Raw genomic sequence first — 56,637 nt, 5'->3', positions numbered from 1 at the left:
GGACCGCTCCAGGTCGATCTGCGCGTGGACCTCGCTGAAGGCGCAGTACACCCCCGAGGACTTCCCGTCGCCGCCCCGCACGGACGCCGACTGCATCCGCACGAGCACCCGCCCGCCGTCCTTGGTGACCAGGGCGAACTCGTGCACCTGCCGCCCCGGCGCGTCCATCGCGGACAGCAGCCGCTCCTCGACGTCCCCGGCGTCGGCGGGCCGCACGGCCCACCCGGTTAACCCGTGCCGCCCGACGGCCTCCGCCGCCGTCCACCCGAGGATCCGCTCGGCCTCGCGGTTCCAGTGCGTCACCACACCGTCGGCGTCGAAGGCGCAGAGCGCGGCGTCCATCCCGTCCAGGAGCGCCGCGAGCAGCTCGGCGCTCCCGGGCTCGGGTTCTTCAGGACCGAGTTCGTCAGTGGTTCCGCTCTGTCGCGAAGCACTCACGTGGCACCCCCTACAGGCCTGCGCGATCTGCCCGTACCGCATGTCAGATCATTCAACTGGAACGTGACGCAGCCCACAGGGAGTTCCCGGAAGTTGGAGAGAAATCGTTGTGCGTCCGCTTACCCGAAAAATCGGTTGAGCCGCCCAACACCGCTTCCTAAGGTGTGTATCACTCGAAGAAAGGAGGTGATCCTGCAGTGATTTCATTGCGGACGCGAGAGGTGGCTGCGGGCTAGCGGCCTGCCACCACACCCAGTGCGGTGCCGGACCAGCACGAGTGACGAGCGTGCAGCCGGCCCAAACCAGAGCAGTCACCCGACCCGCGAGCCGCCGGTACGTCCGGCCGGCTCCCTCCGCCCCCCGGGCGGCAGGGACCCAGGCTCGCGGGTCGCCTGCGTTGCGGGGCGGGGAGCGGTAGGGAGTTGAGAGTCGCCCTGCTGTACGCGGCATGCGTGCGTCAGCCCCTGCTGACCGCCGTGAGGATCTCCGGCAACCGCCTCGCGAGACGCGGCGCCGCGAGCCGCAGCCCCAGCTCCGTGACCGTCGCCCCGTAGACCGCGCCCAGCGGCAGCAGCAGCCACGTCCAGGACGTCGCGCCCGAGGCGTGCAGCCAGATCGTGAGGGCCAGGACGGGCGCGCACAGCAGCGCCGCCGCGACCATCCCGCCGAGGATGGAGATCCAGGCGAGGCCCGCCTGACCGGGGGCGACGTTCTTGTAGCCCTCCTGCGGGATGGAGTACGGGAAGCGGGCCGAGGACCACGCGCCCGTGGCCAGCATCGCGCCGAGCAGCGCGAAGGAGAGGCCGAGCACTTCCGGCAGGGCGGGCCAGTCGCCGAGCAGCGCGGTCGTCAGGACGGTGACGAACGCGGCGTACGGGAGGGTGATCAGGAGGAGCGCGAGGGCCCGGCCGCGCAGCTCCACGTACGCGTCACGGGGCGACGAGATCGTCATCGCCACCATCCAGAACGCCGACGTGTCCTGCCCGAACTGGTTGTACATGAGGACGCCGAGCATGCCCGCCGCGAAGCACGCGAAGTAGACGGACCCGGTGCCCTGCAGGGCGTTGAAGAGCGGCACGATCAGACCGATGGCGAGGGACGTGACCCAGGCGGCCTTGGTCTTCGGGTCGCGCCAGACGTAGCGGAGGCTGCGTTCCATGACCGTGCCGGTACGGCCCGCGGGCAGCAGCCCGCCGAGGACGCCCGCCGTGCGGGACGTGCCCTTGTCCGGTTCCGCGGCCGCGATCGTGGAGCCGTCGGGTGCCGTCATCAGGCGGGTCAGGCTGCGCTGCCAGAGGGTGAGGAGGGCGAGGAGGGCCGCCGCGGTCAGGGCCAGCTGGGCCGCCGCCGTGGCGTACGCGCCCTCGCTGACCGAGTCGACCGCGCCGAGCGCCGCGGACGGCGGGATCCAGCGCACCACGTCCGCAGCCGGGTCGAGCGTGGACATGCCGGACGAACCGAGTTTCTGCGCGCCGAAGTTCACGACCTGCGCGCCGACCGCGATGACCAGGCCGCTGAGGACCGCGAGGTCGCGTCCCTTGCGGCTGGTGAGGAGGCGGATGTTGGCGGCGGCGACCGCGCGGGCCAGCGCCACGCAGACGAGCAGGGTGAGGGCGACCGCGACGACACCGGTGACCGCCGCCGCGGCGCCGTGCGCCAGGGCCACCGCCGCGCCCGCCGCGAGGCAGAGCGTGAACAGCGGGCCGATGCCCACGAGGGAGGCGGCGAGCAGTGCCCGTACGAGCGGGCGCGGCCGCAGCGGCAGCATCACCAGACGCGTCGGGTCGAGGGTCTCGTCACCGCTCGGGAAGAACAGCGGCATGACCGCCCAGCCGAGTGCGAGCACCGCGACGAGCAGGACGCAGACCGTCGCCGCGTGCGTGTTGCCGCGCAGCGCGACGAGCCCGAGGAGCTGGAGGGCGGCGAAGAGGAGCGCGACGGTGACGGACGCGATGTAGGCGGCGCGGCGGCCCGTGGACTGGCGCAGGCCGTTGCGCAGGAGGGACAGCTTCAGGCGGATGAGGACGGGCGCGAGCGCCGGGGACGCGGTGGGGCGCGCCGTCGTGGAGCGGGCGGTGGTCATCGGGGGCCGCCGCCCAGCCAGTCGAGGTCGGTTCCCGCGGTGCGGCCGTGCGCGCCGACGAGTTCCAGGAACGCCTGCTGGAGCGAGGGCGCCGCGCCCCGCACCTCGGCGAGGGTGCCGTGCGCGCGGATGCGGCCCGCGGCCATGACGGCGACCCAGTCGCAGAGGGATTCGACGAGCTCCATGACGTGCGAGGAGAAGACGACGGTGGCGCCGGACGCGGTGTACCGCTCCAGGACGCCGCGAATGGTCTGCGCGGAGACGGGGTCGACGCCTTCGAACGGTTCGTCGAGGAAGAGGACTTCGGGGTTGTGCAGCAGCGCGGCGGCGAGGCCGATCTTCTTGCGCATGCCGGTCGAGTAGTCGACGACGAGTTTGTGCTGGGCGCCCGCGAGGTCGAGTACGTCGAGGAGCTGCGTGGCCCGTTTGTCGACCTCGGCGCCGGGCAGTCCGCGCAGCCTGCCGGTGTACGCGAGGAGTTCGCGCCCCGAGAGCCGCTCGAAGAGACGGAGGCCCTCGGGGAGTACGCCGATGCGGGCCTTCACCTCGACGGGGTCGCGCCACACGTCGTGGCCGGCGACCTCGACGGTGCCCTGGTCGGGCCGGAGGAGACCGGTGACCATGGAGAGGGTGGTGGTCTTGCCCGCGCCGTTGGGGCCGACCAGGCCGATGAACTTGCCCGCGGGCAGGGTCAGGTCGATCCCGGCGACGGCGACCTGCTCGCCGAACCGCTTCCAGAGCCCCCGGATCCGTACCGCCGCCGCTCCCGGCTCCGCTTCCGTCTCCGCTGCCGTCACCGTGCCGCCCTCCGCCGTGTCCGCTGTGTCCGTCGTGTCCGTGGTGTCCGCACGATACGTCGGCTGCGGCCCCCGGGGTGGCCGGCATGTCGGGTTCTGCCGTCAGCGGCGCGCTTCCCTGCCGCACGCGTAGGCCAGCGGCGAGATGATCTCCTCGGCGTCCGGCAGCCAGCGGTTGGCGGCGGTGGGGCGGCAGGCCCACTGGACGGCGCCGATGGCGCCGAAGCGGGTCGGGGGCCCGGCGACGTACGTCCCCTCGCCGAGCGCGACCAGGTCGATGGCGGCCGGGGGCCAGCCCAGCTTGCGCACCAGGTCGGGGACCTTCGCCGTGGCGCCGGGCAGCACGAAGAACTGCATGCGACGGTCGGGCGTGCAGGTCACGGGGCCGAGGGTGAGCTCCATCCGCTCCATGCGGGCGAGCGCGAGGAAGCCGGCGGTCTCGGGCACGTCGATCGCGTCGAACGTGCGCCCGGTGGGCAGCAGGATCGACGCCTTGGGCTGCTTCTGCCAGAGCCGCCGGGCCACCGTCGCGCTGCCGGTGGCCTGGGTCGCCCAGTCCTCGCGGGCGGGGTGTGCGCCCGGCGCGTCGCACGCGGCCTCCCCGCACGAGCACCGCTCGACGCCCTCGACGGACTCGAGCCAGGTCCCGGGGAACACGTCCCAGTGGCGCTCCTCCGCGTACCGCACGGCCGTGTCGAGCAAGGCTTCTCCGCGCTGCTTCGGGATCTGCGCGGCTGACGTGACTCCGATGGTCTCTTCCACGCAGTTCTCAACTCCCGGTGCCACCTCGGGTTACGGGCGCACGCGAGGGCGGGGGAGGAGCATCGATCCTGCGAGCGGGGCGCATGGGTGCATGGGTGGGGGCGCGCGTGGGGATTGGCTCCCGGGTGCGGGTAGCCACGTCTCGGGCAATCGGAGGACGCCTCGGAGGAAGCCCGGGGACCGGCGGTGCCGTACGGAGTTCGAGCAGAGCACGGACCCGCAGGACCGTACATTTTGGCACTTGTAGTTCTTTATGCGTTCTTTTGCTTCTTTTGTGGCGCATCTTCGCCTTGTCCCAAGGGCATTGATCACCCTGAGGCGGTCCACGGCGGCCGCCCGTTCCGATGGTCCACGGTGCACACAGGGGGTACGCCATGGCCGCCAGGCCACTCGTCGCGCGACAGCCCAATGAACGGCTGCAGGCGCTCATTCAGGAAGCCGGCTGTTCCAACGCCGGTCTGGCCCGCAGGGTCAACATGTGTGGTGCGGAGCACGGCCTCGACCTGCGCTACGACAAGACGTCCGTGGCCCGCTGGCTGCGCGGGCAGCAGCCGCGCGGGCGGGCGCCCGGCATCATCGCGGAGGCGCTCGGCCGCAAGCTGGGCCGTACCGTCACCATCGACGAGATCGGCATGGCGAACGGCAAGAACCTCGCCTCCGGTGTCGGCCTGCAGTTCTCTCCGACCGTCCTCGGCGCCATCGAGCAGGTCTGCGAGCTGTGGCGCAGCGACGTCGGCCGCCGCGACTTCCTCTCCGGGTCGTCCGTGGCCGCCTCCGCGCTCGTCGAGCCCAGCCGCGACTGGCTGATCTCGTCGCCGGACTCGCAGGTCGGCAGGTCCGCGGGGCCGCGCGTCGGCATGGCGGACGTGGCGGCGGTCAAGGCGATGACGGAGGCGCTGACCCAGCTGGACCACCAGTTCGGCAGCGGTCATGTGCGGCCGGTCGTCGTGCACTACCTCAACTCCGTGGTCTCCGGGCTGCTCGCGGGCTCCTACCGGGAGGCGGTCGGGCGCGAACTCTTCGCCGCGGTCGCCCGGTTGACGGAACTCGCCGGCTACATGGCCGTCGACACGGGGCAGCCGGGCCTCGCTCAGCGCTACTACATCCAGGCGCTCCGGCTGGCCCAGGCGGCGGGCGACAGGGGGTACGGAGGGTACGTACTGGCGGCGTCGATGAGTCACCTCGCCGCGCAGCTCGGGAACCCGCGCGAGATCGCGCAGTTGGCGCGGGCCGCGCAGGAGGGTACACGCGGGCGGGTCACGCCCCGCGCGGAGGCGATGTTCTACGCCGCCGAGGCGCGCGGGCACGCGCTGCTCGGGGACGTGCGGGCCACGCAGGTCGTGGCGGGGCGGGCAGTCGAGGCGATGGACCGGGCGTCCGGCACGGCCGACTCGGGCGACGACCCGGTCTGGATCCGGCACTTCGACCACGCATATCTGGCCGATGAAATGGCGCATTGTCACCGGGACTTGGGCCAGGCCGACGCGGCGGCGCGCAGCGCCCAGGAGTCCCTGGACGGGCACCCGGAGACGCGGGCGCGCCGCCGGGCGATCGGGCTTGTCCTGCTGGCCACGGCACAGGTGCAGCGGCGCGAGGTGGAACAGGCCTGCCACACGGGCCTGCGGGCGGTCGAACTCCTCGGCACGCTGCGGTCGAACCGCGGCGCGGAGTACCTGGAGGACTTCCAGGACCGGCTCCACCCCTACCGGGAGGAGCCGGTGGTACGGGAGTTCGGGGCGCGCCTGGACATCCAGGCGGCGTGAGTTCCGCCCGGCATGCCCCAAAACAGCGTCTGACAGGGAGGTTTTGTTACTGGCGCCACCGCGCGGAGGGCGGCGTTCTGAGCTGCGTGGCAGAGGGATGTGGCGACCCGGTAGCGTGACCCGACGGTTCCGTAGGTCCCCCCAGGTGTAGGAGTCCCGGTGACGCAGCAGAGCGGTCAGGGCGCTGCTTCTTCCGATCCGCAGCAGCGGCCCGCCCACGAGGGCGTCGTGCTGCCCGCGGACGGCAGCGAGCCGCTGTTCCCCGGCACCGCGGGCCGGCACACCACCCCGGCGGGCGGCACGCCGTGGGGCGAGCCGTGGGGCCCCGCCCCGTCGGACCCGCCCACCCCGGGCCAGGGCCAGGAGTGGTCGACACCCCCCGCCCAGCCCCTCCCCCCGGAATCCGACTACGCCCAGCCGAACGCGCCGTACGGCACCCAGCAGGCCGCTCCGTACGGCACCGGGCAAGATGCCTCGCACGGCGCCCAGCAGCCGGGATACGGCGCCCCTCAGCCCGGCTACGGCTACCCGCAGTCCGGCCCCGGCGCCCAGCAGCCGGGGTACGGCACCCAGCCCACGGGCCAGGGCATACCGCAGCCGGGCCAGGGCATACCGCAGCCGGGGCACGGCTTCCCGCAGTCGGGGCCGGGCGGTCCGCAGTCCGGTCATGGCGTCCCGCAGCCTGGTTACGGCTATCCGCAGTCGGGGCCGGGCGGTCCGCAGCCTGGTCATGGCGCCCCGCAGCCCGGCTACGGCTACCCGCAGTCCGGCCCCGGTGGCCAGCAGTCGGGTCACGGTGCCTCGCCTTCCGGCCCCAGCGGCCGGGCCGGGGCCGCGCAGCCCGGACACGGCGTTCCGCAGCCGGGCACTGACGCCCAGCATCCCGGTGCCGGTGCTCCGCAGCCTGGTTACGGCTACCCGCAGTCGGGGCCCGGCGCCCCGCAGTCCGGCCCCGGTGGCCAGCAGTCGGGTCACGGTGCCTCGCCTTCCGGCCCCAGCGGCCGGCCCGGAGCCGCGCAGCCCGGACACGGCGTCCCGCAGCCGGGCGCTCACGCCCAGCATCCCGGTGCCGACGGCCAGCAGCCCGGCCATGGCGCCCCGCAGCCCGGTTACGGCTATCCGCAGTCGGGCCCCGGTGCCCCCCAGCCCGGACCCAACACCCCCGAGCCTGGTTACGGCTACCCGCAGTCGGGCCCCGGCGCCCCGCAGGCCGGTCCCGGTGGGGAGCAGGCCGGGTACGGGGGCTCGCAGCCCGGTGCCGGTCAGGCCGGGTACGGGGGCTCGCAGCCCGGTGCCGGTCAGGCCGGGTACGGGGGCTCGCAGGCCGGCGCCGGTCAGGGCGGGTACGGGTACCCCCAGGCGGGACCCGGGGCCCCGCAGGGTCCCTACGGGCAGGGTGGGCAGCCGAGCGGGGCCGGAGTTGCGTCCCACGCCGATCCGCGAGGGCAGGGCGCGCACGGGGCGCAGCAGGCGCACGGCGCCCATGCCGCCCCGCGTCCGGAGCAGCCGCAGCCTCCTTCCTCGCAGCCCAGACACGGCGCACATGCCGCACCGCAGTCGGGTGAGGACGGTCGGCAGGCCCCTCCCGCGGCCGGGAGGCAGGCACACGGCGCCCACGCCGCCCCCCTGCCGCCCGCCGGGCAACCGCAGCCGTTGCCGCCCGCCGCGTCGGCCGGTCAGAGCGTGCCGTTGCCGCCCGTTGCCGCGCCCGGCGCCGGTTCCGACAGTGATGCCACGCAGTACATACCTCCGGTGGGCGGGGCAACGGGCGCCGCCGACGAAGGCGTGACGCAGTACATACCCCCCGTAGGACCCGGCGCCCTGCCGCCCGAGGCCCCCGCCGCCGATGCCACGCAGTTCCTGGGGCGGGCCAACGGGCCGGTTGCCGGGTCCGACAGTGACCCCACCCAGCTCATCGCACCCATCCCCGCAGGACCCGCAGGACCCGCAGGACCCGCAGGACCTGCGGGACCCGCGGGGCCCACGCCGCCCGAGCCGGCCGCCGCGCCCTACGGCATCCGCCCCGGCGCCCCCGGCGACCGCCAGCCGCCCGCCGAGTTCGACAGTCTCTTCCGTACCGAGCCGGAGGCGGAAGGCCCCGCCTCGACCCAGCAGATGCCCCGCGTCCAGGCCCAGGGCCCGGCACCCGTACCCGCCCCCGAGCCCGCGGGCGGCGGCCATGGAGGCGGGGGCCGGCGCAACCGCACCGGGTCGAAGGTGCCACTGATCGCCGCGGTCGGCGTCGGCATCGCCGTGCTCGGCATCGGCGCGGGCGCGCTCCTCAGCGCGGGCGGCGGCGAGGACGACGCGAAGGACGACGGCAAGCCCGTCTCCGCCTCCGGCGAGCCCGACGAGCGGCCCTCGCCGAGCGCCGACCCCGCCGAGGACCAGGCCGTCGCCCTGGACAAGCTGCTCGCCGACAGCAACAACAGCCGTGACTCGGTCATCGCCGCCGTACGCAACGTCGGCAAGTGCCAGAACCTGGACCAGTCGGCGCAGGACCTCCGCGCCGCCGCGAAGCAGCGCAACGGCCTCGTCACCCGGCTCGCGGGCCTGAAGGTCGACAAGCTGCCCGCCAACGACCAGCTGACGGCCTCCCTCAACAAGGCCTGGAAGGCCTCCGCGGCGGCCGACAACCACTACGCCGCCTGGGCGGACCAGGTCGCGGGCAAGAAGGGATGCAAGAAGGGCCACGCCCGCAACACCCCGCAGACCGCGGCCGGCAACCGCGAGAGCGGCGCGGCGACCACCGCCAAGGAGCAGGCCGCGAACCACTGGAACGCGATCGCCCGGAAGTACAGCCTCACCGAGCGCAACAAGACTCAGCTCTAGAGGCTGGAGGTCAGGGGCTAGGGATTAGGGCTAGGGGCTAGGGCTAAGGGCTAAGGGCTTGGAGCCCGGGCGCGCGGGTCAGGCCGTCTGCTCCAGTGTCTTCTCCACATTCACGAAGCCCTCGCGCGCCGGGACGAGCCTCCCGTCGCGCACCGTCTGGAACGTGACGCCCGAGTTGATCAGGCGCGGGAACTCGCTGGCCGCGAGGAGGTCCTCGAAGCGCCAGCTCAGCGGCGGCGTCAGGCCGCCCGTCTCGACCCGCAGGCCGCCGTCGAGGGCGCGGCGCAGCGTGCGGGCCGACACCTCGCCGCCGTCGAGCGACTCGACGGCCTGCTTCAGGACGGTGTACGCGATCCACGTGGTCTGGACGCCCGCGTCCGAGGGGTCCACCCGGTTGTCGCCGAACGCCTGCTCGCGGATGACGTCCCGCATCCGGTCCCACCGCGCGTCGCCCGCCGCCGGGTACCAGCCGGTGACGTACGCCCCTTCGTAGGGCCCGCTCGCGCCGCCGGTGCGGTCGACCAGGGACTGGTCGACGCTGCCGAGCACGGACGAGATGCGGACCGGCGGATAGTCGTCCTTGGTGCGCCGGAACGAGTCGTAGAACGTGTCCGTGCGCGCCCCGAGCGCCGCCGTCACACAGCCGTTGTCCGCTCCCGCGTCCTTCAGCGCCCGCTCGGCCTGCGGCGTGAGGTCGGTGCCGTCCTCGGGGGCGCGGATGTCGGAGACGGGCTTGTGGTGGCCGTCGGCGAGGCCCTGGTTGAGCAGCTTGGGCAGCTCGTCCCCGGCGAGGGTGTCGGGCCGGACGAGGGAGACCCGGTCGCAGCGCGCGGCGAGCTGTCGGCCGTTGCCGGCGAGGAGGGCCGGTTCGCCGCCGTTGACGGGGTACGAGAGCGGGCTGCTGAACTCGTCGTCGGTGACGCCGTAGCCGCCGATGTAGGGGATGCCCGCGACTTCGAGCGGGCCGAGGAAGGAGCGGCCGTGCTGGCTGTACGCGCCGACGACCGCGACCACGTCGTTGTCGACCGCCTGCCGCGCGCACTCGGCGGCGCCGACGGAATCGTTGTGGTCGTTGCAGGTGAGGACCTTGAGCTCGCGGCCGCCGAGGCCGCCGTGGGCGTTGACCCAGCGGGCGTAGGCCTGTGCCATGGCGGGGACGCCGGGCTTGTTGGTGGCCTTGGTCTTCTCGGGGGCCCAGGTCATGACGGTGATGGGGTCGTCCCCGGAACCCCCCGTGGTTCCAGGGATGACCCCGCAACCGGATATCAGCGACGCACACGCCGCCACGGCGGCCGCCGAGAGCGCTGCGGTTCGGGAGGGGCGGGGGAGGAAGGTGCGTCGCCAGCCGGTCATGTCCCTGCACGATTCCGTTGCGTGGCCAACCGGGGAGTGACTCGCCCTCAACGGACAGTGACATGAAAGTGAACGGGCGGGGTCCGGTTCGCGTGCGGGGAGTGGGAACGTACGATCCATGACCGTGCAAGATTCGGAGAAGTCTTCCCGTCGCGGCCGTCGCTCCAGCACCATGGGCGGCATGCCGACCAACGACATGCCGTGGTGGCGCTGGCGCAGCAACGTGCGCTCGGCGCTGCACATGCTCTCCGACCCCGACTTCCAGCGGGAGTGCTGGCTCGCGGGGCGCGAGGAGTACGGGGACGTGACCGATGCCGTGTACCGGCTGGTCGAGGACACGTGGCTGGACAACTGGTCCGCGGAGAAATACGTCGGGACGATCTTCCGTGACCCGCAGGAGGCGGCGCTCGTCGACACGGCCGTGCTGAGGGTGCTGCGGATCATGCACGAGGTGGGGCCCGACGCGCTGGTCTCCGTCTATCTGGACCACCCGGGGTGGCCCGAGGCGGTCCGCGCGGCCCGCGACGCGCACGTGCGTCTCGCCGCCGGTGACGGCGAGGACCCGGACGTACCGCCGCAGACGCTCGAGGTGCTGCGGATCATGACACGGTCCGCCTGACGGCACGTCCGCCTGACGGGACGATTGCCGTCGGCGGTGCCCGCTGTGGGAACCTTGGCCGCATGAACGAGCAGTCCACCGCGCCCGCCGCCCCCGCTGAGCAGTACGTCCTCACCCTCTCGTGCCCCGACAAGCAGGGCATCGTGCACGCCGTGTCGAGCTACCTCTTCATGACCGGCTGCAACATCGAGGACAGCCAGCAGTTCGGCGACCACGACACCGGACTGTTCTTCATGCGCGTCCACTTCTCGGCCGAGGCCCCGGTGTCCGTCGAGAAGCTGCGGGCGAGCTTCGCCGCGGTCGGCGACTCCTTCCACATGGACTGGCAGATCAACCGCGCCGAGGACAAGATGCGCGTGGTGCTGCTGGTGTCGAAGTTCGGGCACTGTCTCAACGACCTGCTGTTCCGCTCCCGGATCGGCGCGCTGCCCGTGGAGATCGCCGCCGTCGTCTCCAACCACCGGGACTTCGCCGAGCTCGTCGCCTCGTACGACATCCCCTTCCACCACATCCCGGTGACGAAGGAGAACAAGCCCGAGGCCGAGGCGCAGCTGCTCGAACTCGTGCGCTCGCTGGACGTGGAGCTCGTCGTCCTCGCCCGCTACATGCAGGTCCTCTCGGACGACCTGTGCAAGGAGCTCAGCGGGCGGATCATCAACATCCACCACTCGTTCCTGCCGAGCTTCAAGGGCGCGAAGCCGTACCACCAGGCGCACGCCCGGGGAGTGAAGCTGATCGGTGCGACCGCGCACTATGTGACCGCCGACCTCGACGAGGGCCCGATCATCGAGCAGGAGGTCGAGCGGGTCGGCCACGGCGTCACCCCGGACCAGCTGGTCGCGATCGGCCGTGACGTGGAGTGCCAGGCGCTGGCGCGGGCCGTGAAGTGGCACGCGGAGCGCAGGATCCTCCTGAACGGCCGCCGCACGGTCGTCTTCGCCTGAGCCCGAGCCCTCTGCGGCTGAGAGTCTGCCTGAGTGCCTGAGTGCCTGAGTGCCTGAGTGCCTGAGCCCTCCGGCGGCCGGGTGGGCGACGGGCGGTCTACATCCGGCTCAGGGACGCCGCCGCGAACAGCACGTCTCGGATCGCCTCGCGGTCGCCGTCCTGGCCCGCGGCCGCCTCCTCCGGCGACACGTGGCCCGCGGCGAGACGGCAGAACTCGACGCCGTCCAGCGCCACGTGCGCCACCTCGTGCTCCCGCGAGCCGGTCGCCGCGGGGGAGTCGAGCGGGATGAGCCACTCGCCGCCGCCGAGCCCCTCGATCTCCAGGCGCAGGCTGCGGCCCGGCGCGCCCGCCGCGACCAGGTGGCGGGGCGGGGTGGCGAGCCCGGAGCGGCGGCGCTCGGCGAGCGTGCCGGGGAGCAGCCGGGCGGCGAGGTCGATCATGCGGTGGAGGTGCCGGGGCGCGGGCGGCGCGTACGGATAGTCGACCGCGTCGGCGATGTCGCCCGCGTGGATCCAGCACTCGAAGGCGCGGTCCACCATCGAGTCCCGCAGCGGCAGCTCGATGGCCTGCTGCTGCTCGGGTCCTGTGCCGCCGGGGACGGGCACCGTTCCGTACGGCACCGGGAGGCGGCCGGAGCCCCCGCCCGCGAAGGACACGGTGCGGATCAGTTCGTGCGTCTGCTCGCGCCACGGGGTGCGCACCGCGCGGGTGGGCGGGAAGTGCGAGGCCCGCCAGTACGCCTCCGTGCGGTGGGAGGGGGCCCGCGGGACTCTGACCTCCGGGCCGAGCGGGTCGTCGAGGCCGAGGGCGAGTCCGACCATGCCGTCGACCGCCAGGAGGTGTGAGATGACCCCGGCGACGGTCGTCCTCCTGCTGACCGGGCCGTCGTCGTCGAACCAGCGCAGCCGCACCGGCGCGTGCCACTCCGCGTCGCCGATGTCCTGGAGAAGGGCGTCGAGGCGTGCGGTCTCCGCGTCGTACGGAACGGCCCACTCCGGCACCGGGATGCGCGGCGGGCGGCGGCCGAGGCAGCTCTCCAGGACGCGGGTGCGCAGGCCGGGGTCGAGGTCGAGGCTCTCCTCGGGGTGGAGCAGGCCCACGGCGTCGCGCAGCCGGAGCGCCTCCTCCGCGCACGGGCCGCAGTCGCCCAGGTGTTCCTCGACGGCGGTGGCCTCCTCCGCGGAGCAGGCGGCGAGCGCCCAGGCGCCGAGCAGGGATTTCAGGACGCGGTGCTCCAGGACGAGCGGCTCGGGTGCCGGCGGCGGGTCGGGCAGGGCTTTTCCGGTGTCCTCGACGGAGGAGCGCGGCATCGGTATGCGCGGCGCGGTGCCGTCCGCGTTGTCCACGTGGTCGGCGTGGTCGGCGTGGTCTGAGGTGTTCGCGTGATCCGCGCGGTTCCGGCGGTCGGGATCTTCGTGCGGCTCGGGGCGGTCGGTGCCGGTCACAGCGTGGCTCCGGGGCCGGACGACGTGTCGTGGGTGCGGGCGGCGGGCGGGGCGACGTCGTTGGCCGTGGAGAGGAGCTGCAGGCCGAGGCGGAGCCTGCGGCGGGCCTCGTCCTCGGTGACGCCGAGGTCCGCGGCCGTCTGGCGGTAGTCGCGGCGTTGGAAGTAGGCCAGCTCCAGGGCGGCGCGCAGCGGGGTGGGCATCGCCGTGACGATGTAGTCCGCGCGGGCGGCCGCCGAGGCGCGGCGGACCTTGCGCTCCAGGTCCTCCGTGGTGCCCTCGCCACCGCGGGCGAGCGCGGCGGACTCGGTCTGGCGGAGCCGGTGCACGGCGCGCTGGTGGGTGAGCGTGGCGATCCAGGAGCGGAGCGGGCCCTGCCGTGGGTCGTACGCGTCGGGGTTCTCCCAGACGTGGCCGAAGACCTCGCGGGTGATGCGGTCGGCGGCGCTCTCGTCGCCGAGGACGCGGTGGGCCAGGCCGTGCACGAGCGAGGCGAACCTGTCGTACAGCTCCCCGAGCGCGGCGGCCTCCCCGTGCGCCAGCCGCTGCTGCATGCGGCGGTCCCAGCGCCGCGGCGCGTCCTTCGGCATGCGGCCCCCTCGTGCGCTTGCCTCGTCCTGCTTCTGCTGCCTACTCGAACGGTACTTCGGGTTCTGCCCTCTCTCGAATGTAGTCGGCGCCGCTGACAGCGCACTCCCGTTTGCGGCAAAGCGCGCACTCTGCCGGAGGCCGGATGATATTGACGGGGGCAGGCTGGTGTTTCATGGGGGACAGGTGGGGCAGCTGAAGCAGAACGAAACGTAGGGACTGCTTCCGGATCACTCCGCAGGCGCGGAGCAGGCAACGGCGAGCGAGAGGCGTGGCGCGTGACGCTCAAGGTGACCGTGGGCGAGCAGGAGGGATGGGCCGTGCTGTGCGTCTCGGGCGAGATGGACCTGCTGACCTCGCCCGTACTGCGTCAGCGCGTGCACGACGCTGTCGCCGACGGCCGCCGCCGCATCGTCCTCGACCTCTCCGAAGTGCTGTTCTGCGACTCCAGCGGCGTCGGCGTGCTGATCGCCACGCGCCGCCTCATCCGCTCGTTCCAGGGCAGGCTGCGGCTGATACTGCCCGCCAAGGGCGCCGAGGACGGCTCGCACGTGAACCGCGTCCTCGCGGCGCTCGGCGTACGCCGCCTCTTCGAGGTCTTCCCGGACGTACCGGCAGCCCTGGACGACACCGCCACGCCGCTCTCCGCGTAGGACACGAGCTCTAGCCCACGTGCCGCTTGGCCGTGGCCACGAAGGAGTTGATGGCCTCGCGCGAGACCCGGCGCCGCTCGGCCAGCGCGTCCCGGTCGTCCGCCCGGCGCACGTCGGCCACGTGGTCGAGGGTTTCCCAGGCGAGCCGCACCAGTTCCTCGTCGTTGGTGAGCAACTGCACGCGGAACAGCGCCTCCTGCGCGTCGGATCTCATCTCGTACGAACGGAAGCGCAACTCCTCGATCTCCTCCTGCCGGTTCTCCGCCCTGCTGAACCAGCGGTCGACCAGGATCCGCCGGTAGTTGACCAATGCCCCGGCATACGCGCAGTACGCATCTATGCGTTCCTGTCGTAGTTTCTCCCCGCGCGTGAACCGCTCCGTCCGCTCGATCGCCCTCCTCTGAAAGGAGTGGGTCAGCCCCGCACCCAGGAGGGTTCCGAGCACCGCTATGACACTTGCCGCCACCGCTTCCACGCAGCACAGTGCAGCACATCAGACCCGTGGAACACCCTTGTCCCGGAATTCCGGCGGTCTTGACACAAGCGCCGCTTTCCCGCCTCACGGGCGCCGTCAGCACGTACGCTCGCAGCTGGGGAAACACCCCCTGAACACGTACCCAACCGCGGAAGTGAGGCGGCCCGAAGATCATGGACAGTGCCGAGTACGAGCGTAGGATCGCGGCCCGGTTCGCCACCTTCGACCAGGACGGCAACGGCTACATCTCCCGTGAGGACTTCAGCACGGCGGCAGCCGCCCTGTGCGCGGAGTTCGACGCCACGGCGCGGTCCGAGAGGGGGCAGGCCCTCTACATCGGGGCCGAGGCGTTCTGGCAGGGCATGGCGGGGATCGCGGACCGTGACGGCGACCAGCGGATCACCCGCGACGAGTTCGTGGGCGGCGCGGTGAAGCGGCTGCGCGACAACCCCGAGCGGTTCGCGGAGATCGCGCGGCCGTTCCTGCACGCCGCGATCGGCGTCGCGGGCGCCGGCGCGGACGGCACGGTGGCCCCGGCCGAGGCCGGGCGCGCGCTGAAGGCGCTCGGCGTGCCCGAGGACGTCGCGACCGCGGTGGCCACCGCCCTGGACGCGGACGGCGACGGCCGCGTCTCGGAGCAGGAGGTCGTGACGGCCTTCGCGCAGTACTTCACCGTTCCCGAGTAGCGGAGAAGCGCTCCCGCAGCTTGTACTTGAGGACCTTGCGCAGTGTGTCGTTGCGGGGAAGCGCCTCGACCAGCTCCAGCTGTTCCGGCAGCTTGTAGGTGGAGAGGCCTTCCCCGCGCAGGTACGAGGTGACGGCCTCCAGTGTCAACGTGCCGGTGCCCGCGCGCTGTTCGACGACCGCGCAGACGCGTTCCCCGCGCTCGGGGTCGGGCAGGCCGACCACGGCGGCCTCCCCGACGGCCGGATGCTGGTGGAGCAGGTCCTCGATCTCCTTGGCGGAGATGTTCTCCCCCTTGCGGATGATGATGTCCTTCGCCCGCCCGGTGAGGACGAGATGGCCGGTCTTCCTGAGGTGGCCGAGGTCCCCGGTGATCAGGAACCCGTCGGCGTCGAAGGCGTCCGCGCTCTGCGCCGGGTCCAGATAGCCCCGGCAGACGGCCTCCCCGCGCAGCCGCACCTCGCCGTCCGTGTCGGGCGGCAGCTCGTCGCCCTGCGCGTCCGTGATGCGGATCTCCATGCCCTCAGGGGGCAGTCCTTCTGTCGTCGCGAGGTTCTCCGCGGTGTCGTCGGGGGCGCCCATCGTGATCATCGGCACCTCCGTCATGCCGTACCCGTGCGTGAGCTGACAGCCCATCTCGCGCACCACCGCGTGGTAGACCTCCGGCGGCTTGGGCGCCCCGCCGCCCGCGAGGAGGCGCAGCGTCGGAATGACGCGCTGCCCTTCGGGCAGTTGGCGCTGCTCGGTGAGGAACATCGAGTAGAACGCCGTCGAGCCGCCCGCCACGGTCACGCCGTGCCGCCGGTAGCCGTCGAGCGACGCGGGCAGCGCGAAGTGTTCGAACATGACGGCGGGGAAGCCGTAGAGCAGCAGCATCACGGTGTAGTCGGGGCCCGCGATGTGGGCGTAGGGGAACGCCATCGACCCGACGTCCGACTCCTTCAAACGCAGGGCGTGGGCCAGGCAGGAGCCGCCCGCGATCAGTGAACGGTCGGTGTGCAGGACACCCTTGGGGTCGGACGTGGTGCCCGAGGTCCAGTAGATCCAGCGCACCACCGTGCCGTCGGAGGGCGGCGGGGGCAGCACGGCGGGGTCGGCCTCGGGCAGCGACGCGTACGCCTCGAAGACCTCGGTCCCGTTCTCGTCCTCCGTGGCGAGCCTGCGGGCCATCTCCGTGTGGTCGAAACCGCGCCAGACGCCCGGTACGGCGAAGAACTCCGCCTTTGACTCCCGCAGGGCGTAGCCGACTTCGCGGTCCCGCAGGAAGGGGATCAGGGGCGACTGGACGGCGCCTATGCGGGCGAGCGCGAAGGAGAGCAGGGCGGTCTCGATGCGGGTGGGCAGCTGCCAGGCGACGACCGTGCCGGGCCGCACGCCCCTCTCGTACAGCCCGGCGGCGACGCGCTCGGCACGGTCCCGCAGCTGACCGAAGGTGAGCGTGCGGTCGCCGGACGGTTCGGCGGCGGCCTGCACGAGGACGACCCGGTCGGGGGTGAGGTCGGCGCGGCGCGCGAGGAGTTCCCAGAGGGTGCGGGACTCGCCCAGCGCGTACGCGGTCTCGTTCACCGAGGTCCTCATGCGATCCCCTCCCGGGCCCACACACCCCTACCTGACGCTTCGTCAGATCGTGCCCGAGAGCGTAAGCCCCGGCGCCTTGTCGGTCCAGGGGTGCGGGGCTAGCCTGCCGCCTGACGGGCCATCAGATGTGACGACCTAGGCCGGAGGGACGCACCGCATGGACCTCACGTACACCGACGAGGAGGAAACCTTCCGGGCCGGGCTGCGCGACTGGCTCGCGCTCGTACTGCCCAAGCTCCCCGCCAGACCCTCGCCCCAGGACTGGCCGGGACGGCGCGCCTACGACACCGCGTGGCAGCGCCTCCTGTACGACGCGGGCTACGGAGAGGTGCACTGGGACGCCTCCCCGACGCAGCGCCTCATCTTCCTGGAGGAGACGGAAAAGGCGGGCGCCCCCTACGTAGGGGCCAATTTCGTGGGCCTGCTCCACGCGGGCCCGACCATCGCATCCGAAGGCACGCCGGAACAGCGCGACCGGTGGCTGCCGCCCGTCCTGCGCGGCGACGAGGTGTGGTGCCAGGGTTTCAGCGAGCCCGACGCCGGATCCGACCTCGCGTCGCTGCGCACGCGCGCGTGGCGGGACGGCGACCACTACGTGGTGAGCGGCTCCAAGATCTGGACCTCCCACGCGGAGGTCGCCGACTGGTGCGAGCTCCTGGTGCGTACGACACCGGTCAGCGAGGCCGTGCCGAAGCACCGGGGCATCACCTGGCTCGCGATGCCGATGGACGCCCCCGGCATCACCGTGCGGCCGTTGCGCACGCTCGCGGGGTCCACGGAGTTCGCCGAGGTGTTCCTCGACGAGGTGCGCGTCCCGGTGGCGAACCGGGTCGGCGAGGAGAACGACGGCTGGCGCGTGACGATGGTGACCCTGTCGTACGAGCGGGGCACCGCCTTCGTGGGTGAGGTGGTGGCCTGCCGTCGCGTCCTCGGCGAGCTGGCCCGCGAGGCCCGCGGGAACGGCCGCTGGGGCGACCCGGCGCTGCGGCGCAGGCTCGGACGGCTGAGCGCCGAGTTCTCGGCGCTGTGGCGGCTCACGCAGTGGAACGTGAGCGAGGCGCAGCGCACCGGCGGTGTCCCCGGAGTCGGCGGCTCGGTCTTCAAGCTGCGCTACTCCCACGCGCGGCAGGAGCTGTACGACGCCGCCGCCGAGGTGCTGGGCGCGGGCGCGCTCGACCTCGCCCACGAGTGGACCCTCGACCGCCTCTCCTCGCTCTCGTACACGATCGCCGCGGGGACCTCGCAAATTCAGCAGAACATCGTGGCCGAGCGCATCCTCGGCCTCCCGAAGGGGCGGTGAGGGTCCGTATGGATTTCCAACTCGACGACGACCAGCGCGCGTTGAAGGACGGCGTGCGGCAGCTCCTGGAGGGCCGGTTCGCGCTGCGGGAGGCCACGGACCGGATCGACCGGGCGCTCTGGCGCGAACTGGGGGACGCGGGCTTCTTCTCCCTCGCGCTGCCCGAGGCGGACGGCGGGGTCGGACTGGGGCTGCCGGAGGCCGTGTTGGTCTTCGAGGAGGCGGGACGGGTCCTGCTGCCGGGACCCGCCGTGGCGACGTTCCTGGCGGCGGGGGTCGTGCCGGGCGCCGCGACGGGGGAGGCCGTGGTGACCGCGGTCGACGGCACGCTGGTGCCGTGGCTCGACGAGGCGGACGTGGTCCAGGGCGACACGACCGGCGCCCTCCCCCTGCGGTCCGTCGACCCGCTGACGCCGCTGCACCGCGTCCCCGACGCCGGCAGCCTCGACCGAGGCGCGCTCCTCTACGCGGCGGAACAGCTCGGCAGCGCCGCACGCACTTGCGAGACGGCCGTCCAATACGCACGGCGACGGGAGCAGTTCGGACAGCCGATCGGCGCGTTCCAGGCGGTGAAGCACCTCTGCGCGCAGATGCTCGTACGCGCCGAGCTCGCCCGCGTCGCGGTGTACGCGGCGGCCGTCACCGGGGACCGCCTGGACGCGTCCGCCGCCAAGCTGCTGGCCGACGACGCGGCCGTGCGCAATGCGCGGGACTGCCTTCAGGTGCACGGCGGCATGGGATTCACCTGGGAGTCCGACGTGCACCTGCACCTCAAGCGGGCCTGGGTGCGGGCCGAGCTCGGACGGTCGGCGCGGGCCGCCGAGGAGGAGCTCGCCGAGGCGCTCTGAAAAATTGGTCTGCCCGATATCACCCACTTTGTCCGTTGTTTCGTGCCTCCGGCCCTGCCCGGGCGGGGACTACTCAGCGTCGATATCGGGTTGTGTCCTACGCGTGACTCGTCACGGCACGGAGTCGGTGTCCGGCTCGGGTACCTTGTGTGAGATGCGAGTGGTCCTGAGGCCGAACCATGCCGGAGTTGCCCATGCGGTGGCGCCGGATCCGGCGATGCGCACCGCTCGCAGCGCAGGGCGGGGCCCGGCCGCCGCCTGTTCGACCCCCCGCGGCGCGCGTCGCACAGTATGCCGTACGCGTACTCCTTCGCGCTGGAATATGCCCGAAGCGCTTGTTGGGGTGACTGAACGTCAATCATGCTGTCTCCCAAGGGGATCACGTTCGGTGACCCTGTGGAGTCGCGAGGCGATGTGTCCGCCGGTTCGGATGGTGTGAGCGGTGCAGGTGCTTCAAGTTCAGCTGGAGGTCGGGGCCGACCCCGCGGAGGTGGGGCGGGCCAGACGATGGGCGCGGTCCAGGCTCGCGGGCTCGGGGATAGAGGCCGACGAGCCGGTCGCCGAGACGCTGATCCTGCTGATCTCGGAACTCGTCACCAACGCGGTTGTGCACACCGGCTGTCCGGCCGTGCTGCGCATGCTGCTCCCGCGCGTCCTCGCCGACGCCCCCGGGACGGTCAGGGTCGAGGTGGTCGACAGGAGTGCCCGTCCGCCCGCCCAGCGGCACGCGGACGGTGACGACACCAACGGCCGCGGCCTGGAGCTGGTCGACGGCCTCGCCGACCGCTGGGGCTGGCAGCCCGAGGGTGCCGGCAAGAGCATCTGGTGCGAGGTCGACCGGTGCGAGCCCGGCGTCGCGGCGGTGGAGTTCGAGGGCACGACCCACGACGGCCAGACGTGCGACGAGGCCTGCGCCCCGACGGCGCGCGGCCCGGTGGACAGCCTGGTGCCGACCCCCGTGCGCGGCCCGGCCCACGACCACCTGGCGTACGGGCCGATGGCCTGCGACGTGACGGCGCCGCACGGCGTGACCGCCTGTGACGGGGCCGCGTACGAGAGGGCGCTCCGCAACCGGGTGGCCTTCGGGGACGTGGACATCGCTTACGAAGCGGTGTGACGCCGGCGGCGTTCCCGGTGCGAGTCCTGAGAGCCCGTGTGCGCCGTCCCGTGCTGCTGTGCGCGCTCCCGTGCGCTGGTGGGGCAAAAGGAGCTTAGTTCACTAATCTCCGACCCGGTGTTGACGTACCGTGTCCGATTGATCACGCTTGTGTCCAGCGATTCGCCGTGAGGGGACGTCGAGGGCCCGCAGTCGCCGTGCCGCAGGTCCTTGGCGCAATGTGAGTCGCCCTTTCAAAGCCGGTCGGCGGCGTGCGCGGTGGCGTACTGGGGGCGACATTCGACGCGCCGCCTTCCGCGGTTCGCGGTGGTGGTTGGCCGTTGCGGTTCGGGGTCGGTGACCGGCGGTTGGTGGTCGGTGATCGGCGGTTGGCGGTCCGCGGTCCGCGGTTGAGGTAGCGGTGGCGCGAGGGTCAGAGGACGGCGACCGGTGCCACCGGGGTGCCCGTCCCGCCGACGAACGGCTCCGGCATCGCGCACAGCAGGAACGTGTAGCGGGAAACTTCTGCACAGGCTGTGGACAAGTTTTCCAGATTCCAGTTCTGGCCCTGGATCATCCCCATCTCGACGAGATGGAGCGCGTGCACGGGCAGCCACAGGTTCTCGATCTCCGGCGGGAAGATTTCGAAGGTCAGGGTGTCGTTCGCGACCGCCGCGACGTCCCGCGCGTGGAACCACTCGGGCGTACGCACCGAGAGGCCGGGGGACGGATAGCCGTACGCGGGCTTGTCGCCCGCGAGGTAGACCTGTATCTGCCCCGTGCGCACGAGCACGATGTCTCCCGCGCGGACCGTGACACGCCCGAACTCCGCGGCCTCGTCGAGGTCTTCAGGGGCGACCGCGTGGCCCCCCGGCAGCCGGTCGACCCCCTTGGCGCGCGCCACGTCCAGCAGGACACCGCGCGAGACGACGTGCCGGGCCTTGTCGATGCCGCTGAAGCGCGCGCCCGCGTGAGCCGTGATGCTGTCCGCGGGGCGGCCGTTGTAGATCTTGCCCGAGTGCGAGGCGTGGGTGAGGGCGTCCCAGTGGGTCGCCGTCTGCAGCCCCATCGTCACGGCGTCGTCGCTGGTGGCGACCGTGCCGGGTCCGAAGAGCTCCTGGTTGATCTGCACCATGGTGTGCAGCGGGTTCACGCGCCCGGGGATCAGTCCGGTCTGCACGCCGTCCTCCCTGAGCGGCAGCGCGAGCGGGATGCGGCGGCCGGTGCGGACCTCGGCGGACGCGGCGCGTACGACGTCGTCGGTGATGAGGTTGAGGGTCCCGGTCTCGTCGTTGGAGCCCCAACGGCCCCAGTTGTTCACGCGCTTGGCGATGTCGTGGAACTCGGGGGGCAGGCTCGGCTGTGTCTGCTGTGTCTGCTGTGTAGGGGGTGCCTGCTGTCTCGGGGGCGTCGGGGGCGTCGGGGGTTCCGGGGGTGTCGCGTTGGGGGCTGGCATGGTCTGGGTCCTCCGCGGGGCTTGTCTTCGGGTATCTGACGGGTCATAGAATCTAACGGTCCGTCAGAAACCGCGGGAAGGGGCCGGACGTGGGGAACTTCTTGGCAGGCAAGGTGGTCGCCGTGACCGGCGCCGGGCGCGGCATCGGCAGGGCCGTCGCCCTCGCCGCGGCGGCCGAGGGGGCGAAGGTCGTCGTCAACGACTACGGCGTCTCCATGGAGGGCGGCGAGCCGGCCAGCGAGATAGCGGACGCCGTGGTCAAGGAGATCCGGGCCGCGGGCGGCGAGGCCGTCGCCGTCGCGGACGACATCTCGACCATGGCGGGGGGCCGGCGCATCGTCGACGTCGCACTCGCGGAGTACGGGCGGGTGGACGGAGTGGTGTGCGTCGCCGGGATCCTGCGCGAGCGGATGCTGTTCAACATGTCCGAGGACGAGTGGGACCCGGTGGTCGCCACGCACCTCAAGGGCACGTTCACGGTGTTCCGCGCGGCGTCCGCGGTGATGCGGAAGCAGGGCTCCGGCACGCTGATCGGCTTCACCAGCGGCAATCACCAGGGCTCGGTCGCGCAGGCCAACTACAGCGCGGCGAAGGGCGGGATCATCTCGCTGGTGCGGAGCGCGGCGCTGGGGCTGCACAAGTACGGGGTGACCGCGAACGCGGTGGCGCCCGTCGCCCGTACGCGCATGTCGGCGAACGTACCGATGGAGCTCAAGGAGATCGGCGAGCCCGAGGACGTGGCCGCGCTCGTCACGTACCTGCTGAGCGACCGTGCGCACAAGGAGGGGATCACCGGCCAGGTCTACACGATCGCGGGGCCCAAGATCGCGGTCTGGGCGCAGCCGCGCGAGCTGCGTGCGGGGTACGCCGACGGGGCCTGGACCCCCGAGAAGATCGCGGACTTCCTGCCGGGGACGGTCGGCACCGATCCGATGCCGTTGCTGGCGCAGTTGGAGGCGATGGCCAAGGCGGCGGCGGGGAAGGATCGGCCGAACGCGTAGGGCGGGTGCTGGGTGGACGGCTTGGGCAGCTGGGTGGGCGGCTGGGTGGGGACGGGGTGACTGGGTGGCTGGCGGGCTGGGTGACTGGCGGGAGGGTGGTGGTGGGCTGATGGAGTTCGGGTTCGGGGCCGAGGACGAGGCCTTTCGGGCGGAGGCGCGGGCCTGGCTCGCGGAGCACCTCACCGGGGAGTTCGCCGCCGCGGTGGGGCGGGGCGGGCCCGGGAGCGAGCACGAGGGGGGTGCTCAGCGGCGGGCCTGGGAGCGGGAGTTGGGGCGTGGGGGGTGGATCGGGCTCGGGTGGGACGTGGGTGTGGGTGCGGGCTCCGGTGTGGATGCGGGTGTGGGTGCGGGCTCCGGTGCGGAGGCGGGTGCGGGCGGGGGTGTGGGAGCGGGTGCGGGTGCGGGCGTCGGCGTGGGCGTGGGTGCGTACGGGAATCGGCGGGCCACGCTGACCCAGCAGGTGGTCTGGGCCGAGGAGTACGCGCGCGTGCGGGCGCCCGGGCGGTACGGGCACATCGGCGAGAACCTGCTCGCGCCGACGCTCCTCGCGTACGGGAGCCAGGAGCAGCGGGACGAGTTCCTGCCGCCGATCGCGCGGGGCGAGACGCTGTGGTGCCAGGGGTACAGCGAGCCCGGGGCGGGGTCCGATCTCGCGGGGGTGCGGACGCGGGCGGAGCGGGACGGGGCGGGCGACTTCCGGGTGACCGGGCAGAAGATCTGGACGTCGCTGGCGCATGAGGCGGACTGGTGCTTCGTGCTGGCGCGGACAGGGGGAGACGGGAACGGGAGCGGTGCGCGGCCTCACGAAGGGCTGTCGTTCCTGCTCGTGCCCATGGACCAGCCGGGGCGGATCGAGGTCCGGCCCATCCGGCAGCTGACCGGGACCAGTGAGTTCAACGAGGTCTTCTTCGACGGTGCACGCGCGCGTGCGGCCCATGTGGTGGGCGGTGTCGGCAACGGGTGGCGGGTCGCCATGGGTCTCCTCGGCTTCGAGCGGGGCGTGTCCACGCTGGTGCAGCAGATCGGCTTCGCGGAGGAGCTGGCGGCGGTCGTACGGGAAGCCGTGGCCGGCGGGGCGGTCGATGACCCGGTGGTGCGGGACCGGCTGGTGCGGCAGTGGGCGGAGCTGCGGGTGATGCGGTGGAACGCGTTGCGGACGTTGGGGAGTGCGGGGGTGGTGGGTGGGGCCGGTGGTTCTGGGGTGAGGGCGGGGGCTGGGGCGGGGGCTGGGGCTGGGGGTGGGACCGGGGGTGGGGCCGGGGGTGGTGCTCCCAGTGTGGCCAAGTTGCTTTGGGGGCGGTGGCATCAGCGGCTCGGGGAGCTGGCGATGGCGGTGCGGGGGGCGTCCGCGGCGGTGGGGCCGGAGGACTGGCGTGCGGACGCGCCCTACGAACTCGACGCTCTGCAACGGCTGTTCCTGTTCAGCCGTGCCGACACTGTCTACGGCGGCTCGGACGAAGTGCAGCGGAACATCATCGCCGAGCGGGTGCTCGGTCTGCCGAGAGAGGCCAGGGGGCCTCGGTGAGGGGTGCGGGATGAGGGGCGTTGTCTTCGACGGGGCGCGGGTCGAGTTCGTCGACGACCTGGAGATACGTGATCCGGGGCCCGGTGAGGTGCTGGTCGCGGTGGCGGCGGCCGGACTGTGCCACAGCGACCTGTCGGTGATCGACGGGACCATTCCGTTTCCGCCGCCGGTGGTGCTCGGGCACGAGGGAGCGGGCGTCGTCGAGGCGGTGGGGGCGGGGGTGGTGCACGTGGCGCCGGGGGACCACGTGGCGCTGTCCACGATCGCCAACTGCGGGGCGTGCGGTGAGTGCCATCGGGGGCGGCCCACCATGTGCCGTAAGGCCATCGGGACGCCGGACCAGCCGTTCACGCGGGGCGGCAAGCCGGTGTACCAGTTCGCGGCGAACTCCTCCTTCGCGGAACGCACGATCGTGAAGGGCGTGCAGGCGGTGCGGATCCCTGACGACATTCCGCTGACGTCCGCGGCGCTGATCGGCTGCGCCGTGGTGACCGGGGTGGGCGCGGCGCTGAACCGGGCGAAGGTCGACCGGGGCGACTCGGTGGTGGTGATCGGTACGGGCGGGATCGGGCTCAATGTGTTGCAGGGGGCGCGGATCGCGGGGGCGGGGGTGATCGTCGCGGTCGACGCGAATCCGGCGAAGGAGGCGGTGGCGCGGCGCTTCGGTGCGACGCACTTCTTCGGGTCGACGGAGGGGGTGCGGGGGGTGCTGCCCCACGGAGTGGACCACGCCTTCGAGTGCGTGGGGCGGGTCGAGTTGGTACGGGAAGCGGTGGACCTTCTGGACCGGCACGGTCAGGCCGTGCTGCTGGGGATGCCGGGGGCGAAGGACGAGGCGTCGTTCGTAGTCGCGTCGATGTTCCTGGACAAGTCCATTCTTGGGTGCAGGTACGGGAGTTCGCAGCCGCAGCGTGACTTCGCGCTGTACGCGGAGCTGTACCGGGGTGGGCGCCTGCTTCTGGATGAGCTGGTGACGAGGACGTACCCCGTGGAGGACTTCGAGGTGGCGGTGGCGGATGCGGGGGCGGGGAGGGTGGCGCGGGGGGTCCTGACGTTCTGAGGCGCCGATTCTGGCGGGTCGCCTGGGGTGGGGGGCGCCTGTTGCCCGTGGGTGGGGGCGGGGCCGCGGGGGTATGTGCGTACTCGCCATCCCTGCGCCGCGTGGAATGTTTCCGGCCGCCTCGGTGGGCTCGGTGCTCCGTGCGCACATACCCCCACGTCCCCTCGGGCGCGCGAGCGGCTGCGGCCCCGGTGGGGGCGGAGCACCCGGTGGAGGGACTTGCCTCGCTCGGTGGGGGCGTGACTCTCCTCGTCCGGTGGGGCGACTCTCCTCGCCCGGTGGGTGCTGGAGGCTCCCCACCCCCAGCGGCTACTGCGCAGCCCCCACTCCAATGGCTACTGCGAAGCCCCCCACCCCAGTGGCTACTGCGGAGGCCCCCCACCCCCCCCAGTGGCTACTGCGTGCCCCCACCCGCCCACCCACCCGCCCCTACTCCCGCTGGACGTCGCGGGGTAAACGGGTGGGTGGGCGGGGAACATCCGCCGCGAAGCGGCGGGGTTGGTGCTCCTACCCGGGCGGGGCGGTGCGGGGTGAACGGGCGGGCGGGTGGGAGTGATCCGCCGCGGAGCGGCGGGGGTGGGGGTTCTGCCCGCGCAGGGTGGTGCGGGGCCGGAAAATCGGGGGAAGTCGGGGTGGGGGGCCGGTAGCTTCGGGGGGTGGGGTATTCGGCGGTCAGGTCGTGGGGCGTGGCGCGGTGGGGGCTCGTGGCGGTGGGCGCAAGGATGCCCGTCGCGGCCGCACCCCTCGCGTTGGTGTTCCTCGTCCGGGAGCGACCCGGTGGGTATGTGCTCGGTGCCGCGCTGGCCGCCGCGTACGTCGTGGGGGAGATCATCGGCGCGCCTCTCCTGGGGATGCGGATCCGGGCGGAGCGGGCGCGGACGGAGCTGGCCGTGGGGCTGGGGATCGGCGGGCTCGCCTTCGCGGGGCTCGGGGCCCTGCACGGCGCCCACCCCGTCGCCCTGGGAGCCTGCGCCTTCGTCGCCGGTGCCGCCCCCGCCGCCGCCCCGGGCGCCCTCCGCACCCTGTTGACGAGCATCGTGCCGGAGGCGGCCGTCGCCCAGGCGCTGGCCGTGGAGTCGATGCTGACCTTCGCCATCTGGGCGGTCGCGCCCGCCGCCGTCACGGGGCTCGCCCTAGGGGTCTCCCCGGCGTTGCCCCTGCTCCTGGCGGGCCTGCTGATGGCTTGCTCCGTGGCGGGCCTCTGGATGCTGCCGGTCGGCTGGCAGGCGGACGCCGACGACCGCAGCGGCGAGTCCATGGCGCGGATCCTCGCGCGGGCCTGGCCGCTGTTCGTGACGGGCGCGGCGAGCCTGTCGATGCTGGCGCTCGCCGAACTGGTGCTGCCCGCGCTCCTGGAGCAGCGCGGCATCGACGTCGGCTGGGCGGGCCCGCTGCTCGTGGCGCTCGCGATCGGCTCGGCGGTCGGCTCGTTCGTGTACGGGCTGCGGCGCTGGCCGGGACGACTGCGTACCCAGAGCATGGTGTTGATGTTCGGGGTCTCGGGGTGCCTTGCCCTCGTCGCCGTACTGCCCGGTGTCGCCTGGCTGTTCGCCGCGCTCGCGGCTGCCGGTGTGCTGCAGGCCGGCGTGATGCTGACCCGGAACCTGTCGCTGCGCGACGCGCTGCCGCCCAGCGCGCTCGCCGCGGGCTACTCGGTGATGTACGCGGCCGTCGGCGCCGGTTACGCGGCCAGCGGGTCCCTCGCCGGTGGCCTGTTGAGCGTCGTGTCGCCGTCCACGGCGATCCTGGCGGGCGTGGGGCTGGGGCTCGTCCTCACCCTGGTGGGGGTGGCGGGGGAGGTGAAGCCGGCCGGGGCGGGAGACGCGGGGGGGGGGGGGCAGGGCGTGGGGACGTTGCGGAACGTTCGGCGGTAGGCGGTCGGTGTGACTCCTAGCGCGGCCTGAAGGTGCTGCCGCATCGACTGCGCCGTCCCGAAGCCCGCGTCCGCCGCGACCTGGTCGACGGAGAGGTCCGTCGATTCGAGGAGGTGCCGCGCCCGCTCCACGCGCTGCTGCGTCAGCCACTGGCCGGGGCTGACGCCGACCTCCTCGCGGAACCGCCGGGTGAACGTGCGGACCGACATCGACTCCTGCGCGGCCATGTCGCGCAGTTGCAGCGGCCGGTCGAGCTGCCCGAGCGCCCAGGCGCGTGCCGCGCGCGTGGTCGCCAACTGCGGTTCGGGCAGCGGGCGGTGGATGTACTGGGCCTGGCCGCCGTCCCGGTGCGGCGGCACGACGGTACGGCGGGCCACCTCGTTGGCGACGGCGGTGCCGTGGTCGCGGCGTACGACATGGAGGCACAGGTCGATGCCCGCGGCCACGCCCGCCGACGTGAGGATGTCGCCGTCGTCGATGAACAGCACGTCCGCGTCGACCTCGACCCGGGGGAAGAGCCGCTGGAAGTGGTCGGCGGACGACCAGTGCGTGGTGGCGGGGCGGCCGTCCAGGAGGCCGGCGGCGGCCAGGACGTACCCGCCCGTGCAGATGGCCATCAGCCGCGTCCCCGGCCTGACGCGGTCGAGGGCGGCGGCCAGTTCGTCGGTGAGTCGGCCCTCCTCGTGCACCGGGCCCAGCTCGTACGACGCCGGGATCACGACCGTGTCGGCGGTGGCCAGAGCCTCGGGGCCGTGCTCCACGACGATCGCGAAGTCGGCGTCCGTGCGGACGGGGCCCGGCGGACGGACCGAGCAGGTCACCACCTCGTACAACCGTCGTCCCTCCGGAGTGCGCGCCCCCTTGAAGATCCGTTGCGGGATGCCCAGTTCGAAGGGGATCACGCCGTCCAGCGCGAGGACGACGACGCGGTGGCGGTGGATGGGTTCACTTCGGGGGGTGCCGGAGGCGACGGGGGTGCCGGAGGTGACGGGGGTGGCTGGGGTGCCGGAGGTAGCGGGGGTGACGGGGGTGGTGGATGTGGGTGAGGTGGTTGCGGCGTCCGTGTCGGCCATGGCCCGATCCTAGCGAATGCTGTCCCTCGGGCCACTCGTTCCGGCGCGGCCGATTTTCGATCCTTAATGACGTGACCCAGACAACCGAAACGTCCGCGCGGGATGCCGGGGACGGCAGCTCCACCCCGCCGGGCGCGCCCAGGCGCCGTACGCCCCGTATCCACCGCGCATGGTTCGTCGCCGCCGTCACGTTCGTGACGATCATCGGCGCCGCCGCGTTCCGTTCGCTGCCCGGTCTGCTCTTCGACCCGCTGAAGGAGGACTTCGGCTGGTCGCGCGGCACCGTGGGCCTCGCGGTCTCCGTCAATCTCGCGCTGTACGGCCTGACCGCGCCGTTCGCCGCCGCGCTCATGGACCGCTTCGGCATCCGCAAGGTCGTCGCGGTCGCGCTGGTCGTGATCGCCTGCGGCGCCGGCCTGACCGTGTGGATGGACTCCGTGTGGCAGCTGCTGCTGTGCTGGGGGCTGCTCGTCGGGCTCGGGTCGGGTTCGATGGCGCTCGCCTTCGCCGCCACCGTCACCAACCGGTGGTTCACCGAGCGGCGCGGGCTCGTCAGCGGCATCCTCACCGCGGCCTCCGCGTCGGGACAGCTGATCTTCCTGCCGCTGCTCTCCTGGATCGTGGAGACGTACGAGTGGCGGCCCGCCGCCGTGACGGTGGCCCTCGCGGCCCTCGCGGTCGTTCCCTTCGTCTGGCTGCTGCTGCGGGACCACCCCGCGGACGTCGGCCTGAAGCCGTACGGCTCGCAGGAGTTCGTCCCGAAGCCGCCGCCCGTACCGGGCGCGGCACGGCGCGCGATCACCGTGCTGCTCAAGGCAGTCCGCACCGGCCCCTTCTGGCTGCTCGCCGGGTCCTTCGCGATCTGCGGCGCCTCGACGAACGGGCTCATCCAGACGCACTTCGTGCCCGCCGCGCACGACCACGGCATGGGGGTGCGGGCCGCCGCCTCCCTGCTCGCCGTCATCGGGATCTTCGACATCGTCGGGACCGTCGCGTCCGGCTGGTTCACGGACCGCTTCGACTCGCGGCGCCTGCTCGCCGTCTACTACGCGCTGCGCGGCGTCTCGCTGCTCTTCCTGCCGATGCTGCTCGCGCCGGACGTCCGGCCGCCGATGATCTTCTTCATCGTCTTCTACGGCCTGGACTGGGTGGCCACCGTCCCGCCCACCCTGGCGCTCTGCCGCGAGCAGTACGGCGACGACAGCGCGATCGTCTTCGGCTGGGTGCTCGCCTCGCACCAGGTGGGCGCGGGTCTCGTCGCGTTCCTCGGCGGCGTGGCGCGGGACGTCTTCGGCTCGTACGACGTGATCTGGTACGCCTCGGGGGCGCTGTGCGCGGCGGCGGCGCTGATGGTGCTGGTGATCCGGCGGGCCCGGACGGTACCGGTGGGGGCCGCCGTCAGCGGGTGAAGCGGCCGAACGTGCCCCGGTGGAACAGGAGCGGGTCGGCGTCGTCCTCGGTCGCGCCGAGGGCGTCCACGCGGCCGATGACGATGAGGTGGTCGCCGCCGGTGTGCACGGCCTGGACCGTGCAGTCGATCCAGGCGGGCGCCCCGGCGAGGCGCGGCGATCCGGAGACCGGCGCCGCGTCGTACACCACCCCGGCGAACTTGTCGGCGCCGCTCACCGCGAAGCCGCGGCACAGGTCGCCCTGGTCGGCGCCCAGGATGTTGACGCAGAAGACCCCGGCACGCGCGATGCGCGGCCACGTCGTGGACGTACGCGCCACCATGAACGACACCAGGGGCGGGTCCAGGGAGAGCGAGGCGAACGACTGGCAGGCGAAGCCCGCGGGCCCGCCGCCCTCGTCGGACGGGGACGTGATCACGGTGACGCCCGTCGCGAAGTTGCCGAGCACGCGCCGGAACTCGCTCCTGTCGAGCGGCGCCCGCTCGTCGTCGCCGACCGCCCGCAACTGAGGGCGCGGCAGAGCTTCGACGGGTGCCGTGGTGGTGCGGGCCCCGACCGACCTGAGGTATCGAACAGCGGTGGCCGCCATCCCTGCGTGTCCCATCACGCCACCCATTGAAGCTGACGGGGCGTCAGATGGGAACCCCGTGGCCGGAACGCTGCGGCACCGTCTGCGCCCCTCCTGCGCTCTTGCATCTCTTGCATCTCCTGCGCCTCTTGCGCTTCTTGCGCCTCCCGCGCCGTCGGTCAGCGGCCGCGGTACGTGGGGGTGCGGCGTTCGGCGAAGCTCGCCACGCCTTCCCTCGCGTCCGCCGTCGTCATGTTGATCTCCTGCGCCGCGGCCTCGGCGGCGAAGGCCGTCGCGCGGTCCGCCTCCAGAGACGCGTTGACCAGCTGCTTCGTCAGGGCCAGGGCGCGGGTGGGACCGACCGCGAGGCGTTCCGCCCACTCCCGTGCCGTCTTCTCCAGCTCCTCGGCCGGTACGACACGGTTGACGAGCCCCATCCTCTCCGCGTCGGAGGCCGACACCGCGTCGCCGAAGAACATCAGCTCCTTGGCCCGCCGCGGCCCGATGAGCCGCGGCAGCAGATACGCGCCGCCGCCGTCCGGTACGAGCCCGCGGCGTACGAACACCTCGATGAACCGGGCCTGTTCGGCGGCGACCACGAGATCGCAGGCGAACGCGAGGTGGGCGCCGATGCCCGCCGCGGTGCCGTTCACCGCGGCGATCACCGGCTTCTCGCAGTCGAGGACCGCCGATACGAGCCGCTGGGCGCCCTGCTTGATGGTGCGGGCGACGTCACCCGGTACGCGCTCCTGCCCGGCCGTGGCGGCGGGGGCGCCGCGCAGGTCCGCTCCCGCGCAGAAGCCCTTGCCGGTCGCGGTGATCACGACGGCCCGTACGTCGGGGTCGGCGGAGGCGTCGCCGAGCAGCGCGATGACACGTTCGCGCTGGTCCCAGGTGAGGGCGTTCATGGCCTCGGGGCGGTTGAGCGTGATCCATGAGACGGCGTTGTCAGTGGTGTGCCGTATCAATGAGGTGAGGGGAACGAGGGGGGAGTGCGGCTCGCCCCCGGAGGCCGGGGCGGGGGCGGGAGCAGGGGCGGAGGTGCGGTCGGGGGCGGGGGCGGGGTCGTGTGGGTGGTTGGGCGGTTGGTTTTCGGGGGCGGGGGGGGCGGTCATGGGGGAGTGGCTCCGTTTTGGGTGGGCGGCGGTGCGGGGGCGGGTGGGCGTGCGGATGCTGCGGGTGCGGGGTCGTGTACGTGCGTATGTGGCGCACGTAGCGCACGTGGTGCACAGGGCGCACGTCGTGCACAGGGTGTGGAGGCGTGCGGGGGGCCCGCCCGGGGCGTTGCGTGTCTGGCTGTCCCGGGGGCGGGCGTGGATCGCCGGGGGCGGGCTACCGGCAGACGGCGAGTGCGTCGAGCGCCACCGCACCTTGGCCCCGCGGCAGCACCATCAGCGGGTTGATGTCCAACTCCGCGATGTCGTCGCCGAGTTCCAGCGCCATGCGCTGCACCCGCAGCACGACTTCGACGAGCGCGTCGACGTCGGCGGGTGCAGCGCCCCTGACGCCGTCGAGCAGCGCGCGCCCGCGCAGCTCCCACAGCATCGCCTTCGCCTGGTCCTCCCCGAAGGGCGGCACCCGCACGGCCACGTCCCGCAGCACCTCCACGAGTACGCCGCCGAGCCCCACCGTCACCGTCGGCCCGAACAGCGGGTCGTGCGTGACGCCGACGACCATCTCGACGCCCCGCTCGACCATCTGGCAGACCAGGACGCCGTCGAGGTCGACGCCTTCGTAGCGGGCGATGTCCGTGAGCTCGCGGTAGGCGTCCCGCACCTGGCTCGCCGAGGTCAGGCCGATCTTCACCAGGCCCAGCTCGGTCTTGTGCGCGAGCTGCGCCCCCGAGGCCTTCATGACGACCGGGTAGCCGACCAGCCCGGCCGCCCTGACGGCCGCCGCCGCGCTGGTCACCAACTGCTCGCGCGGCACCCTGATCCCGTACGCGCGCAGCAGCTGTTTCGCCGCGTGCTCGCTGAGCTGCTGGCCCGGCCGCATCAGGGCCTGGGCCTTGCGGAAGGACGGGGAGGGCGTGCGCGGCGCCTCGTCGAAGGGGGAGCGGTAGCGGGTCGTGAAGCGGTGGTGGTCCAGATAGGCGCGCACCGCCGTGATGCAGTTGGCGAAGGTGCGGAAGGTCGCGACGCGCGAGGAGCCGAGGAGCGTCGTGCGGTAGGCGTCCTCGGTGCCGACCGGCGAGCCCCACACCACGCACACCAGTTTGTCCGTCTGCTCCGCCGCGTCCACCAGGTCCTGCGCGAGCTTGTCGCTCATCGGCGGGAAGGGTCCTGTGATCGGGCAGATCAGCACCCCCACCTCCGGGTCGTCCAGGATCGCGTCGATGATCTTCCGGCCGCGCCAGTCGCCGACGGGGTGACCGCCGTTGTCGACGGGGTTGGCGACGTTCAGGTACTCGGGTATCCACTGGTGGAGCTCCGCCTGCCGGTCGGCGGAGAGCGTGGGCAGGGAGAGACCCGCCTCGGTCGCCAGGTCGGAGAAGTGCGCGCCCGTGCCGCCCGAGATCGAATACACGACGACGCCGTCCGCCTTCGGCGCGCGGGCCCGCGCCAGCAGGGCGGCGGTGTCCTGCAACTCGTCGAGTCCGTCGACGCGGATCACGCCGAACTGCCGCATCGCCGCGTCCACCACCGTGTCGGCGCCGGTCAGCTTGCCGGTGTGTGAGGCGGCCGTGCGGGCGCCGGTCTCGGTGCGGCCGACCTTCACGGCGACGACGGGAACCCCGCGGCGGGCCGCCCGGTCGGCGGCGAGCAGGAAGGCGCGGCCGTCCTTGAGGCCCTCGACGTAGCAGGCGATGGCGCCGACCTCGGGGCGCTCGGCGAAGTAGGAGATGAAGTCGGCGGTCTCCAGGTCGGCTTCGTTGCCGGTGGGCGCCCAGTGCGAGAGGCGTACGCCGAGCTCCTGCATCGTGAAGACGGGGCGTCCCTGGTGGCCGGACTGGGTGATGAGCGCGATGGCGGGTCCTTCGAGGTCCTCGCGGAACTTCTCGAAGGCGTTGAGGTTGGTGTTGGGTCCGAGCAGCCTGAGGCCGGAGCGCTGGACGGCGGCCGCGAGCCGTTCCTGGGCGGCCGCGCCCTCCTCGCCGGTCTCGGCGAACCCGGAGGCGAAGGCGACGGCGAACCGTACCTTCTCCTCGGCGAGCTGCTCGATGACGGGGAGCGGATCGCCGACCAGGAGGACGGCGAGGTCCACCTGTTCGGGCAGGTCGGTGACGGACGGGAAGCAGGGGAGGCCGAAGACCGACTGACGGGTGGGGTGCACGGGGTGCAGGCGCGCGCCGACGCGTTCGGCCCAGGCGATGAGCTGCCGTGTGATGCCGGTGTTGGGGCGCCCCTCGGCGTCCGACGCGCCGACGACGGCGACGGACGCGGGGCGGAAGAAGCGGTCGAGGTCGGGTACGCCGACGTACAGCGGCCGACCGCTGACGTCCAGGTCGTCCGCCGTGGCGGCCCTGCCGTGGACGGCGCTCGGAGGGAGTTCGCCGCAGGCCACAACATGGGCGCGGCGGGGGTCGGTGGTGAAGGTGCCGTGAGTCGATCCAAGCATCGGTCCGCCCGCTCCTGTGTGACAGCACTTAACTGACGCATAGTCAGATTACTGAACTGACGCTGTGTCAGGAATGGTGCTGCACGCAAAGGCTTGGGCGGCGGGCGCCGGCGTGGGCGCCCCCTCGCGCTCTTCCTCTCCGCGCTCTCCACGGAACCGCGGAATCCGCTCGGTGCCTAGGAGGGAATCGGCCGGGAGGGGACGGGCCGGGACGGGGCGGGACGGGGCGGGAGGGGGGCGGGGCGCGTCGGGGGCGCCGAGGCGTCGGTTATGGGGTACCGGGTGCCGAGTGCCGGTTATCGCGCTATCGCCTTGGCGATCTTCTCGGCGTCGCGGGCCAGTTCGCGGAGCATGCCGCTGAGGGGGTTGGTGAAGCCGGTGAAGTACAGGCCGGGGGAGTGCTTCGGGGTGCGGCGGCCGTGGCAGGTCGGGCGGCCGCGGGCGTCGAGGATGCCGAGGTCGCCGACGAGCCCTTCGAGGGCACGCCGGTAGCCGGTCGCCGCGATGACGGCGTCCGGGCCGATCCTCGTGCCGTCGGCGAGGGCGACCTTGCCGTCCTCGAACGACTCGACGGCCGCGACCGGCTCGACCCGCCCCTTGCGCACCGCGTCGATCAGGCCGACGTCCTGCACCGGGATCGCGCCCTGCTTGGCGCGTGTGTACAGGCCGGTGTCGGGGCGGGGCAGTCCCTTTGCCGTGAGGTCGGGCACGCCGACCCGTGCGATGGGCCGCGTGAGCCCGTCCACCAGGGCGACCGGCAGCCTGCGGCACAGGATGCCGGTGCGCTGGGCGGGCCAGCCCAGCGTGGAGCGGCGCACGATGTGCGGGGCGGTGCGGACCGCGAGGCGGACCCGGGCGGCGCCGCCCTCGGCGAGGTCGGCGGCGATCTCGGCGCCGGTGTTGCCGACGCCGACGACCAGGACGTCCTTGCCGGTGTAGGGGCGGGCGTTGCGGTAGTCGGCGGCGTGCAGGAGTTCGCCGGTGTAGGTGTCGCGGCCGGGCCAGTCCGGGAGGTGGGGCGTGTGGTTGTAGCCGGTGGCGATCACCACCGCGCTGCCCAGGAGCTCGCGCCCGCCGGTGGCGCGCAGCAGCCAGCCGGTGCCGTCGTCGGTGCGTTCCAGGCCGGTCACCTCGACGCCGGTGACGACGTCGAGCTGGTGGTGCTCGGCGTACTTCTCCAGGTAGCGGACCAGGTTGTCGCGCGACACCCAGCGGCCGAACGAGCGCGGGATGGACAGCCCCGGCAGGGCGGAGAGGCGACGCGTCGTGTGCAGGTGGAGGCGGTCGTAGTGGCCGCGCCAGGAGGCGCCGACGTGGTCGGCCTTCTCCAGGACGACCGCGCGGACGCCGCGTGCGCGCAGCGCCGCCGCGGCGGCGAGACCGCCGGGCCCGCCGCCGATGACGTACACGGGGCGGCTCTGGGCGGGCGTAAGCGGAGGGGTCGAGTCGGCCATGACTGGAGAGTAACCGCGTGATTACTTGATGGGTGACGGTCAAGTCCGAAAGCGATTGCGAATTGATCACGGGTGTGCCGGACGTGTGCGCGGGGCGGCGTACGGCTCTTGCGTACTTGGCGGCCCGTGCGTTGAACTGACGTACCGTCAGGACGGCGTCGATGGTGGCCCTGGGGCGCCGGGCGCGGCTTTGGCCGGTTCTCTTTCCCTCCCGCGATCGGACCCCGCTCATGAGTACGGAACGGATGAGCATGGAAAAGCTGAGTACGCGTTTCGAGCCGCGTTCCGAGCCGCGTTTCGATCTTCCCGAGGTCGACGCCTTCACCCGGCCCTACTGGGACGCCGCCGCCGAGGGGCGGTTGCTCGTTCGCCGCTGCGGGGCGTGCGGGGCGGCTCACCATTACCCGCGCGAGTTCTGCCCGCGCTGCTGGAGCGAGGACGTCTCCTGGGAGGAGGCGAGCGGCAGCGCCACGCTCTATACGTGGTCGGTCGTGCACCGCAACGACCTCCCGCCGTTCGGCGGCCGCGTCCCCTATGTCGCCGCGGTCGTCGACCTCGCCGAGGGGCCGCGCATGATGACGGAGGTCGTCGACTGCGAGGAAGGTGCGCTGCGGATCGGGATGCCGCTGCGCGTGACGTTCCGGGAAGCGGCGGAGGGGGTGGCGGTCGCCCTGTTCAGTCCTGCGGATACTGGTGCATGCGCATAGAGAGAACAGCGAGCACAGCGAGCACTCGCGGGCCAGCTCCGCGTCGCCCCCGTCTACACCCCCGCCGACCTGCGGGGCCGCGGATACGGAGGCGCCGCCACCGCGGCGGTCACCCGCGCCGCGCTCGACACGGGGGCGGCGGAGGTCCTGCTCTTCACGGACCTGGCCAACCCGACGAGCAACCGCCTCTACCAGCGCCTCGGGTACCGGCCGACCGGGGAATTCGCCCAGTGGGACTTCGCGGCCGCCGCCGGGGAGCCCGTCACGGCCACAGCAGCTCCCTGACCCAGGCGCCGCTGTCGTCCTTCCGGTACCGCAGCCGTACGTGGCGGCGTCGGGCGTCCCCCTGGAAGAACTCCACCTCCACGGGGTCGAGGACGTACAGCGTCCACGTCGGGGAGTCCGCGTCCGGCTCCGCCCGCGCGCGCTCCCAGGCGGCGGCGGACGACGTCTCCAGCTCCTCGTACGCCCCGAGGACGTCGCTCTGCCGCCCCACCAGCGCCGCGGCCAGCGCGCCGGTCGACCGGGCGTGCAGGTCGGCGATGCTCTCGGCGTGCGGCGCCGTGGTGACCGGCCCCCGCACCCGGACCTGCCGTCCCTGCGTCGCCCAGTAGAAGTGCAGGGCGGCCTCGGGGCGGGCCGCGAGCTGACGCCCCTTGCGGCTGCTCGCGTGCGAGGCGAAGTGCCAGCCGTGACCGTCGGCGTCGTGCAGCATCACGGTCCGCACATCGGGACCGCCGTCCTCCGCGACCGTCGCCAGCTGCAGGGTGTGCGGTTCGGCCTGGCCCGCCGCGACCGCCGACGCGAACCACGCGTGGAAGAGGGGAAGCGGCGCGGAGGGTGCGGCGGCCGGGTCGAACGAGGGCAACTCGACGTCCCAGACCCGCTGGGCCCGCAGCAGCTTCTGGAACTCGGTGGGGGAGGCGGCGTCCGGGCGGCGGGAGTCGGCTGTCGTCATACGCCGATTCTCACCCGCGCCCTCATCCTCGCGCTCTCGCGCTCTCGCGCTCTCGCGCTCTCGCGCTCACCCCCGCCCCAGTACCACCGTCCCCGAGGAGCAGAACCATCCGCCCGTGCCCGACGCCACCGCCAGCTCCGGGAGGCTGCCGTCGGCGCGTCTGACCTGGGCGTCGCCCGCGTCGCCCCGCAGCTGTCGTACCGCCTCCACCAGCAGGAAGAGGCCCCGCATGCCGGGATGCTGTGCGGAGAGGCCGCCGCCGTCCGTGTTGGTCGGCAGTTCGCCGTCCCGGAGCAGGCGGCCCTTCTCCACAAAGGCGCCGCCCTCGCCCTTCGCGCAGAAGCCGAGGTCCTCCAGGGTCACCAGGGTCATGTAGGTGAAGGCGTCGTAGATCTCCGCGATGTCGATGTCCGCGGGCCGTACGCCCGCGCGTCCGAAGGCGAGGCGGCCGCTGACCGCCGCCGGGGAGACCGTGAAGTCGTCCCACTCGGACATCGTGGTGTGCGAGACGTGCTCGCCCGCGCCGAGCACCCACACCGGGGCGGCGGCGCAGTCCGGTACGTACTCCTCCGCGACGAGCAGGACCGCCGCGCCACCGTCGGACCGAATGCAGCAGTGCAGCTTTGTGAAGGGGTCAGCGATCATCGGGCCGCCCAGGACGTCGTCGACCGTGATCGGGGCGTGGAACATCGCGTCCGGGTTGGTGGCCGCGTTCGCCCGCGCCTGCACGGCGACGGAGGCGAGCTGTTCCAGCGTCGTGCCGTACTCGTGCATGTGGCGGCGCGCGGCCATCGCGTACTTGGCGATCAGGGAGTGCCCGTACGGGGCCTCGAACTGCAGCGGGCCGCGCGCGCCGAAGGAGAGGTTCGAGGTGCGGCGCCGCGCCTTGATGTCGGCGCGGGCGGTGGAGCCGTAGACCAGGAGCACGGCGTTCGCACGGCCCGCGGCTATCGCGTCGACCGCGTGCGCGGCCATGACCTCCCAGGTGGCGCCGCCGACCGACGTCGAGTCCACCCAGCGTGGCCGCAGGCCGAGGTACTCGGCGACCTCCACCGGTGCCAGTGTGCCGAGGCCCGCCGACGCGACGCCGTCGATGACATCGCGGGCGAGACCGGAGTCGGCGAGCGCGCGCCGGGCCGCCTGGGCGTGCAGCGCGTACGGCGTCGCCTCGTCGACCCGCCCGCAGTCCGAGAGGGCGACCCCGGCCACGGCGACCTTGCGCGGCGCGGTGCGGACACGGTTCGTGTTGCTGGGCGCGGCAGTTGGCATGAATCTGACGGTACATCAGGTGCGGCGTCCGGCGGAGTCCGTCGGCACCGCTCTCTGTGCATATCGCCCCCACCGCCCTAGCATGACGGCCCGTCAGATCTGGGGCCGGGTCACCGTGCCCGGGGGAGGAGCCTGCCGATGGACGCCGCCTTCAGTGCGGAGCAGGGCGAGATCCGCCGCACCCTTCGCGAAGTGATCTCCAAGCGGTGCGGGCCCGACGAGGTCAAGGCGGCCGTGCGCACGCCGGACGGCCACGACACCGCCCTGTGGACCGCCCTCGCCGAACAGCTCGGGCTGCCCGGCCTCGCCCTGCCCGAGGCCTGCGGCGGCGTGGGCTGCACGGCCGCCGAGCTCGCCCTCGGCGTGGAGGAACTGGGGCGCGCCCTCGCGCCGACCCCGCTCCTCGCCACCGCCGTGCTCGCCGCCCCGCTGATCCTCGCCCTCGGCACCGCCGAGCAGCGCGCCGCCCACCTGCCCCGCATCGCCGCCGGCGAGCTGACCGCCGCCCTCGCCGTACCCGGCGCCGGGCTCGCCACGGCCCTCGGGCTCGTCGGGGACAACCACGGCGACTGGGCGGGCGGCGGCCGCGCGGGCGGCGTGCAGGCGCGGCCCGCCGACGGGGCGTGGCGGCTGTACGGCCAGGCCGAGCAGGTCATCGACGGGCACAGCGCGGGGCTGCTCGTGGTCGCCGCGCACGCGGGCGGGTTCGCCCGGTCCCGTACGCTCCTCTTCCTCGTACGGGAGGGGGCGCCCGGCATGGCGCGGGCCCGGCAGACCTCCCTCGACGAGACCCGTACGCAGGCCCGCGTCGAACTGCGGGACGTGGAAGCGGAGTTGCTGGGTTCCGACGACGCCGATGTGCCGGCCGCGCTCGCCGCCGTGGGGGACGTCGCGGCCACCGTCGTCGCCGCCGAGGCCGTCGGGGCCGCGGAACGCGCTCTGGAGCGCACCGTCGAGTACGTCAAGCAGCGCGAGCAGTTCGGTCGCGCGATCGGGTCCTTCCAGGCGGTCAAGCACCGGCTCGCGGACGTGTACGTCCAGGTGCAGGCGGCGCGGTCCGCCGCCTACTACGCGGCATGGGCCGCGGGCGCCGAGGCCGCCGGGTTCGGCGGGCAGGGCGCCGAGCGGGCCGGTGGGCTCGCGCTCGCGCAGGGGCTCGACGCGCTGCGGACCGCCGCGTCCGAAGCGGTGCAGCTGCACGGCGGCATCGGCTTCACCTGGGAGCACGAGGCGCATCTGTACTTCAAGCGGGCCTCCGGCGACGACCTCCTCTTCGGGCCGGTGCACCGGCTGCGGGCGCGGGCGGCGGAGCGGGCCGGGCTGTTCGAGAAGGCGGCCGTCGGGCCGGAGAGCGAGAGTGGGAGTGGGAGTGAGGGCGAGAGGGCGAGCGAGGGCGAAGGTGTGAGTGAGGGTGTCGCGGGCGAGCGCGGCGGCCTCGGGAGGGCCGTCTGATGGCGGGGGCCGGGCTGCGGCTCGTGCAGAAGGTGTCGTCCACCCGCGCCTTCGCCAAGGTCGCGCCGCACTTCGTGCCCGCCGTGGACCGGGCCGTGCACCGGCTGACCCGCGGCAAGGTGCTGCCCAGCGCGCGGATGCTGCCCGGCGTCATCCTGACCGTGCGCGGCGCGAAGAGCGGGGTGCCGAGGCGGACGCCGCTGGCCTGCATGCCGGAGGAGGGTGGGCGGAGCTGGGTGCTCGTCGGGTCGAACTTCGGGCGGCCGGGGCATCCCGCGTGGACCGCCAACCTGATCGCGGGGCCCGACGCCGAGGTGAACTGGCGGGGCACCGACATCCCGGTGCGGGCGAGGCTTCTGGCGGGGGAGGAGCGGGCCGAGGTCTGGGAGGCGGCGCTGAGGTTCTGGCCGCCGTACGCCGCGTACCAGGCGCGTGTGGAGCGGGAGATACGGCTGTTCCGCCTGGAACGCAGGCGGTGAAGGTCCGTCCCGACCACAACGGCGGATCACCGAAGTGATCCGCCGTCGGGCTGACAGGACCGGGCAAGAGGGCGAGCGGCTACTTTGTCGGCTTCTTACCCGTTACGCCCAGATGTACCAACATCGCCAGATTGGGCTTCAGTTCGGCCTGCTTCACGCCCCACGTCTGGAAGCCCCGCTGGTGGGAGGCGACCGCCGCGAGCATCGCGACGATGGAGCCGGCCATCGCCGTGGGGCTGATGTCCTTGTCGACCTTGCCCTTGGCCTGGAGCTCCTTGACGGTGTCCGTAAGGGAGTTGTTGACCGAGTTGAGGATCTTCATCCTGATTTTGTAGAAGCGCTTGTCGCCCTCGGCGGCGCCCAGGTCGACGACCCGGAGGATCGCGTCGTTCTTGCGCCAGAAGTCGAGGAAGCCCTCGACCAGGTCCTGGGAGGTCTGCCACCCCGCCTTGCCGACCCAGGAGCGCCCGTCGAGGAGCTGGGTCAACTCGGCGCCCTCCGCGGCCATTTGCTCCGCGATCTCCAGAACGGCGCCTTCGACGTCCGGGAAGTACTGGTAGAAGGTGGCTGGTGAAGTCCCCGCCTTCCGGGCCACGTCGATGACTTTGACGTCCCGGTAGGGCGAGGAGCTGAGCATCTCGCTGAGGCAGTCGAGCAGCTTCTGACGCGTCGCCTGACCGCGCCGACCGGCCACGCGGCCGTCGACGGTACGTACCTGTCCTGTCATGCCGTCAGCTTACCGAGGGGTGATCGGAGCGCGATTCGGCCGAGTGCAAATGGGGTTGAGGCGCGTGAGCGGGGCGGATGGGGCGTCGGATCGAGCCCTTGCGCACACCCCCCGAAAATAAGCCAAGCGTTCGAATCCTTGTGCTGCGGGGACCGGGGCGGGCCGTTAGCTTGACTTGCATGGACTACGCGGAGCGGAACGCAGGGGGCGGATACGCGGAGGGCGTGCCCTGCTGGGCCGACGCCATGCTGCCCGACGTCGAGGGCGGCAAGCGGTTCTACGGTGAGCTCTTCGGGTGGACTTTCGACACCGGTTCCGGACCGGAGTACGGGCACTACACGCAGGCGTACAGCGACGGCCTCCCCGTCGCCGCGCTCGCCCCCAAGGCCGACGGCCGCATGCCCACCGTATGGACGGTGTACCTGGCGAGCCCCGACGCCGCCGCGCTCGCCGAGCGCGTCAGGGGCGCGGGCGGCTCGATGATCACGGACGTCATGCCGGTGGGGCCCTTCGGCTCCATGGGGTTGGCCGCCGACCCTGAGGGCGCCGTCTTCGGCCTCTGGCAGGCCGGGACGCACCAGGGCTTCGGGAAGCAGGGGAAGCCCGGTTCGTACTGCTGGACCGAGGTGTACTCCCGGGACAAGGGCCTGGTCGACCCGTTCTACGAGCACGTCTTCGGCTACGGCGGCCTCGACCTGGACCTCGACGGCGAGGACTTCCGGATCTGGTCGCCCGCGGGCACCGAGCCGGGCCCGGACACCGCGATCGGCGGACGCGGCCTGCTGGCCGGGCTCACCCCGGCCGTCCCCGTCTCCGACCGGTACGTCCCCGCGCGGATGCCCGCACACTTCCTCGTCTACTTCAACGTGGACGACGCCGACGCGAGCGCCGCCACGGTGACCCGCCTCGGCGGGCGCGTGCGGACCCCGCCGGCCGACACCCCGTACGGCCGGATCGCGGTGTTCACGGACAATCAAGGGGCGACGTTCGCGGTCCTTCAGGGCTGATCGGCCGCCCCGAGGGCCCGGAGGCGGGGTTTTGTCCGTAGACACCCCGATCCCGCCCCGGGTTCGCAACCGTCGCCTCGGACAGGAAGAATCAGGGTGCGTGCCGCCGTAGCGGCTCGGTGGTGAGACGCTGCACGGGGCTGTCTTCTTCGGCGGCCGCGTACGGGGAGGTGGCAGGGCAAGTGGTGGATCAGCTGACGCAGCACGATCCGAGGCGGATCGGCCCGTTCGAGGTCCTCGGCAGGCTGGGCGCCGGTGGCATGGGTCTGGTCTATCTCGCGCGCTCGGCGTCGGGACGGCGCGTGGCGATCAAGACGGTGCGGACCGAGCTCGCCGAGGACCAGCTGTTCCGTGTCCGCTTCACGCGCGAGGTCGAGGCGGCCCGTGCCGTGTCCGGTTTCTATACGGCGGCCGTGGTGGACGCCGATCCGCGGGCCGCCGTGCCCTGGCTCGCCACGGCGTACGTTCCCGCGCCCTCCCTCGAAGAAATAGTGAATGAACACGGGCCGCTGCCCACCCAGGCGGTGCGCTGGCTGGCGGCGGGTGTGGCCGAGGCCCTGGAGTCCATCCACGGCGCGGGCCTGGTCCACCGTGACCTCAAGCCGTCCAACGTCCTCGTCGTCGAGGACGGGCCGCGCGTGATCGACTTCGGCATCGCGTCCGGCGTCTCCAACACCCGGCTGACCATGACGAACGTCGCCGTGGGCACGCCGGCGTACATGTCGCCCGAGCAGGCGAAGGACTCCCGCAGCGTCACCGGCGCGAGCGACGTCTTCTCGCTCGGCTCCACCCTCGTCTTCGCCGCCACCGGGCACGCTCCGTTCCACGGCGCCAACCCCGTCGAGACCGTCTTCATGCTGCTCAGGGAGGGCCCCGACCTCGAAGGGCTGCCCGCCGAGCTGCGCCCCCTCATCGAGTCCTGCATGCAGATGGAGGCCACGCGCCGCCCCACCCCCGGCGACCTCCAGTCCCAGCTGGCACCGCACCTCTTCGCCTCCGAGAGCGGCGACAACGACGACAGCGGCACGGCGTCCGCCTGGCTGCCCGAGCGGGCCGTCGCGCTCATCGAGGCCCGCAGGGGCGGCCGCCCGCCGGCCCGCGTCCCCGCCGGTGCGGGCCGCAGCGCAGGCGGCCGGGGCGCCGCCCCCGCCGCTGCTCAGGTGTCCGCCGTGCCCGCCACCGCGCCGCCGCCCCCGCCGCAGCCTCCGCGCCAGCCGTCCCACCCCTTCGCGGTCACGCCCGACGCGGGTCCGGTACGGCTCGCCGGGGCGAAGGTGCCGATCGGCCCCGGGCCGCGAGTGGCCGGCGCGCGCTCCTCCGCCGCGCCCGCCGCCCCCGGGCTCGCCGGCTCCTGGTCCCGCTCGTCCGCCCAGCGCGTCGCGGGCAACGGCGCCGACCCGGCCGCCGCCGCGGTGCCCGCGCCCGCCCCGGCCCCCGACGCGGGAGCCGCCTGGCGGCCCTGGCGGTTCCGCATGTCCAACGACGTCTGGGGCACCCCCGCCGTCGCGGGCAATCTGGTCTACGTCACGTCGTTCGAGGTCCACGCCCTGGACGTCGGCACCGGCCGCCGCAGCTTCAAGACGCGCGACGTCGCCTGGTCCATGGCGGTGGCCGACGGCCGCATCCACGCGTCCGACGGACCCACGCTCTACGCCCTGGACGGCGCCGACGGCTCCGACCTGTGGCGGCTGCCGACCGACGCCTGGGTGTACTCCCTCCAGGCCGACCGCGGCACCGTCGTCACGGGCACCCGGGGCGGCGGCGTGCAGGCCTGGGAGGCCGTCAACGGCGAGAAGCTCTGGGAGATCACCGGCGCGCAGACCGACTTCGAGACGCCGGAGGCCGGGCCCCGCGTCTGCGACGGCACGGTGTACGTCTGGAAGGACGCAAGGCTGCGGGCCCTGGAGGCACGCACCGGCGAGGAACGCTGGTCGTACCCCGTGGGCGACGCGGCCTCCTGCGGCGGTGTGCCGGTGCGGCTCACCCAGGCGCAGGACGGGTACGTGTACGTGGCCGCGGGCAGCCGTGTCCTCGCGATCGACGTCGCCGGGGGCCACGTCCGCTGGCACTTCGAGGCGCCCGCCGCCTTCCTCTGCCCGCCCGCCTTCGCCCCCGGGCCCGCCGTGACGGGCGGCGGTGTGTACCTCGCCGACTACCTCGGCACGGTGTACGCCCTCGACGCGACGGACGGCCGCGACCGCTGGCGCATCGCCACGGAGTCCCGCTCCTCCATCGAGCCGGTCCTCGTCGCCGACGGCCACGTCCACGTGGGCAGCGGCAAGGGTCTCTACACCCTCGACGCGGTCACGGGCACGCCGAAGTGGCGGTTCCAGGCGGGCGGCGAGGTCGTCGGCACGCCCGTCGTCGCCGACCGGCGCATCCACTTCGGCTCCACGGACCACCTCCTGTACACCCTGAAGGCGGACGACGGCCGCCTCCGCTGGAAGCTCGCCACGGGCGGCGAGATCACGGGGGCACCCGTGGTGCGGGACGGCGTGGTGTACGCGTGCAGCAAGGACCGCTGCGTGTACGCGCTGGACGCGGAGCGGGGGACGGGGACGTCGCCGAGGCCGTAGCGCCCCGTGGGCCCTCGCGCCCCGTCCTCACCCACGCCCCGTCCTCACCCACGCCCCGTCCTCACCACGCCCCGTCCTCACCGCGTACGGAAGTCGCCGCTCCTGCGGTGTGTGAACAGCTCCGCCTGCCGGTCCGGCGGGAGGTTGCCCAGGGCGATCAGGTGGGGCGCGTGCGCGAGGGCCTGCGCGCGGGCCGCCTCCTTCGCCGACCAGAGGGCCCGAACGGTGCCCTGCACCGCCTCCGTGGGGTACGCAGCGATGGTCTCCGCGGCACGGACGGCCGCCGGGACCGCCCCGCCGGACGGCGTCAGCTCGGAGACCAGGCCCGTCTCGTACGCGCGCCGGGCGGAGACCCGCTCGGCCGTGCCCATCAGCGCCATCCTCGCGACCTCGCCGAACGGCATGCGCTGCGCCATGTGGATCGTCTCGTACGCGCTGACCATCCCGTACGTGGTGTGCGGGTCGAAGAACGTGGCGTGCTCGTCCGCCACGACGAACTCGCACTCCCCGACGAGGTAGAAGGCGCCGCCGCACGCCATGCCGTTGACCGCGGCGATCACCGGCTTCCACAGATCGTTGGCCTTCGGGCCGATCGCGAGGAGCGGATCGTCGATCGTGTACGGGGAGGCGGGCTGCGGGACGTCCGTGTCCCGGTCGATGCCGGTGCAGAACGCCTTCTCGCCCGCGCCGGTCACGACGACGGCCCGTACCGAGTCGTCGAACCGGAAGCGGCGCCAGGCCGCGGCCAGTCCGTCCGCCGTTTCCACGTCGATCGCGTTGTGGCGCTCCGGGCGGTCCAGGGTCAGGACCGCCACGCCCGTGTCCTCGTCGACCGCCGTGCGCAGGGACCCGGCCGCGGAGGTCACGGGCGCTCCAGGATCCAGCGCGGGACCACGGTCCCGCCGACGTCGGCGAAGACGACCTGCACCTTCGCGCCGATGCGGAGCCGTTCAGGGGCGACCGAGTTCAGAGGGGCGTCCGGTGCCGCGACGAGGTTGCCGACGAGGCGGATCCGCGGGGCGTCGGCGAGCTCGACGATGATCGCGTTGTAGGGGGCCTGTTCGGCGTAGGCGGGGAGGAGCGGGGGGTGCGGGAAGACGTACGACCAGATGCGGCCGCGTCCGCTCATGCGACGCCAATTGCTGTCGAAGGACTGGCAGTGGGGGCAGCAGGGTCTGGGCGGGAACCTCAGCTCGCCGCAGGCGGTGCAGGTCTGTATGCGGAGCTCGCCTCGGGCGGCGTAGGTCCAGAAGGGGGCGCCGTCTTCGTCCTGCGTGGGCGTCAGGAGGGGGTCCGTCTTTGCCGTCGCGTCTGCCATGGTCTCTTCTCTCCCGGGTGCGGGTCCGTCGTGGCCGGTCGCGCAGTTCCCCGCGCCCCTGAAAGGCCCCCTACGGGGCCCTCAGGAGCAGCGCTGAGGTGGGGACGCCCTCTCCCGCCGTGACCAAGCACGTCTCCGCGTCCGGGACCTGGGCCGTGCTCGTGCCGCGGAGTTGCTTGACGCCTTCGTTGATGAGGTTGAAGCCGTGGACGTACGCCTCGCTGAGGCCGCCGCCGCCCGTGTTGATGGGGAGGCGGCCGCCGCTCTCCAGGGCGCCGCCCTCGGTGAACGCGCCGCCCTCGCCGCGGTCGCAGAAGCCGTACCCCTCCAGGGAGAGGGGGATGAGCGGGGTGAACGCGTCGTAGATCTGGGCGACGTCCACGTCCTGCGGGCCGAAGTCCGCCTGTTTCCAGAGGTGTCGGGCGGCGGTCCAGGCCGGGCCCGAGAGCGGGTCGTCGGTCCAGTAGTTGACCATGCCGTGGTGCTGGGCGGGCAGGCCCTGTGCGACGGAGTGGACGTACACCGGCTTCCGCCGGCAGTCGCGCGCCCGCTCCGCGGACACGATCACGCAGGCCAGCGCGCCGTCCGTCTCCAGGCAGTTGTCGAAGAGGCAGAGCGGTTCGCTGATCCAGCGCGACGTCATATACATGTCGCGGGTCAGCGGACGTTCGTACATCATCGCGGCGGGGTTCTGGTTGGCGCGGTTGCGGCAGGCGAGGGCGACGTTGAAGAGGTGGTCGCGGGTCGTGCCGTACTCGTGCATGTGGCGGCGGGCGAGCATCGCGATCTCGTCGGCGGGGCGGAGCAGGCCGAAGGGGCGCGTCCACTGGGCGGGCGTGGGGAGTTGGACCGTGGTGTTCTTCCAGGGGCGCGGGCCGCTGCCGCGTTTGCGGGAGCGCCAGGCGATGCCGACGTTCGCCTGCCCGGTGGCGATGGCGGACGCGAGGTGCCCGACCGTGGCGCAGGAACCGCCGCCGCCGTAGCCGACCTTGCTGAAGAAGGTGACGTCGCCCGCCCCGACGGCCTTGGCGACCTCGACCTCGTCCGTCTCCTCCATCGTGTACGAGGCGAAGGCGTCGACCTCGGACGGCGCGATGCCGGCGTCGTCGAGCGCGGCGACGATCGCCCGGCACGCCAACTCCTTCTCACTGGCCAGGAGTTGCTTGGCAAACGGTGTCTGGCCGATCCCGACTATCGCTGTGGCGTCCTTGAGTGAAGCCATGGACAACGGCACCTCCGCCGGTCGCGAGCGTGTCACCACTGCTGACAGCGCGTCAGGCTACAGCTAATCTGACGGATAGTCAGCTAGCAGGAGGAGCATGCGATGCGCGGCGACCTGGAGTGGGGCAGCATCCCGGGACTCGTACGAGCGGCCGCCGAGCGGTACGGCGCACGGGAGGCGGTCGTCGAGGGCCGCACCCGCGTCTCGTACGCGGAACTGGGCGAGCGCGTGGAGCACGCCGCGGCCGCCTGCATGGCCAACGGAGTCGAACCCGGCGACCGCGTCGCCGTCTGGGCGCCGAACACCCTCGACTGGATCGTCTCCGCGCTCGGCGCCGTCAGCGCCGGCGCGGTCCTCGTCCCCCTCAACACCCGCTTCAAGGGCACCGAGGCGGCGTACGTCCTGGTCCGCAGCCGCGCCAAGGTCCTCTTCGTCACGGGCACGTTCCTCGGCACCTCCTACGTCGCCTCGCTGCGCCGCGCCACCGCCGAAGGGCCGGGCGACGGACCGCTGCCGGGCCTGCCCCACCTGGACCAGGTCGTCGTCCTCGCCGACGACGCGCCGCAGGACTTCCGTACCTGGAAGGACTTCCTGGCGAGCGGCGACAGCGTCTCGGCGGACGCGGTCCGCACGCGCGCGGCCTCCGTCGAAGGCTCCGCGCCCTCGGACATCATCTTCACCTCGGGCACGACCGGCCGCCCCAAGGGTGCCGTCATCACCCACGCCCAGACCCTGCGCTGCTACGACATATGGAGCGACCTGGCCGGGCTGCGCGAGGGCGACCGCTACCTCATCGTCAACCCGTTCTTCCACACCTTCGGCTACAAGGCCGGGATCATCGCGTGCCTGACGCGGGGCGCGACGATGGTGCCGCAGCCGGTCTTCAACGTGGACACGGTCCTCGCCAACGTCGCCGCGGAACGCATCTCGGTCCTGCCGGGCCCGCCCACCCTGCACCAGTCGATCCTCGACCACCCCGCCCGCGGCCAGCACGACCTCTCCGCGCTGCGCCTCGTCGTGACCGGTGCCGCCGTGGTGCCGCTGCAGCTGGTGGAGCGGCTGCGGGCGGAGCTGCGCATCGCCACGGTCCTGACCGCGTACGGCCTTTCGGAGGCGAGCGGCATCGTCACGATGTGCCGGCGCGGCGACCCGGCCGACGTCATCGCGGCGACGTCGGGCCGGGCCATCCCCGACACGGAGGTACGGGTGGTGTCCCCCGGCGGCGAGCCGCTCGCCCCCGGCCACCCCGGCGAGGTGCACGTCCGCGGCCACCACGTCATGCAGGGCTACTTCGAGGACCCGGAGGGGACGGAGCGGTGCGTGACGCCCGACGGCTGGCTGCGGACGGGTGACGTCGGCGTCCTCGACACGGCGGGCAACCTCCGCATCACGGACCGCATCAAGGACATGTTCATCGTCGGCGGCTTCAACGCCTACCCCGCCGAGATAGAGCAGCTCCTCGGCCTGCACCCCGCCGTCGCCGACATCGCGGTGATCGGCGTGCCCGACCCGAGGCTCGGCGAGGTCGGCAGGGCGTACGTGGTGCGGCGCCCCGGATCCGTGGCCACGGCGGACGACCTGATCGCGTGGGCCCGGCGGGAGATGGCGAACTACAAGGTGCCGAGGGCCGTCGAGTTCGTGGCGGAGCTGCCGAGGAACGCGAGCGGGAAGGTGGTCAAGGGGGAGCTGCGGGCCGCGGCTAGTCGGTAGCGGCGCCCGACGCCTCCCGCTCGGCGGCACTGCGCTCGACACAGAACTCGTTGCCCTCCAGGTCGGTGAGAGTGACCCAGCCCAGGCCGTCCGGCCTGCGGTGGTCCTCGTGCAGCCGCGCGCCGAGCGCGAGGAGCCGCTCGACCTCCTCGTCGCGGGTGCGGTCCTGCGGCTGGAGGTCGATGTGCAGCCGGTTCTTGACGGACTTGGCGTCCGGCACGGTCACGAAGAGCAGGGCGACGCCGTCGGCCTTCACCAGGGCCTCCGGATCGCCGGGAAAGTCGTCGTCGGCGAGGCTGCCGCCGAGGACCTCGGCCCAGAAGGAGCCCTGGCGGTAGGCGTCGTGGGCGTCGAACGTGAGGTGGCGCACGAGAGAAGTCATGGACGGCACTCTTCGCTGCGTGGGGCGGCCCTGTCCACGGAAATACGCCGCCGGACCGCGGGGCCCGGAGGGTTCAGTGCCCGGTCGGAGGCGTCATGCAACCGGTCTCCGGGAAGCGGCCGTTGGCGTCGGCGCCGAAGCCGGCCTCGCCGACGTAACCGGTGACGCAGGCGTCGTCACCCACGCCGAGCCCGATCAACGCCCCCTCGGGCGTGACGTCCTCGTCGCCCTCGTAGGTCGAGTACATCTCCTGGACCTTCAGCCGATCCTTGTACCCCAGCTTGTCGACGAGTTCCGTCCGCACGCTGTCCGGATCCCACTTCTCCGCCTTCCACAGCCGCTTCAGGACGGGCTTCATGCGGGCGACCTCGGCCCGCGCCTCCCTCTGTCCGGCGGCGGACATCTCTCCCGGGCGCCGGTAGGCGTTGTTCTCCCTGTTGTGGGGCGCGCCGTCGACGACTCCGGGCTCCACGTAGGGGGAGGCGCCGGGGGAGGTGGCCGTGGCGTCGGCACTCGGTTCCGAGGCCGGCTCCGTAGCCGTAGCCGTAGCCGTAGCCGTAGCCGGAGCCGGAGCCGGAGCCGCGGTGGTGCCGGGGCGCTCGTCGCCGCAGGCGGTGAGGACGGTGGCGGCGCACAGGAACAGGGCGGGTACGGACGTCCCGCGGAGCGCTGTGTACGTCGAGGTGGCCATGCGCATGACTGTGCCATGACTGGCCACACACCGGACGCCGCGCCCCTGAGGAAGAAGGTCACCTTCCGCGCGGGCACGGTCGGCGTCTACGACCAGCAGCCCACCGGCAAGGCGGACAGGGCGGGTAAGCGGCTTCCCTCGAACTGACGGAGGCGGGCCTTCCGGTCGTCCCGGCGGTCGAGTGTCCGCGCGATGCGGACCGGCTGTCGCAGACGCCGACGTAGGCCGTCGAGCCGAAGGCGGGCGCGGACTCGACCGGCCCGGGACTCGTGTCGCGGGACGCGCTGGAGGTCCTCAATCCGTATCTGTCCCCGGACCTCCTCGACGAGGAGATGGGGGACGGGTTCGTGGCGGCGGTGCGGCGTTCGCCGGAGGGGCCGGTGACGGGCCGGGGCCCGTGGGCCCGTCCCGAAAGGGCGTCCCGGCTACGCGTACTGCCGCAGGAACCCTGGTGCGGCGCCGCGGCTTCCGCCGGGGGCGGAACGGGCCTAGCCTCACAAGGGAGGAGACCCCGCGGTGGCGATCCTCCTGAGTGTTCCAACGCTCTGCGGTCCCCAGACCCCGGACCATCAGGGTCGTCCCAGCGACCCGCGGCCGGGGCCGTACCGTCGACCTCGCACAGCCCCGGCCCACGCCCTACCGGCCCGTCCAAACGGGGCTCACTCCCGCGTGCCCCGGTGCCGTGAGGGCGCGTGTGCGCACCGGTACGTGGAGGGGAGCCGCGACGCCGGCGCGCACACACCCGGCCGCCGCCGACATCGGCGCCCCGCGCCTCGGCGGCGGCCGCCCCGCGCGCCGCGCAGACGTCAGCTCTGCGGCGGGGCCGGCATGTGCCCCTCGCCCAGCGGAGTGGTCGGCATGTGGCCCTCGCCCTGCGGGGAGGCCGGAATGTGACTGTCGCTCCGCGGCGCGACCGGCAGGTGGCTGTCGGCGAGCGCGGGGCCCGCGGCGGCACCTGCGGCGGCGGCCGCTACGGCGAGGGTGACGAGGGCCTTTTTGGTGCGGGTCATTCCAACTCCCTTGAAAGGTACAACTTTCGGATGTCACGGACGCTAACGGCGCATGGCACTGCTGTTCGAGTCGCAGGTGTGGTTCGCGCCCTTGAATGGCCTGAACCGGCCCCCGGACATACGTCGGCCGCGGCGGCTCCCCCTCCGCGCCGCCGCGGCCGACCCCCGTCGGGATGAAAGTCCTAGACGTCCTCGGCCGGCGGAGCGGGCATGTGGCCGTCGTGCAGAACGGTGATGCCATCCTTCGGCGGGGTGGGCATGTGGCCGTCACCCTGCGTGGTGGCCGTGCCGTCCTTGGGCGGGGCGGGCATGTGGCCGTCCTTCTGGATGGTGAGGTCCTTCTTGGCTTCGCTCATGGTGGCAACTCCCCTGAAGTTGACGGGTCTCTGGGGCAGAACGCCCGCTCGGCAACTCCCCCGAGGGTCGCCGAACGGGCGTTCTTGGGCCGCTCACCCTATCTGTGAGGCCCCATGCGACCCGTCTGCCCCCCGACGCGACGGATCGATGCGTAGAGAGTGGCAGCCCGCCATAAACGTTCGATGAACGCCGTGGGGGCGCCCGTCAGGCGGCCGCGACGGGGTTGAGGAGCGCCCGTACCTCGTCGGCCTCCACGGCGCCGGCGCCTTCGTGGATGGTCAGCGCCTCCTGCCAGCAGGCCCGTGCGCGGTCGAGCTGCGCGAGGCTGTCGAGGGACGTGCCCAGGAGCGTCAGGACGTTGGCGCGCATCCAGTCGCCACCGATGCAGCCGGTCGCCAGCGCCTGCTCCGCGTGCTTCGCGGCCAGTGCGGGACGACGTGCCCCCAGGTGCACCTGGGCGATGCGGTAGTGGGAAGTCCCCTCCCAGAGCCGCTGGCGGTTCTCCACGAACATCCGCAGGGCGTCCGTCAGCTGGTCGAGTGCGTCGGCGTGGCGGCCCGCGTGGCCGAGGCTGATGCCCAGGGCGTACTTCGCGTTGGCCAGGCGGAGGGTGAGCCCCAGGTCGTCGTAGATCTCCACGCCCTGTTCCGCGATCTCGATCGCCTTGGCCGTACGTCCGACGGAGACGAGCACGCGGGAAAGGTTGCACAGCGCGCTCGCCTCACCCGGGCGGTTGTCGTCGGCACGGAAGGCCTCGATCGCCCGGAGGAAGTAGCTCTCGCTGGCGTCGTACTGCTTCATGCAGGCGGCCGCGATTCCCTGCTCGTTCGGGGCGTTCCCGCCGGTCCAGGGGTCTTTCGAGGTGGCGGCCAGGTGCGCGGCGCGGGCCAGTTCGCCGGCGGCCGCCTCGAAGTGGCCGCCGATCCGCATGATGACCTGGGCGAGGCTGACGCGCGCCCGGCCCTCGGCGTAGGCGTCCCCCGCCGCTTCGGCGGCGTCCCGCGCCGCCGCCGTGGCCAGCTCGTAGCGGAGCGAACTCGCACCGGACTCCGCCAGGTCCTTGGAAGCGAGCAGCAGGTCGACCGCCCGCCGCAGCATCCCCGCTCCCAGGGACTGCTGCACGCACGCCAGGATGCACGCCGCCTCGGAGTGCAGCCAGTCCAGGGCCTTCGTGTCGTCGGTGAAGTCCTGGCCCGCGTGTTCCGTGGGCTCCAGGTGGTCCACCGTGCGGTCGCCGGGGCGTTCGATCGCGTAGACCCGGGCCGCGGACGCCAGGTAGAAGTCGAGGAGGCGGGACATCGCCGCGTCGCGTTCGCCGGGGGGCTGTTCGTCGCGTTCGGCGCAGGCACGCGCGTAGAGGCGTACGAGATCGTGGTAGCGGTAGCGGCCCGGTGCCGCGGATTCCACCAGGGACGTGTCGACGAGGGACTCCAGGACGTCCTCCGTCTCGTCCAGCGGGAGGTCGAGGACCGCAGCGGCCGCCGCGAGGGACAGGTCGGGGCCGTCCGCGAGGCCGAGGAGGCGGAACGCGCGGGCCTGGGCCGGCTCCAGCTGGCCGTAGCCGAGCTCGAACGTCGCCTTCACCGCGAGGTCGCCCGCCTGGAGCTCGTCGAGCCGGCGCCGCTCGTCCGCCAGCTTCGCCGCGAGTGTGGAGACCGTCCAGGTGCGGCGCGCCGCGAGCCGGGACGCCGCGATACGGATGGCGAGCGGCAGGAAACCGCACGCCGCCACCACGTCGAGCGCGGCCTCCCGCTCCGCGGTGACCCGCTCCTCGCCGACGATGCGGGTGAAGAGGAGCAGCGCCTCCTCGGGGGACATCACGTCCAGGTCCACCAGGTGCGCGCCCGCCAGGTCGACCATGCGGACGCGGCTCGTGACCAGCGCCGCGCAGCCCTCCATGCCGGGAAGCAGCGGGCGGACCTGCGCCGCGTCGCGCGCGTTGTCGAGGAGGACGAGGACCCGGCGGCCGTCCAGGGTCGACCGGTACAGGGCGGCCCGCTCCTCCAGGGAGTCCGGGATCGCCGAGTCGGCGGTGCCGAGGGCGCGCAGGAAGGCGCCGAGGACCGCCTCCGGCTCGGCGACCCGCGCACCCGCCCCCTGGAGGTCCACGTACAGCTGGCCGTCGGGGAAGTGGGCGCGCGCCACGTGGGCGACGTGCACGGCGAGGGTCGTCTTGCCGACGCCCCCGATGCCCGCGAGCGCCGAGACCGCCATCACGCGGCCCTCGGCGGTCGACAGGATGTCGCTGAGTTCGTTGACGAAGGACGCGCGGCCCGTGAAGTCGGGGACCGTCGCGGGGAGCTGGGCGGGGCGCACCACCGTCGTCGCCGGTTCCTGGGCGGGCGCGGACGGCTCCGCGAGGCCGGGGTCGGCCTGGAGGATGCGCTGCTGGAGCTCCTTGAGGCCGGGCCTCGGGTCGACGCCGAGCTCGTCGGCGAGCAGGCGGCGGGTGTCCGCGTAGACCGCGAGGGCCTCCGCCTGGCGTCCGCTGCGGTACAGCGCAAGCATCAGCAGCTCGCGCAGCCGTTCCCGCAACGGGTGCGCCGCGGTCAGTGCGGTCAGCTCCGACACCGCCTCCGCGTGGCAGCCCTGTTCCAGGTCCATGTCCAGGCGGGTCTCGACGAGCTGGAGGCGCCATTCGTCGAGGCGGGTGCGCTGGGTGTCGGCGTACGGACCCGGGACGTTGGCCAGGGGCTCGCCGTCCCAGAGGCCGAGGGCCTTGTTCACCAGTGCCCGCGCCTGGCAGAGGTCGCCCGCGCCGCGGGCCTTCTCCGCCGCCGACCAGAGGTCCTCCGCCACGGCGAGGTCGAGCGCGCCGTCCGCGACCTGGACCGCGTACCCCCCGGACTCGCTGACGAGGACGCCGGGAGGCAGCACCTTGCGGAGCCGGGACGCGTACGTACGTACCGCTGCCAGTGCCTGCGACGGCGGCTCCTCGCCCCAGAGGGCGTCGATCAGCTCCGAGGCCGTGGCCGTGCGGCCGTCCCGCAGCAGCAGGGCCGCGAGCAGCGCCCTCTGCTGGGGCGAGCCGGTGTTGAGCTGGTCCGGGCCGTGCCACGCGCGCACCGGTCCGAGCACGCTGAAGCGCGACGCCGGTACCTCGGGGGGATGCCCCTCGGTCCGCTCCTCGGGGGTGTTCCCCGAGGCCGGACGCCGCTGCTCCGGTACTCGCGGTACATCGACCATCGCTCCCCCTGCCGCCCTGCTGTTCCCAATCCTGCCGGTCGCGGACCTGCCCGCCCGCGGTGGTGCGTAAGCCGCCGTGCGGCCCTTTCCTTTGTGCGTGGTTCTTGCTCCCCGCCAGTTTGCCTTGTTCATGGCGGATGCGTCAGCCGTGGGAGACGGCTCTCACAGGGTCCTCGCACGACGTTTCGGATCGCGTCGCCGTCGCAGCCGTCCGCGTCCGGGGAGCTGACGGGTCGTCAGATCGGCGCTACCGTGGCCGTATGGAGACCATGGAGAGCCCGGAGACCTTCCCGAAGATCATCTCGGTGGACGACCACACGGTCGAACCCCCGCACGTCTGGCGGGACCGGCTCCCGTCGAAGTACCAGGGCCGCGGCCCCCGGATCGTCCGCGCCCCCCTCCGCGAGATGTCCTTCCTGGGCGGCAAGTTCGCCCCGGTCATGGGGGAGCAGGGCGAGGAAGGCCCCATCGGGGACTGGTGGATCTACGAGGACCTGCACCGCCCCCTCACGCGTCTCGACACGGCGGTCGGCTACGCCAGGGACGAGATCAAACTCGAGGTCATCACGTACGAGCAGATGCGGCCGGGGTCGTTCAGCGTGCCGGACCGGCTCGCCGACATGGACGTCAACCACGTCCAGTCCGCGCTCTGCTTCCCCACGTTCCCGCGGTTCTGCGGGCAGACGTTCACGGAGGCCAAGGACCGGGAGCTCGCGCTCCTCTCGGTCCGCGCGTACAACGACTGGATGGTGGAGGAGTGGTGCGGCCCCGAGGCGGCCGGCCGCCTCATACCGCTCACCCTCATCCCGCTCTGGGACGCCGAGCTCGCCGCCGCGGAGGTGCGCCGCAACGCGGCGCGCGGGGTGCGGGCGGTCGCCTTCTCCGAGATCCCGCCCCACCTCGGGCTTCCGTCCATCCACACCGACGCGTGGGACCCCTTCCTGCGCGCCTGCGACGAGACCGGCACGGTCGTCGCCATGCACATCGGCTCCTCCAGCAAGATGCCGTCGACCTCGGCGGACGCGCCGCCCGCCGTCGGCTCCACGATCACCTTCGCCAACTGCTGCTTCTCGATGGTGGACTGGCTGATGAGCGGCAAGTTCGAACGCTTCCCGAACCTGAAGGTCATGTACGCGGAGGGCCAGATCGGCTGGATCCCCTACATCCTGGAGCGGGCGGACGTGGTGTGGGAGGAGAACCGGGGCTGGGGCGGGGTCGCGGACAAGGTCACGCGTCCCCCCTCCGAACTCTTCACGGAGCACGTCTTCGGCTGCTTCTTCGACGACGCGTTCGGGCTGCGGAACCTCGACTCCATCGGGGTCGGGAACGTCCTGTACGAGACGGACTACCCGCACTCCGACTCGACCTGGCCCAAGTCCCGCGAGGTCGGGGAGTCCCAGATGTCCCACCTGTCGCCGGACGTCGTCGACCGCATCGTCCGCGGCAACGCGGTTGCCCTTCTGGGGTTGACGGAGGCGGGGCTCTGGGCCGGCGCGTAAGTGACCCGGCGCCGCCCCGTCGGCGCCGGAACACCACCCCCTCCGCTCCGCGGCGGACCTCTCCCACCCACCCGTTCACCCCGCACCACCCTGCGCGGGCAGAACCCCCAACCCCGCCGCTCCGCGGCGGATCACTCCCACCCACCCACCCGTTCACCCCGCACCGTCCTGCGCGGGTAGGGGCCCCAACCCCGCCGCTTCGCGGCGGATGTTCCCCACCCGCCCGCCCGTTTGCCCCGCACCGCCCCGCGCAGGTAGGGGCGGCGCCCCCCCCACTCGCCCGCAGCCGCTCGCGCGCCCGAGGGGACGTGGGGGTATGTGCGCACGGAGCACCGAGCCCACCACGACGGCCGGGCACATTCCACGCGGCGCAGGGATGGCGAGTACGCACATACCCCCGCGGCCCCGCCCCCACAGACACACCCAAGGCGCCTTGACGAGAGCCTTGTCTGACGGGGCGTCAGCTACGACCATGTGGGCGTAAGTGGCAAGTGGTAAGCAAAAAGTGACGTGGCTTCAGCTAGAGAGTGGGTGGGTCGTGCGTGGTGGGTCGATGGTCTATGGGATGCAGTTGCCCGTGCAGTCGCAGAGCTCCATGTACGCGGAGGAGTGGGAGAGGGACGCCGGCCCCGACGACCTGGTCGAGATCGCCCGCACCGCCGACCGCACCGGCTTCGCCTACATCGCGACCTGCGACCACGTCGCCATCCCCCGCCGCCTCGCCGACACCATGAGCACCGTCTGGTACGACCCCGTCGCCACCCTCGCCCACCTCGCCGCCGTCACCACGAACGTCCGCCTGATGAGCCACGTCGCCATCGTCGGCCTCCGGCACCCCCTCCTCTCCGC

General features: G+C 72.8%; 47 protein-coding genes and 2 pseudogenes (2 of these 49 running past the window's edge). 23 read left to right on the top strand and 26 right to left on the bottom strand.

Annotated elements, in window-relative coordinates; all coding sequences use genetic code 11:
* The 4 genes from AC07DO_RS19880 to AC07DO_RS19865 all read right to left on the bottom strand — a co-directional run.
* A protein-coding gene (locus tag AC07DO_RS19880) for a PAS domain-containing protein (RefSeq protein WP_479061231.1) crosses the window boundary here: on the bottom strand, nt 1-438 show its 5' end (the start). 930 nt of this gene lie to the left of the window's left edge; only the first 438 of its 1,368 coding nucleotides appear in the window; its start codon is at nt 436-438; its stop codon lies beyond the left edge, outside the window.
* A 457-nt stretch (nt 439-895) separates the two neighbouring features.
* Complete coding sequence (locus tag AC07DO_RS19875) at nt 896-2,521, bottom strand: transporter (protein WP_479061229.1); 1,626 nt, start codon at nt 2,519-2,521, stop codon at nt 896-898.
* Complete coding sequence (locus tag AC07DO_RS19870) at nt 2,518-3,318, bottom strand: ABC transporter ATP-binding protein (RefSeq protein ID WP_479061227.1); 801 nt, start codon at nt 3,316-3,318, stop codon at nt 2,518-2,520. The genes AC07DO_RS19875 and AC07DO_RS19870 overlap by 4 nt, the downstream gene beginning before the upstream one ends.
* Nucleotides 3,319-3,420: 102 nt before the next feature.
* Nucleotides 3,421-4,080 (bottom strand): bifunctional DNA primase/polymerase, encoded by a 660-nt coding sequence (locus tag AC07DO_RS19865; protein WP_479061225.1) that lies wholly within the window; start codon nt 4,078-4,080, stop codon nt 3,421-3,423.
* Between the two features lie 374 nt (nt 4,081-4,454).
* On the opposite strand from AC07DO_RS19865, the gene AC07DO_RS19860 reads away from it, so the two are divergent.
* Entirely contained in the window at nt 4,455-5,843 is a 1,389-nt protein-coding gene (locus AC07DO_RS19860) for a transcriptional regulator (protein ID WP_479061223.1), read from the top strand.
* Nucleotides 5,844-6,002: 159 nt separating this feature from the next.
* The gene (locus AC07DO_RS19855; protein ID WP_479061222.1) at nt 6,003-8,675 is read left to right on the top strand and encodes a hypothetical protein; all 2,673 of its coding nucleotides are present in this window, start codon (nt 6,003-6,005) and stop codon (nt 8,673-8,675) included.
* A gap of 78 nt (nt 8,676-8,753) precedes the next feature.
* Here AC07DO_RS19855 and AC07DO_RS19850 read toward each other — a convergent pair whose 3' ends face one another.
* Entirely contained in the window at nt 8,754-10,028 is a 1,275-nt protein-coding gene (locus tag AC07DO_RS19850; RefSeq protein ID WP_479061220.1) for an ABC transporter substrate-binding protein, read from the bottom strand.
* Between the two features lie 118 nt (nt 10,029-10,146).
* On the opposite strand from AC07DO_RS19850, the gene AC07DO_RS19845 reads away from it, so the two are divergent.
* Nucleotides 10,147-10,647, top strand: coding sequence for an SCO4402 family protein (locus AC07DO_RS19845; protein ID WP_150184685.1), 501 nt, complete (start codon nt 10,147-10,149; stop codon nt 10,645-10,647).
* 62 nt (nt 10,648-10,709) lie between these two features.
* Entirely contained in the window at nt 10,710-11,591 is an 882-nt protein-coding gene (gene purU, locus AC07DO_RS19840) for a formyltetrahydrofolate deformylase (RefSeq protein ID WP_479061219.1), read from the top strand.
* Nucleotides 11,592-11,688: 97 nt separating this feature from the next.
* Here the strand turns inward: purU and AC07DO_RS19835 are convergent, their stop codons facing one another.
* Nucleotides 11,689-13,038 (bottom strand): zf-HC2 domain-containing protein, encoded by a 1,350-nt coding sequence (locus AC07DO_RS19835; RefSeq protein WP_479061217.1) that lies wholly within the window; start codon nt 13,036-13,038, stop codon nt 11,689-11,691.
* On the bottom strand, nt 13,035-13,628 hold the full coding sequence (locus AC07DO_RS19830) for a sigma-70 family RNA polymerase sigma factor (protein ID WP_479061215.1): 594 nt from the start codon (nt 13,626-13,628) through the stop codon (nt 13,035-13,037). The genes AC07DO_RS19835 and AC07DO_RS19830 overlap by 4 nt, the downstream gene beginning before the upstream one ends.
* A gap of 276 nt (nt 13,629-13,904) precedes the next feature.
* On the opposite strand from AC07DO_RS19830, the gene AC07DO_RS19825 reads away from it, so the two are divergent.
* On the top strand, nt 13,905-14,279 hold the full coding sequence (locus tag AC07DO_RS19825) for an STAS domain-containing protein (RefSeq protein WP_479061213.1): 375 nt from the start codon (nt 13,905-13,907) through the stop codon (nt 14,277-14,279).
* Between the two features lie 10 nt (nt 14,280-14,289).
* Here AC07DO_RS19825 and AC07DO_RS19820 read toward each other — a convergent pair whose 3' ends face one another.
* Nucleotides 14,290-14,724, bottom strand: coding sequence for a hypothetical protein (locus AC07DO_RS19820; protein WP_479061211.1), 435 nt, complete (start codon nt 14,722-14,724; stop codon nt 14,290-14,292).
* Nucleotides 14,725-14,927: 203 nt separating this feature from the next.
* Between AC07DO_RS19820 and AC07DO_RS19815 the strand changes: the two genes are divergently transcribed.
* A complete protein-coding gene (locus AC07DO_RS19815) occupies nt 14,928-15,440 on the top strand; it encodes an EF-hand domain-containing protein (protein WP_479061209.1) in 513 nt (170 codons plus the stop codon).
* Here the strand turns inward: AC07DO_RS19815 and AC07DO_RS19810 are convergent.
* Nucleotides 15,424-17,004, bottom strand: coding sequence for a class I adenylate-forming enzyme family protein (locus tag AC07DO_RS19810; protein WP_479061616.1), 1,581 nt, complete (start codon nt 17,002-17,004; stop codon nt 15,424-15,426). The genes AC07DO_RS19815 and AC07DO_RS19810 overlap by 17 nt on opposite strands.
* A gap of 169 nt (nt 17,005-17,173) precedes the next feature.
* Between AC07DO_RS19810 and AC07DO_RS19805 the strand changes: the two genes are divergently transcribed.
* The 3 genes and pseudogenes from AC07DO_RS19805 to AC07DO_RS19795 form a co-directional block, all read left to right on the top strand.
* A complete protein-coding gene (locus tag AC07DO_RS19805; protein WP_479061207.1) occupies nt 17,174-18,316 on the top strand; it encodes an acyl-CoA dehydrogenase family protein in 1,143 nt (380 codons plus the stop codon).
* A gap of 8 nt (nt 18,317-18,324) precedes the next feature.
* Entirely contained in the window at nt 18,325-19,164 is an 840-nt protein-coding gene (locus AC07DO_RS19800; RefSeq protein ID WP_479061205.1) for an acyl-CoA dehydrogenase family protein, read from the top strand.
* A gap of 442 nt (nt 19,165-19,606) precedes the next feature.
* Nucleotides 19,607-20,014: pseudogene (locus tag AC07DO_RS19795) on the top strand (ATP-binding protein); the annotation flags it as partial.
* Between the two features lie 679 nt (nt 20,015-20,693).
* Here the strand turns inward: AC07DO_RS19795 and AC07DO_RS19790 are convergent.
* On the bottom strand, nt 20,694-21,614 hold the full coding sequence (locus AC07DO_RS19790; protein WP_479061614.1) for a cyclase family protein: 921 nt from the start codon (nt 21,612-21,614) through the stop codon (nt 20,694-20,696).
* Nucleotides 21,615-21,805: 191 nt separating this feature from the next.
* Here AC07DO_RS19790 and AC07DO_RS19785 point away from each other — a divergent pair, with 191 nt between their 5' ends.
* The 3 genes from AC07DO_RS19785 to AC07DO_RS19775 all read left to right on the top strand — a co-directional run bounded on the left by AC07DO_RS19785 (nt 21,806) and on the right by AC07DO_RS19775 (nt 25,302).
* On the top strand, nt 21,806-22,717 hold the full coding sequence (locus AC07DO_RS19785) for an SDR family NAD(P)-dependent oxidoreductase (protein WP_479061203.1): 912 nt from the start codon (nt 21,806-21,808) through the stop codon (nt 22,715-22,717).
* Between the two features lie 109 nt (nt 22,718-22,826).
* Nucleotides 22,827-24,242, top strand: a complete 1,416-nt coding sequence (locus AC07DO_RS19780) for an acyl-CoA dehydrogenase family protein (RefSeq protein WP_479061613.1) — start codon at nt 22,827-22,829, stop codon at nt 24,240-24,242.
* A 10-nt stretch (nt 24,243-24,252) separates the two neighbouring features.
* Nucleotides 24,253-25,302, top strand: coding sequence for an alcohol dehydrogenase catalytic domain-containing protein (locus AC07DO_RS19775; RefSeq protein ID WP_479061201.1), 1,050 nt, complete (start codon nt 24,253-24,255; stop codon nt 25,300-25,302).
* Nucleotides 25,303-26,983: 1,681 nt separating this feature from the next.
* Here AC07DO_RS19775 and AC07DO_RS19770 read toward each other — a convergent pair.
* Nucleotides 26,984-28,249 (bottom strand): GlxA family transcriptional regulator, encoded by a 1,266-nt coding sequence (locus AC07DO_RS19770; protein ID WP_479061199.1) that lies wholly within the window; start codon nt 28,247-28,249, stop codon nt 26,984-26,986.
* 71 nt (nt 28,250-28,320) lie between these two features.
* Here AC07DO_RS19770 and AC07DO_RS19765 point away from each other — a divergent pair, with 71 nt between their 5' ends.
* Complete coding sequence (locus tag AC07DO_RS19765) at nt 28,321-29,658, top strand: MFS transporter (RefSeq protein ID WP_479061197.1); 1,338 nt, start codon at nt 28,321-28,323, stop codon at nt 29,656-29,658.
* Here the strand turns inward: AC07DO_RS19765 and AC07DO_RS19760 are convergent.
* From AC07DO_RS19760 to AC07DO_RS19745, 4 genes are all read right to left on the bottom strand, one after another.
* Entirely contained in the window at nt 29,648-30,262 is a 615-nt protein-coding gene (locus AC07DO_RS19760) for a flavin reductase family protein (RefSeq protein ID WP_479061195.1), read from the bottom strand. The genes AC07DO_RS19765 and AC07DO_RS19760 overlap by 11 nt on opposite strands.
* Nucleotides 30,263-30,405: 143 nt before the next feature.
* Complete coding sequence (locus AC07DO_RS19755; RefSeq protein WP_479061611.1) at nt 30,406-31,194, bottom strand: enoyl-CoA hydratase/isomerase family protein; 789 nt, start codon at nt 31,192-31,194, stop codon at nt 30,406-30,408.
* Nucleotides 31,195-31,558: 364 nt separating this feature from the next.
* Nucleotides 31,559-33,784 (bottom strand): acetate--CoA ligase family protein, encoded by a 2,226-nt coding sequence (locus tag AC07DO_RS19750; RefSeq protein WP_479061193.1) that lies wholly within the window; start codon nt 33,782-33,784, stop codon nt 31,559-31,561.
* A 296-nt stretch (nt 33,785-34,080) separates the two neighbouring features.
* Complete coding sequence (locus tag AC07DO_RS19745; RefSeq protein ID WP_479061191.1) at nt 34,081-35,238, bottom strand: flavin-containing monooxygenase; 1,158 nt, start codon at nt 35,236-35,238, stop codon at nt 34,081-34,083.
* Nucleotides 35,239-35,489: 251 nt separating this feature from the next.
* Between AC07DO_RS19745 and AC07DO_RS19740 the strand changes: the two genes are divergently transcribed.
* Both AC07DO_RS19740 and AC07DO_RS19735 read left to right on the top strand, forming a co-directional pair.
* Complete coding sequence (locus tag AC07DO_RS19740; protein WP_479061189.1) at nt 35,490-35,945, top strand: Zn-ribbon domain-containing OB-fold protein; 456 nt, start codon at nt 35,490-35,492, stop codon at nt 35,943-35,945.
* Nucleotides 35,946-35,969: 24 nt separating this feature from the next.
* Nucleotides 35,970-36,230, top strand: a pseudogene (locus AC07DO_RS19735) (GNAT family N-acetyltransferase); the annotation flags it as partial.
* On the opposite strand, the gene AC07DO_RS19730 reads toward AC07DO_RS19735, so the two are convergent.
* Both AC07DO_RS19730 and AC07DO_RS19725 read right to left on the bottom strand, forming a co-directional pair.
* Nucleotides 36,208-36,903 carry a pyridoxine/pyridoxamine 5'-phosphate oxidase gene (locus AC07DO_RS19730; protein ID WP_479061187.1) on the bottom strand — a complete coding sequence of 232 codons (696 nt, stop codon included), beginning with the start codon at nt 36,901-36,903 and terminating at the stop codon, nt 36,208-36,210. The pseudogene AC07DO_RS19735 and the gene AC07DO_RS19730 overlap by 23 nt on opposite strands.
* 66 nt (nt 36,904-36,969) lie before the next feature.
* Nucleotides 36,970-38,172: a thiolase C-terminal domain-containing protein gene (locus tag AC07DO_RS19725; protein ID WP_479061185.1), complete on the bottom strand. Its 1,203-nt coding sequence runs from the start codon at nt 38,170-38,172 to the stop codon at nt 36,970-36,972.
* 138 nt (nt 38,173-38,310) lie between these two features.
* On the opposite strand from AC07DO_RS19725, the gene AC07DO_RS19720 reads away from it, so the two are divergent.
* Nucleotides 38,311-39,624 (top strand): acyl-CoA dehydrogenase family protein, encoded by a 1,314-nt coding sequence (locus tag AC07DO_RS19720; protein ID WP_479061183.1) that lies wholly within the window; start codon nt 38,311-38,313, stop codon nt 39,622-39,624.
* A complete protein-coding gene (locus AC07DO_RS19715; protein WP_479061181.1) occupies nt 39,624-40,103 on the top strand; it encodes a nitroreductase/quinone reductase family protein in 480 nt (159 codons plus the stop codon). The genes AC07DO_RS19720 and AC07DO_RS19715 overlap by 1 nt, the downstream gene beginning before the upstream one ends.
* 79 nt (nt 40,104-40,182) lie before the next feature.
* Here AC07DO_RS19715 and AC07DO_RS19710 read toward each other — a convergent pair whose 3' ends face one another.
* Nucleotides 40,183-40,830: a TetR/AcrR family transcriptional regulator gene (locus AC07DO_RS19710; protein WP_479061179.1), complete on the bottom strand. Its 648-nt coding sequence runs from the start codon at nt 40,828-40,830 to the stop codon at nt 40,183-40,185.
* Nucleotides 40,831-41,009: 179 nt separating this feature from the next.
* Between AC07DO_RS19710 and AC07DO_RS19705 the strand changes: the two genes are divergently transcribed.
* Complete coding sequence (locus AC07DO_RS19705; protein WP_479061177.1) at nt 41,010-41,837, top strand: VOC family protein; 828 nt, start codon at nt 41,010-41,012, stop codon at nt 41,835-41,837.
* 182 nt (nt 41,838-42,019) lie between these two features.
* On the top strand, nt 42,020-44,413 hold the full coding sequence (gene afsK, locus AC07DO_RS19700; RefSeq protein ID WP_479061175.1) for a protein serine/threonine kinase AfsK: 2,394 nt from the start codon (nt 42,020-42,022) through the stop codon (nt 44,411-44,413).
* A 77-nt stretch (nt 44,414-44,490) separates the two neighbouring features.
* Here afsK and AC07DO_RS19695 read toward each other — a convergent pair whose 3' ends face one another.
* From AC07DO_RS19695 to AC07DO_RS19685, 3 genes are all read right to left on the bottom strand, one after another.
* Entirely contained in the window at nt 44,491-45,279 is a 789-nt protein-coding gene (locus tag AC07DO_RS19695; RefSeq protein ID WP_479061173.1) for an enoyl-CoA hydratase/isomerase family protein, read from the bottom strand.
* Nucleotides 45,276-45,731: a Zn-ribbon domain-containing OB-fold protein gene (locus AC07DO_RS19690; RefSeq protein ID WP_479061171.1), complete on the bottom strand. Its 456-nt coding sequence runs from the start codon at nt 45,729-45,731 to the stop codon at nt 45,276-45,278. Before AC07DO_RS19690 ends, AC07DO_RS19695 begins: the two co-directional genes overlap by 4 nt.
* Nucleotides 45,732-45,801: 70 nt before the next feature.
* Entirely contained in the window at nt 45,802-46,953 is a 1,152-nt protein-coding gene (locus tag AC07DO_RS19685) for a lipid-transfer protein (RefSeq protein WP_479061169.1), read from the bottom strand.
* Nucleotides 46,954-47,055: 102 nt separating this feature from the next.
* Between AC07DO_RS19685 and AC07DO_RS19680 the strand changes: the two genes are divergently transcribed.
* A complete protein-coding gene (locus AC07DO_RS19680) occupies nt 47,056-48,663 on the top strand; it encodes a FadD3 family acyl-CoA ligase (RefSeq protein ID WP_479061167.1) in 1,608 nt (535 codons plus the stop codon).
* On the opposite strand, the gene AC07DO_RS19675 is transcribed toward AC07DO_RS19680, so the two are convergent.
* Both AC07DO_RS19675 and AC07DO_RS19670 read right to left on the bottom strand, forming a co-directional pair.
* Nucleotides 48,653-49,045 carry a VOC family protein gene (locus AC07DO_RS19675; RefSeq protein WP_479061165.1) on the bottom strand — a complete coding sequence of 131 codons (393 nt, stop codon included), beginning with the start codon at nt 49,043-49,045 and terminating at the stop codon, nt 48,653-48,655. The two genes, AC07DO_RS19680 and AC07DO_RS19675, sit on opposite strands and share 11 nt — an antisense overlap.
* Nucleotides 49,046-49,118: 73 nt before the next feature.
* The gene (locus AC07DO_RS19670) at nt 49,119-49,736 is read right to left on the bottom strand and encodes a hypothetical protein (RefSeq protein WP_479061163.1); all 618 of its coding nucleotides are present in this window, start codon (nt 49,734-49,736) and stop codon (nt 49,119-49,121) included.
* A 15-nt stretch (nt 49,737-49,751) separates the two neighbouring features.
* Here AC07DO_RS19670 and AC07DO_RS19665 point away from each other — a divergent pair, with 15 nt between their 5' ends.
* Entirely contained in the window at nt 49,752-49,883 is a 132-nt protein-coding gene (locus AC07DO_RS19665; RefSeq protein WP_479061161.1) for a hypothetical protein, read from the top strand.
* Nucleotides 49,884-50,542: 659 nt separating this feature from the next.
* Here the strand turns inward: AC07DO_RS19665 and AC07DO_RS19660 are convergent.
* The 3 genes from AC07DO_RS19660 to afsR all read right to left on the bottom strand — a co-directional run bounded on the left by AC07DO_RS19660 (nt 50,543) and on the right by afsR (nt 54,289).
* A complete protein-coding gene (locus AC07DO_RS19660) occupies nt 50,543-50,746 on the bottom strand; it encodes a hypothetical protein (RefSeq protein WP_479061159.1) in 204 nt (67 codons plus the stop codon).
* A 182-nt stretch (nt 50,747-50,928) separates the two neighbouring features.
* Nucleotides 50,929-51,102, bottom strand: a complete 174-nt coding sequence (locus AC07DO_RS19655) for a hypothetical protein (RefSeq protein ID WP_479061157.1) — start codon at nt 51,100-51,102, stop codon at nt 50,929-50,931.
* 205 nt (nt 51,103-51,307) lie between these two features.
* A complete protein-coding gene (gene afsR, locus AC07DO_RS19650; RefSeq protein WP_479061155.1) occupies nt 51,308-54,289 on the bottom strand; it encodes an SARP-family global regulator AfsR in 2,982 nt (993 codons plus the stop codon).
* A 269-nt stretch (nt 54,290-54,558) separates the two neighbouring features.
* Between afsR and AC07DO_RS19645 the strand changes: the two genes are divergently transcribed.
* The gene (locus tag AC07DO_RS19645; protein ID WP_479061610.1) at nt 54,559-55,788 is read left to right on the top strand and encodes an amidohydrolase family protein; all 1,230 of its coding nucleotides are present in this window, start codon (nt 54,559-54,561) and stop codon (nt 55,786-55,788) included.
* Nucleotides 55,789-56,353: 565 nt separating this feature from the next.
* Nucleotides 56,354-56,637: the start of a TIGR03619 family F420-dependent LLM class oxidoreductase gene (locus AC07DO_RS19640; protein ID WP_479061153.1), read on the top strand. Its footprint extends 622 nt past the window's final position; only the first 284 of its 906 coding nucleotides appear in the window; the start codon lies at nt 56,354-56,356; the stop codon falls past the right edge of the window.

The sequence above is a fragment of the Streptomyces sp. NPDC045678 genome (assembly GCF_056432085.1).
This window is presented reverse-complemented; position numbering and strand designations above follow the sequence as displayed.

Excerpts from the sequence above, each read along its gene's own strand:
- AC07DO_RS19745 (WP_479061191.1), bottom strand. The coding sequence starts at position 35,238 with ATGGCCGACTCGACCCCTCCGCTTACGCCCGCCCAGAGCCGCCCCGTG.
- AC07DO_RS19770 (WP_479061199.1), bottom strand. The coding sequence starts at position 28,249 with ATGGCCGACACGGACGCCGCAACCACCTCACCCACATCCACCACCCCC.
- AC07DO_RS19815 (WP_479061209.1), top strand. The coding sequence starts at position 14,928 with ATGGACAGTGCCGAGTACGAGCGTAGGATCGCGGCCCGGTTCGCCACC.
- AC07DO_RS19750 (WP_479061193.1), bottom strand. The coding sequence starts at position 33,784 with ATGCTTGGATCGACTCACGGCACCTTCACCACCGACCCCCGCCGCGCC.
- AC07DO_RS19710 (WP_479061179.1), bottom strand. The coding sequence starts at position 40,830 with ATGACAGGACAGGTACGTACCGTCGACGGCCGCGTGGCCGGTCGGCGC.
- AC07DO_RS19680 (WP_479061167.1), top strand. The coding sequence starts at position 47,056 with ATGCGCGGCGACCTGGAGTGGGGCAGCATCCCGGGACTCGTACGAGCG.
- AC07DO_RS19875 (WP_479061229.1), bottom strand. The coding sequence starts at position 2,521 with ATGACCACCGCCCGCTCCACGACGGCGCGCCCCACCGCGTCCCCGGCG.
- AC07DO_RS19805 (WP_479061207.1), top strand. The coding sequence starts at position 17,174 with ATGGACCTCACGTACACCGACGAGGAGGAAACCTTCCGGGCCGGGCTG.
- AC07DO_RS19780 (WP_479061613.1), top strand. The coding sequence starts at position 22,827 with ATGGAGTTCGGGTTCGGGGCCGAGGACGAGGCCTTTCGGGCGGAGGCG.
- AC07DO_RS19720 (WP_479061183.1), top strand. The coding sequence starts at position 38,311 with ATGGACGCCGCCTTCAGTGCGGAGCAGGGCGAGATCCGCCGCACCCTT.
- AC07DO_RS19665 (WP_479061161.1), top strand. The coding sequence starts at position 49,752 with ATGACTGGCCACACACCGGACGCCGCGCCCCTGAGGAAGAAGGTCACC.
- AC07DO_RS19725 (WP_479061185.1), bottom strand. The coding sequence starts at position 38,172 with ATGCCAACTGCCGCGCCCAGCAACACGAACCGTGTCCGCACCGCGCCG.
- AC07DO_RS19685 (WP_479061169.1), bottom strand. The coding sequence starts at position 46,953 with ATGGCTTCACTCAAGGACGCCACAGCGATAGTCGGGATCGGCCAGACA.
- AC07DO_RS19675 (WP_479061165.1), bottom strand. The coding sequence starts at position 49,045 with ATGACTTCTCTCGTGCGCCACCTCACGTTCGACGCCCACGACGCCTAC.
- AC07DO_RS19655 (WP_479061157.1), bottom strand. The coding sequence starts at position 51,102 with ATGAGCGAAGCCAAGAAGGACCTCACCATCCAGAAGGACGGCCACATG.
- AC07DO_RS19860 (WP_479061223.1), top strand. The coding sequence starts at position 4,455 with ATGGCCGCCAGGCCACTCGTCGCGCGACAGCCCAATGAACGGCTGCAG.
- AC07DO_RS19760 (WP_479061195.1), bottom strand. The coding sequence starts at position 30,262 with ATGGGACACGCAGGGATGGCGGCCACCGCTGTTCGATACCTCAGGTCG.
- AC07DO_RS19645 (WP_479061610.1), top strand. The coding sequence starts at position 54,559 with ATGGAGAGCCCGGAGACCTTCCCGAAGATCATCTCGGTGGACGACCAC.
- AC07DO_RS19660 (WP_479061159.1), bottom strand. The coding sequence starts at position 50,746 with ATGACCCGCACCAAAAAGGCCCTCGTCACCCTCGCCGTAGCGGCCGCC.
- purU (WP_479061219.1), top strand. The coding sequence starts at position 10,710 with ATGAACGAGCAGTCCACCGCGCCCGCCGCCCCCGCTGAGCAGTACGTC.
- AC07DO_RS19705 (WP_479061177.1), top strand. The coding sequence starts at position 41,010 with ATGGACTACGCGGAGCGGAACGCAGGGGGCGGATACGCGGAGGGCGTG.
- AC07DO_RS19730 (WP_479061187.1), bottom strand. The coding sequence starts at position 36,903 with ATGACGACAGCCGACTCCCGCCGCCCGGACGCCGCCTCCCCCACCGAG.
- AC07DO_RS19690 (WP_479061171.1), bottom strand. The coding sequence starts at position 45,731 with ATGGCAGACGCGACGGCAAAGACGGACCCCCTCCTGACGCCCACGCAG.
- AC07DO_RS19830 (WP_479061215.1), bottom strand. The coding sequence starts at position 13,628 with ATGCCGAAGGACGCGCCGCGGCGCTGGGACCGCCGCATGCAGCAGCGG.
- AC07DO_RS19740 (WP_479061189.1), top strand. The coding sequence starts at position 35,490 with ATGGAAAAGCTGAGTACGCGTTTCGAGCCGCGTTCCGAGCCGCGTTTC.
- AC07DO_RS19775 (WP_479061201.1), top strand. The coding sequence starts at position 24,253 with ATGAGGGGCGTTGTCTTCGACGGGGCGCGGGTCGAGTTCGTCGACGAC.
- AC07DO_RS19800 (WP_479061205.1), top strand. The coding sequence starts at position 18,325 with ATGGATTTCCAACTCGACGACGACCAGCGCGCGTTGAAGGACGGCGTG.
- AC07DO_RS19850 (WP_479061220.1), bottom strand. The coding sequence starts at position 10,028 with ATGACCGGCTGGCGACGCACCTTCCTCCCCCGCCCCTCCCGAACCGCA.
- AC07DO_RS19715 (WP_479061181.1), top strand. The coding sequence starts at position 39,624 with ATGGCGGGGGCCGGGCTGCGGCTCGTGCAGAAGGTGTCGTCCACCCGC.
- afsR (WP_479061155.1), bottom strand. The coding sequence starts at position 54,289 with ATGGTCGATGTACCGCGAGTACCGGAGCAGCGGCGTCCGGCCTCGGGG.
- AC07DO_RS19845 (WP_150184685.1), top strand. The coding sequence starts at position 10,147 with ATGACCGTGCAAGATTCGGAGAAGTCTTCCCGTCGCGGCCGTCGCTCC.
- AC07DO_RS19670 (WP_479061163.1), bottom strand. The coding sequence starts at position 49,736 with ATGGCCACCTCGACGTACACAGCGCTCCGCGGGACGTCCGTACCCGCC.